Below are 56644 nucleotides of genomic sequence, written 5' to 3' on the forward strand. Positions count from 1 at the left end.
GGCTGCACCTCCCGACCCTGGGAACCCTGACGCTCCCGAGGGCCGGCCGGGTCGAGGTAACGGTCAACTCGGGCCGCCTGCACGTACGTACCGAGGACGGCACGGAGTACTCGCCCGAGGAGACCCCGGCCACCTGGCGCCCGCTGCGATCCGTGCACCTCGGCGCCGGCGCTCCCCTGCTCCTCGACGACGCCGACCCCCTCCGCGACTGCTACCCCGTGCCCGTCGCCGCTCCGCTGAGCCCCGGCGATCTCGCCCTGTTCGCCGAACGGCTGCGGACGGCACACGAGTTGATGGACGCGCGGGATCCCGCCTGGCGCGACGACGTCAACGCCCTCCTCACCACCACGGTCACCCCGCTCGTGGCAGGCTCGGGGGTGCGGCTCGGCGCCCATGGCCTGGGCGCGCTCGGGGTGGCCGTCGACTTCGAACCGGCGGAGTTCGTACGTGAACTGCCGCGCACCGGGCGCCTGGCCAGGCTCACCGCGCTGCGCGAGACGGCCGATCTGAACGTGCCGGGCAACCAGGCCGGACGGCTGCTCACCGAGGCGAGTGGCGGGCTCGGCGACGCCGCGTATCACCGGGGCGAGCCGGCGGCGCGGGCCGCCGCGCTGGCACGGGCGGACCACGCCCTGGACCGGCTGGCCGCCCTCCCCGAGCGTGAACTCACCGAAACCGGCGTGGTGTTGGCACAAGTGCTGCGGGCCGAGTGGGCCGGGCAGGCCGTGCCGCGAAGCTGATCGGGGCCCGGCTGCCGCGTGATCTCGCGACGGAACGGGAAATGGCGGGGAAAGCGGTGCTGCACTGCGGGACACGGGGATCCTGTCGACCGGGCGGTGGCCCAGATGTCTGGATATCGCCAGGGATTGACGTGAAAGAGGCGACCCGTACAGGCCGGCGGTCGGGAAGATTGTGGGCTCCGGTCGGCTGACGTCCCGTAGAGGCCGCCCGTCCACAGGCAGGGGGGCGCGTGGAGATACCTGATCGGGACCTGGAACGGGAACGGGTCTCGGACAACAGGCCTTATTTCTTTCTGAGTTACGCCCACACACCGCCCTGGGGGCCGGGCGGCGGCGACCCCGATCACTGGGTGCAGGTGCTCTTCACGGATCTCTGCGACCACATCATGGCGCTCACGGACCTGCCGGCCGGTGCGCCCGCCGGATTCATGGACCGGGAGATGCGCTCGGGGGACGGCTGGCCGGAAAAACTCAGTGAGAATCTCGCCAACTGCCGGGTGTTCGTACCGCTGTTCTCGCCGCGCTACTTCACGAGCGAGAGTTGCGGACGGGAATGGTTCGCGTTCAACGAGCGTATTCTGCGGGCGCGGGCCACCGGTTCCGGTGCCTCACCCACCATCGTGCCCGCGCTGTGGACGTATATCGATTACGCCCAACTCCCGGATTCCGTACGGCATATCCATGTGGACCACGCCCAGTTCGGTGACCGGTACGCGGCCAACGGGATCTACGGGCTCATCAAGCTCAACCGGCTGCGCGACGAGTACGAGGAGACCGTGCTGGGGCTGGCCCAGCGGATCGTGCGGGTCGCCCACGAGTCACCGCTGCCGTCCAGCAGGCCCCGCCCCTACGAGCGGACGCCGAGCGCGTTCAAACCGCGCGGCGAGGGGCCCCGGCACATCCATCTGACCGTGGCGGCGCCCACCCGGCACAGCATCCCCGAGCACCGTGACACCCGCCCGTACGGCGAGGACGCCCAGGACTGGAACCCGTACCACTCGGAGTCGACCCGGCCGCTGCCCGCGCTCGCCGAGGAGCTGATCCGCTCACTCGACTACCGGATCACGGTGTCGTCCTTCGACGACGAGGACCCCGGCGAGGACCTGGTGACGGACGACTCCGACAAGACGGCGCCGAGCCACCCCGGGATCCTGCTCATCGACCGCTGGGCGCTCAGCGACGAGGAACGGCGGCGCAGGCTCAAGGCGTTCGACGCGAACGCCCGCCCCTGGGTCAGCGCGATCGTGCCCTGGAACCGGGCCGACATCCAGTGCCACGGCGAGGAGGGCCGGCAGCTCGCGGAGGAGCTGGAGCGGACGCTGCCGGTGATCCTGGACCGGGGCCGGCGCACCGACTCCCGGGTCGCCGTCAACGGCGTACCGACACTCAAGTCCTTCACCGACGTGCTGCCGGCCGTCGTCGCGCACGCGACCCGGCAGTACCTCAAGCACGCCGAGGCCCATCCGCCCCCGGGCCCGCCGCTCCGCAGGCCCCGGCTGACGGGCCCCACCCACCCGCCGCAGTTCGACAGCGGATCCGATCACGGAGGAGAAGCATGACGGCCGTGCAGGACGGACGCATCATCACCTTCTACTCGTACAAGGGGGGCACGGGCCGCACGATGGCCCTGGCCAACACCGCCTGGATCCTGGCCGCCAACGGCAAGCGCGTCCTGACCGTCGACTGGGACCTGGAGGCTCCGGGGCTGCACCGCTTCTTCCACCCCTTCCTCCCCGACGCGCTCGCGGCGACCACCGGCGTCATCGACATCATCAGCGAGTACGCCTGGGCCGCGACCACCCGGACCCAGCGCACCGGCCCCTGGCACCTGGACTACGCGCACGTGGAACAGCACGCCGTCTCGCTGACCCCCGAGCGGCTCGGGCTGCGCTTCCCGGACGGCGGCTCGCTCGACTTCCTCTCCGCCGGACGCCAGGACCGCTCGTACTCCGCGACGGTGTCGTCCTTCGAGTGGGACAACTTCTACGAACGCCTGGGCGGCGGACTGTTCTTCGACGCCCTGCGCGACGACATGAAGGCGTCGTACGACTATGTCCTGATCGACTCGCGCACCGGCCTTTCCGACAGCGCCGACATCTGCACCATCCAGATGCCGGACGTGCTCGTGGACTGCTTCACGCTCAGCGACCAGTCGCTGGACGGCGCGGCGGCCGTGGCCCGCAGCGTCGAGGCCGGATACGGCAAGCGGAAGATCAGGGTGCTGCCCGTGCCGATGCGCATCGACGAGGGCGAGAAGGAGAAGGTCGACGCCGGACGGGCGCTCGCCCGGCTGAAGTTCGACGGGCTGCCCAAGGGACTCGGCGGCGAGGAGCTCGGCTCCGAGGACCTGACCGCGTACTGGGGGAACGTCGAGATCCCCTACCGCCCGTACTACGCGTACGAGGAGACGCTCGCCACCGTCGGCGACGAGAGCGGGCTCGCCAACTCGCTGCTGTCCGCCTTCGAACGGCTCACCGCCGTCATCTCGGACGGCGAGGTCACCTCGCTGCCGCCGGTACCGGAGCCGGTGCGGCTGCGCTGCCGTGACGCCTTCCTGCGGAGGCGGCCGCTGACGACCGCGACCGATGTCGTCATCGCGTACGCGGCGGAGAACCGCATGTGGGCCGACTGGGTCGAGTCGCTCCTCGTGCGCGCCGGCTGCCATGTCACCCCCCATGACATCGCCGCCGGGCCCGTCGAGCACCTGGACCCCGCCACGCGCACCCTCGTGCTGCTGTCGAACGCCTTCAGGAAGTCCCGGTACGCCGACACCGTCTGGCGGGCGCTCATAGAGTCCGGCACGGGCGCCCCCGGGGTCCCGGGAGCCCTGCTGGTCCCGCTGCGGGTCGACGAGATCCGGCTGCCCGAGAGCTACCTCGACCACAACCCGGTCGACCTGCACCGGCTCGACGAGACCCAGTGCGTCAGCGCGCTGCTGGGCGCCCTGGAACTGCCGGGCCTGCTCACCGACGACGGCGAGTCGGGACCCCGCTTCCCCGGCATCGCCCCGGCGATCTGGAACGCCCCTCAGCGCAACAACACCTTCACCGGCCGCAACGCCATCCTGGACCGGGTCCGCGACCAGATCGGCGGCGGCATGTCCATCGTGCTGCCGCAGCCGCAGGCGCTGTTCGGACTCGGCGGCGTCGGCAAGACGCAGGTGGCGCTGGAGTACGTGCACCGGTTCATGGCCGACTACGACCTGGTGTGGTGGATCTCCGCCGAGGACACCGGCAACGTCGTCGCCTCGCTCGCCGACCTCGGGGCCCGTATCGGCGCGCCGAGCCGCGACGACATCAACCTGGCCGGCCAGGAAGCCGTCCAGATGCTGGCGCGCGGGGCACCCACCAAGCGCTGGATCCTGGTCTTCGACAACGCCGACGACCCGTCCGAGCTCACCCGCTACTTCCCCAAGGGTGGCGGCGGCCACATCCTCGTCACCTCGCGCAACCAGGCCTGGGCGCAGCAGGGCGTGTCCCTGCCCATCGACGTGTTCCTGCGCGAGGAGAGCGTGGAGCACCTCACCGGGCGCGCCTCGGGGCTCAGTGCCGAGGAGGCCGACCAGGTGGCGAGCGCGGTCGGCGATCTGCCGCTCGCGGTGGAGCAGGCGGGGGCCTGGCTGGCCGAGACGGCGACGCCCATCAAGGACTATCTGCGGCAGCTCGCCGAGCAGACCACCGAGGTACTGGACCTCAACCAGCCCCCGGACTACCCCAAGACGGTGGCCGCGACCTGGAACATCTCCATAGCGCGCCTGAAGGAACGTTCCCCTGCCTCCGTACGACTGCTGCAGCTCTGCGCGTTCCTGGCCGCCGAGCCGATCTCCTCCGACCTGCTCTACAGCAAGGAGATGATCGACGCCCTCAGGCCGTACGACGCCGCCCTCCAGGAGAGTCTGCTGCTGGGCCGGGTGATCCGCGAGATCGGCCGGTTCGCGCTCGCCAAGGTCGACCAGGTCAGCAACAGCATCCAGGTCCACCGTCTGGTGCAGGCCGTGATCCGCTCACAGCTGACCGAGGAGGAACAGCGGGAGGCCCGGCACGTGGTGCACACGGTGCTCGCGGGCTGCCGGCCGGACGGCGACGAGCCCATCGACGACCCGGAGAACTGGCCGCGGTTCGGCGTCATCTGGCCGCACCTGACGGCCTCCGACGCCCGCAACTGCACGGATGCCGGCACCCGCCGTCTCCTCATCGACCGCGTCCGCTACTTCTGGAAGCGCGGCGACTTCCCCAACGCCCAGCAGCGCGCCGAGACCCTCCTCGCGGACTGGAAGCCGATCCTCGGCGAGGACGACGTGCAGTACCTGTACCTACGCTCCCAACTCGGCAACATCCTGCGCTCGCAGGGCCTTTACGTCGAGTCCCGCGAGATCAACACCGAACTGCTGGAGCGCCAGCAGCGGGTGCTCGGACGCTCGCACCCGCACACGTACGTCACCATGTCCAGTCTCGCCAGCGACCTGGCGGCACTCGGCGTGTACGGGTCGGCGGTGGAGTTCGCCCGCGAGGCGCACGAGGGTTTCCGCCAGATCTTCCACGAGTCGCATCGCAGGACGCTGAGCGCGGCCAACAACCTCGCCCTCGCGCTGCGCATGGTGGGCCGCTACGGCGAGGCACGGGTCCTCGACCAGGAGACCTTCGACCGGCGTACGGAGGTCCTGGGCAGCGACCATCCGTACACCCTGTCCTCGGCGGGGCACCTGGGCCGCGACCTGCGGGAGGTCGGCCGCTACACGGAGTCCGTGTCACTCCTGTCCCGCGCGTACGAGTCCCACAAGCGCATCCTCGGCAAGGAGTTCCCCGGCACGCTGAGCTGCGCCAAGTCCCTCGCGGTGTCGCTGCGCAGGGCGGGCCAGTTCGAGGACGCCCGCCGGCTCACGACGGCGACCCGCGCGCAGTACCGGGCGCAGTACGACGCGCACACGCCCGACTCCCTGGCCTGCGACCTGAACATGGCCGCCGACCTGTTCGCCGCCGATGAGCGGGAGGCCGCTCGCGAGGTGGCCAAGGAGGCGCTGGCCGAGTACATGAAGGTCCCAGGCGAGGCGCACCCGTACACCCAGGCCGCGCTCAACAATCTCGGGATCTTCCACTGGGGCTGCGGAGACGCGGAGGAGGCCGAGGCGGTCTTCCGTCAGGTGCTGCGCCGTATGGGCGAGGTACTCGGCGAGCAGCACCCGCACACGCTGTTCACGGGCATCAACTACGCCAACGTACTCGCCGACCAGGGGCGCTTCGAGGAGGCCCGGGAGCTGGAGAGGAAGGCGGTGGACACCCTCGGTACCGTGCTCGGGCAGCATCACCCCGAGACCCTGGCCATCGTCACCAACTCCGCCCTGACACTCTCCGCGCTGGGCCGCAAGGACGAGGCGCGCCGTCTGGGCGAGGAGGCCCTCGGTGAACTGCGCACGCTCCTGGGCGACGAGAACGGGATGACAAGGATCGCGACCGCCGGACGGCGCATCTACCGGGACCTGGAGCCGCTGGCGGTGTGACGACTGACCCTCGGCCCTGTGCCGGGCTTCCGGTGTGACGACTGACCCTCGGCCCCGTGCCGGGCTTCCGGTGTGACGACTGACCCTCGGCCCGGTCCCGGGCCTCCGGTGTGACGACTGACCCTCGGCCCCGTCCCGGGCCTCCGGTGTGACGACTGACCCTCGGCCCCGTCCCGGGCCTCCGGTGAGGGCCGCGCTCAGTCGGGTGTGTCCGCGAGCAGCCAGCGAAACACCTTCGGCAGGGCCCGCAGCGCGGCGAAGTGGGCGCCGGTCGGTTCGAAAACCGCCGTCGCCCGGGGAATCCGCGCGGCCAGCCAGGACCCGTGGGACGCCGGTGAGAAGACGTCCTTCGCCCCGTGCCACAGCATCACCGGCACCTGGATGTCCGCCGGATCGAACCCCCAGTCCCCGGTCAGCGCGAGCACGTCGTCGATCCACCCGTACGGCGACTGCCGCAACGCCTCGAGGTAGTTGCGCAACAGCATCGACCGGATGGTGTTGTCCGAGACGATCCGCCGGTCGTCGTCGGTGAGCTCCTGCCGCAGCTCCTCCAGCAGCCACGCGGGATCGCTCCGGATCGCGGCGGACCGCGGAATCAGCCGGGCCACAAAGCGCTCGGGGTCGGTGAACGCGGTCTTGAACTCGTTGACGTTCGACGGCGCCATCCCGGCGAACCAGTCGAGCCCCTCGGCGTCCCGCGGCGCGAGTCCGACCAGCGCGGCGGCCCGGGTCACCCGCTCCGGCATCAGAGCGGCGCAGGCCAACGCGTGCGGAGCGCCCCCGGAGCGGCCGGCCACCGCGAACCGGTCGAGGCCGAGCGCGTCGGCGACGGTGGCCACGTCCTGGGCGACATCGACGACGCGACGCCCCGGCTTGCGGTCGGAGCCGCCGTACCCCGGGCGGTCGTAGCTGATCAGTCGCGTACCGCACTGGTAGAGGAACATGGTCCGCGGCCGGGGCCCGACCCGGCTGCCGGGCATGCCGTGCAGCAGGAACACCGGGCGCCCGCGCGGGTCGCCCGAGATCTCGACCCGCAGAAGCCGGCCGTCCGGCGTCCGCACATGGTCATGCACCGCGCTCCCCCCTCCCTCGGTCCGGACGGACCGGGACAAACGCTGCCCGAACCCTGCCCACGCGCCTTCGCCACGAAACGATTCCGCAAGTCAACAGAGCCTCATATCAAGGCACTTGGGCCCCTCCGGCAACCACCGCACCGCCGAACCTCCCCAGACGGTCCCGCCCGCCGCACAGCCTGCACCCTTCGCCCGCGCGAAAGCCGGGCCCGGCGCTGTTCTACTCTGGCGCGCATGAACGCACCGGGGGACATCGTCGACGGACGGTTCGAGCTGATCGAGCGGCTCGGCAGCGGAGGAATGGGCACGGTGTGGCGCGCCCGCGACACCGTGCTGCACCGCGATGTCGCCCTCAAGGCCGTACGGCCGGACGCGGCGGCGTCCGAGGCGGTACGGGAGCGGGTGCTGCGCGAGGCCAGGGCACTGGCCCGGCTCAGCCACCCGCATGTGGTCACGGTTCACCACATAGTGGACGTGGCACCCCACCCGTGGATCGTGATGGAGCTGGTGCCCGGCGTCTCGCTCCAGGACAGACTCGACAAAGGCCCCCTGACGCCCGTGGAGGCGGCCCGCCTCGGCCGCCAGGTGCTCTCCGCCCTGCACGCCGCGCACACCGCCGGCATCCAGCACCGCGACGTCAAACCCCCCAACATCCTGCTGCGCCCCGACGGCACCGCGGTCCTCACCGACTTCGGCATCGCGGCCCTGCACGACGCGACCGCCCTGACGGTCACCGGCGAACTGATCGGCTCGCCCGAGTACATGGCCCCGGAGCGGATCCGCGGCCAGGACGACAATCCGGCCTCCGACCTCTGGTCCCTGGGACTCGTCCTGTACGTCTGCGCCGAGGGCGTCAGCCCGCTGCGCCGCGCGACCTCACTCGCCACCCTGGCCGCGGTCATCGACGACGCGGTGCCGCCCCCGCTCCGTTCCGGACCGCTCGCTCCCGTCCTGGAGGCGCTGCTCGTACGGGATCCGGCGGCCCGCCCCGACGCGGCCCGGCTGGACGCGATGCTCACCGAGGTCGAGTCGGGCACAGGCGCGCAGTGGGCGCACCGGACGCCGACGACCGTCCTCCCCAGGCCGCCCGTCGGCCGCACACCCACCCAGCTCGACAACCCGCGGCCGCCGGACACCTCGACCCCGGGCCGGGCCGACGGAGGTGTTCAGAACCCCCGACCGCGGAACCGTACGAGGATCGCCGTCGCCGTGACCGCCGTGCTGGCCGTCGCCGCGGCGGGCGCGCTGTTCGTGAGCCTGCGCGACGACGCGGGCGATACCAAGGACGTGAGCGAGGGCGGCAGTTCGGGCTCCCCGGCGGGCGGGACATCCGCGCCGCCCACCCCCACCCCGTCGGCCACGTCGGCCACGTCGGCCACGTCGAGCGAACCCGCATCGGGCCGCTGGATCGCCCAGCTCTTCTCCGAACCCGTCAGCTCCGGAACCGCCGCCCGGGACACACGCCTCGCCGAGGTCAGGAAGTCCGTACCCGAGGCGGTCTACCTGCGCAGCGACGACTACGCCTCGCTGGGCGCCGGCTACTGGGTGATCTACGCGCCGGGCCCCTTCACCGACGGCGGCGCCGCCCTGTCGTACTGCGGCGAGCACGGCCTGACCGCCGCGAACACCTGCATCGGCCGCTACCTGAGCACGAGTTCGGAGGACTACGACCTCCAGTGCCACCCACCGGCCGGCGCACCGACGGGCCGCTGCACCCGCTCCTAGAGCAGCGGGCAGACGGAGTGGAGGGTGGACCTGTCACCACCCGGAAGAGGGCGGCCGCCACCACTGACCGGACCGCGCCCGCCGCCTAATTTCAAGGCATGGACACCTCACGACGTCAGTTCCTCGCCCGTACGACCGTCGGCGCCGCGGTGATCGCCGGCGGCTCCTTCGCCGCCGGACCGGCCGCCGCGCTGATCAGCCGCCCCGCCGGGACCACCACCCGGACCACCGCCCTCACCAACGTCACCGTGATCGATGTCGCGACCGGCCGCCGGAACGGGCAGCAGACGGTGCTGATCGGCGACGACCGGATCGTCGCCGTCGGCCGGAACCTGCCGGTCCCCCGCGGCACGACCACGATCGACCTGACCGGCAGGTTCGTCATCCCGGGCCTGGCCGACATGCACGTGCACGCCCTCTCCACCGACGAGGTCGACCCGCCACTGCACCTGGCCAACGGCGTCACCACCGTCCGGATCATGTCCGGCGACCCGCAGACCTACGACTGGCGTGACCGGATCGACGCCGGGACCCTGCTCGGCCCGCGGATGGTGGTCGCCAGTCAGATCATCGACGGCGACCCGACCCTGTGGGACCCGGACCTGATGTCCGTCCTGGTGGTACGGGACGAGGCCACCGCGCGGGCCGCCGTACGGCAGGTCAAGGCCGAGGGCGCCGACTTCGTGAAGGTCTACTCACGCCTGAGCCCCACGGCGTACCGGGCGATCCTCGACGAGGCGCGGCGGCAGGGGGTGACCGTCGCCGGGCACGCGCCCGACCAGGTTTCGATCCCGGCCGTCGCCGACGCCGGGCAGCGCAGCATCGAGCACCTCCATGCCGTCGCGCTGTCGGTGTCCGGCCAGGAGGCGGAGGTACGCCGTCAGTTGCGGGCCATCAGCCTGCGGACGGGCGACTACAACGGCTGGTTCCGGCAGCTCCACCCGATCGAATGGCTCACGGCCAACACCTTCAGCAGCGAGCGCGCGGCCGATGTCCTGGGCCGGCTGCGGCACCGGAACACCCGGGTCACCCCCACCCTGGCGATGCACCGCGTGCTGGACATGCCCGATCACACCGCGCCGGATCCGGCGACGCTGAAGTACCTCAGTGAGGACACGCTCGGCGTCTTCGAGTACGTACTGGAGAACCTCTACAAGGCCAACCGCCCCGCCGAGGAGATCGCCCGCCAGCGGCAGATGTGGGACTACCGGCAGCGTTTCGTCCGCGAACTGCTCGCCCATGACGTGCCGATCCTGGCCGGAACCGACACCGGTACGCCGTACTCGGTGCCGGGGTTCGCGCTGCACGACGAGCTGGAACTGCTCGTCGGAGCCGGCGCGACGCCCCAGCAGGCCCTGCGGGCGGCGACCGTGGAACCCGCCCGCTTCTTCGGCCTCGGCGAGGTCCTTGGCTCGGTCGAACCGGGCAGGATCGCCGATCTGGTGGTCCTGGACGCCGACCCGCTGGACGACATCCGCAACACCCGCCGGATCCATTCGGTCGTCACCCGCGGCCGGCTGATCTCCCCGCAGGCGCGGCGGCGGATGCTGGCCGATGTCGAGGCAGCCGTCAAGAAGCCTGCCTCGGGGGCGGCGATCACTTCCGGCGGATGCTGCGGAATGGGAGTTTGAGGAGCGTCCACGATGGCGATCACCTGCCGGTGACCGTCTATCTCTCCGACCTGTGCGTCCTTTCCGCTTTCTCCGCCCTCTCCGCCCTCTCCCTCCCCTTCAGAAAGCCGGTGCCATGGCCGTCGAAGTCACCGCTCTACGAGACCACTTCCCGTCCCTCACCCACGGTCTGGCCCACTTCGACGGCCCGGGCGGAACGCAGACGCCCCGCCCCGTCGCCGATGCCATCGTCGCTACGCTGACCGGCCCGCTGTCCAACCGGGGAAGCAGCACACTGTCCGAACTCAACGCGGAGAAGGCGGTCACGGACTTCCGCGCCGCCTACGCCGACCTGCTCAACGTGTCCGCGAGCGGCATCGTCCACGGCCGCAGCGCCACCCAGCTCACCTACGACTTCTCCCGCCACCTCGCCAAGAGCTGGCAGCCGGGCGACGAGATCGTCCTCAGCCGCCTCGATCACGACTCCAACGTCCGTCCCTGGATCCAGGCGGCCCGGCGCGCCGGGGTGACGGTCCGCTGGATCGAGATCGACAGCGAGACATCGGAGCTGGACCTCCGTTCGTTCGAGCGGGCACTCTCCTCGCGGACGCGGCTGGTCGCGGTCACGGCCGCGTCGAACGTGCTCGGCACCAGGCCGCCCGTCCGTCACCTCGCGGACCAGGCGCACAGCGTCGGCGCCCTGGTGTACGTGGACGGAGTGCACTACGCCGCGCACTCCCTGGTCGACGTGCCCGCGCTGGGGGCGGACCTGTTCGTCTGCTCGCCGTACAAGTTCCTCGGACCGCACTGCGGTGTCCTCGCCGGAGCACCCGAGCTGCTCGAGTCCCTCGATCCGGACAAGCTGCTGCCGTCTCCCGACACCGTTCCGGAGCGCTTCGAACTCGGAACGCTGCCCTACGAGATGCTGGCCGGCGCCACCGCCGCGGTGGACTTCCTCGCCGGGATCGACCCCGGGGAAGCCTCCTCACGGAGGGAGCGGCTCACACACTCCCTGCACTCCGTTCATGACCACGAGAGCGCGTTGCGCGGCAGGCTGGAGGAGGGGCTGCGCGCGCTGGGCGACACCGTCACCGTCCACTCGAAGGCGAACGACCGTACCCCGACCCTGCTGTTGACCTTCGACGGCCGTGACGCGCGCGAGGCGCAGGCGCATCTGGCCGCCCAGAAGGTCGTCGCCCCCGCCGGGTCGTTCTACGCCCACGAGGCCTTCGCCGCACTGAAGTTGGACGACCCCGCCCTTCGGGTCGGACTGGCGCCCTACAACAACACCGACGACGTGGACAGGCTCCTCGAAGGCCTGGCCACGTTCCTCTGACGGCCGACGCGCCGCTCGTGTACGTCCTGCCGGGACCGATCGCCCGCTCAGTGGAGCGGTTTGAAGTAGTGGGCCAGGGTCCAGGCTCCGACGCGCGTGCCGGCTTTGCTGCCGGCCACGTCGGCGGTGCGGAAGTGGATGCCCTCCCAGACCCGTGCGTCGACGACGTCGCGGTTGTACTGGTCGGCGGACGCGTACTGCCTGGTGGTGCCGGTGACGGCGGAACTCATCCGCAGATCGATCCGGCCGCCGGTCAGACCGCTGAGGACCTTCATGACAGCGCCGTCAATGGTGGTGTGGCCGCTGATGTGGTCGGGGTAGGGAGGGGTGTCGGTCAGCGGCAGCCAGGACGGATCGGCCGTGGTCGCGGGGTTGCCGTCGGTGTCCGCGAGCTGGATCGCGGTGATCGGCCGCCAGAAGGCGTACTCCAGCTTGGAGTCCCATGCGGTGACGGCCGCGTCCGCTGCCGCTGTGTTCCCCGCGGCGAACAGCCGGGCCGAGTCGGCGATGTCCAGCTGATGCCGGGTGGCGAAGTCACGGAAGGCGCCCTGGAACTGCACCGTCAGGTTGTCGGAGAAGAACAGGGCGGTCTCCGTCTGCTCTGCGGTGCGGGACGAGCCGGCCTTCGCCCCGAGCAGCTTCACCTCCGCGAAGTCCGCCGCGTACCGCCGCGAGGTCAGCGCGGGCGGCGGACCGGGGCGGAACTGGTCCGGCGCGTCGAGTACCAACGGCCGCAGCCTGGCCAGCCAGGTGCCGAAGAAGGGGGCGTTCGCCGGCGCGGTGGGCCGCCAGACACCGGGTGCGGGCTCCCTGCCGTACGGCACAGCGGCGCCCCGGCCGTCGTTCTCACGCAGCTTGATGATGTGGTCGGCGGCGCGCTTCCCGAAGACCACGCCCTGCTCCTCGGACCTGCCGTCGGGGATCGTCGCCAGCGAGGCGGTGAGGGCGGCGTCGAGCCGGGCCTGCGAGGCAGGGAAGTACGTCGACAGGACGCGGTGGGCAGCGGCCGCGGCGGCTGCCTCGGACGAGGCGGTACGCGGGCCGCGCGCGTGCCACTTGTACGGGGTGTAGCGGCCCTCGATGCCGACCACCGCGTTGTACATGGCGGCCGAGGCGAAGCCCTGCCAGATGAACGGTTCCACCGACGGGCGTTTGGCGTCGCCGTTGATCGTGGCCACCGCCGTGGCGTTCCAGTCGGTGATGACCTGGGGGTTCGCGGTGCGTACAGCGTTGCTTGCGGCGGAGGTGGTCGCGGTCGCGGCCAATGGTGTGGTGCCGAGCGCGAGGACGGTCAGGCCGGTGAGGACGGTCCGTCGGACGGTCCGGGGTGAGCGCGCTAAGGCCGGCTGATCTTTTGTCATGGAGTGCCCCCTTAAGCGGTGGAGTTGAGGGCCAGCATGGCCCGCGCCCTCAACTCCCGCGAGCCTTCCGCCGGTTGTTCCGCCCGCTGAACGCGGGGGCCAACACGCTCGCAACTCCGGCCGGTTGCCGCCGGCTGCGAGCTCGACGGGGTCGCGGGTGGCCACATGGCAGGTTGGCGGCACGGCCGGATACGGACATCACTGAGTCCGGTGGCACCCAGCGGTCCACGAGCTCCGCCGACACCGGCCGACTCGTGCACGACGGCCCGCCGGACGCTCCCGTCCGACGGCCGTCGTGCATGAGTACGCGTACGTCCGGACACATCACGCCTTCGCGCCACGCGCCTTGAGCATGTCGGCCATGAGCTGGATCTCGGCCTCCTGACCCGCCACCATGCTCCGGGCCAGCCGCCGCACCTCCTCGGTCTTCGCCATCTCGACCGCTGCCTCGGACATCGCGATGCCGCCCTTGTGGTGCGCGGTGAGCAGCTGAAGGTAAAGGATCTCCGCGGCCTTGCCCTTGGCCCCGCGCAGTTGGTCCAGCTGCCGGTTGGTGGCCATGCCGGGCATCAGGGAGCCGTCGTGCGCCTCGTAGTCCATGCCCTTCATTCCGTCCATGCCCTCCATGCCGCTCATGTCCTGGTCCATCCAGGCCATGTACGGCTGCTGCGACGACTTCGGCAGTCCCCACACGTCCAGCCAGCCGAGCAGCATCCCGCGCTGGTTGGCCTGGGTGTTGATGACGTCGTACGCGAGCCGTCGCACCTCCTCGTCATCGGTGCGGTCGCGCACGATGAACGACAGCTCCACCGCCTGCTGGTGATGCACCGCCATGTCCCGTGCGAAGCCCGCGTCCACCGAGTCCTTGCGTGGTACGGCCGCGGCGCTGCTCGACGGCCACATGAGCGCCGCGAACACCGTGACGGCCGCGAGCACCGCGGCGAGCGACCCGCCGATCAGCAGCCTCGACAGCCTCCTGACGCGCCGGGCACCCGTGTCCTCCGCCGGCTCCCGCGTCTCCTCGTCACTCACGAGGACTTACCCCCCGTGCAGGCGGCACCCGGCTCCGGGCTCTGCGGGCCCTGTACGTACTTCTCGAGGAACTCGGCGACCCGCGCGTCGGACTCCTTCGTCACGTTCAGCTGGTGGCCCCAGGCCGTCAGCGAGATCGGCGAGGACTGCGTCTTGTACGGGCTCATCAGGGTGTACGGCGTCTTGGCCACGGTGGCGGCGAGCGCCTCGACGTCGGCGTCGGCGGCCTTGTCGTTGTAGGTGACCCAGACCGCGCCGTGCTCCAGGGAGTGCACGGCGTTCTCGTCGCGCAGTTCGCCGGTGTAGACGTCGCCGTTGCAGTTCTGCCAGACGGGGTCGTGGTCGCCGCCGGCGGGCGGTGTCATGGGGTAGGTCACGTCCTTGTCGACGTGGTTCTGGGTCAGTTTCGACCAGGTCTTCTCGCCGGATACGGGCGCGGCCTGCGCCTGCTCTTTCTCGTTGGCGGTATCGACCAGGTACCAGCCACCGCCCACCACGCCGACGAGGATGGCGGTGGACACGGCGATGGTGATGATCCGGCTGCGGCGCTCGCGGGCCTTTTCGGCGCGGCGCTGCTCTTCTATTCGGGCGCGGCGGACCGCGGCCTTGTTCTTGGTCTTGGAGTTGGCGGAGCCCATGGTGAAGTCCTTTTCGTGCAGCGGAAATTGACGGATGCCGGTGAATCGGGTGGGACGGGCATCCGGTCTAGGTCCGCAGGACTTGAAGGACGTGCAGGTTCGGCGGGCGCGGGGCGACCCCGTACGCCGTGGTCCGTGCCGGGACACGGGCGGGCCGGGCGTCCACCTGGACGGGCAGGCTCTGAGGCTGCGGGTGCGGTCCGGGGCCGGTCGTGGGGGTCTCCAGCACCCACTGGGCGCCGCACTGGTCCTGGGCCGGGTCCGCGCAGACGTGCTCGCGGTCGTCGTCGTCCGGCCCTTGGTACGCGGACGACATGGCGGCGACCGGCTGTACGGCAGGCCCGTGCGTACACAGGCACGCCACACCCAGCACCGTGGCCAGGGCCACCAACAGGCCCAGCACCACGGAGCCGGCACGGCGCCGCACAGTCATCGTCAGTCGCCTGCTTCTTCCGCTGGTCGAAGGAACCGTCCGGGGTCACCCTGCCGCCCTGCACGTACGGCTCGGAGTCTACGAAGTGGTCGCCGGACGAACGGAGGCGGCTCCGCCTCTCAGCGAACCAGCCCCGTGCGGCACTAGAAGGGGCGATCGTACGGGCGGTCGTGCACCCGGTCATAGATTCTGCGCAACCACGGCTGCCGGACGGCCGGAAGCCTCGCAAGACTGTCGAGGAAGACCTCCCAATCCGGCCGGAACAGCCTCCCCGGACGCATCGGCAACGGGTCGTCGCGCAGTACGTCGTCAGGCAGTACGCCTGTCGCGGGGATCGGCATCCGTTCGCCGGGGAAGGCCAGGTACGTCCACACATCGGCGGGCAGGGGTACGACCTGCGCGGTGCCGGAGGGCTGCCACGGGTTCCCCGTCCGCGGGTGCCGTGGCACCAGCAAGATGTGACCGTCCGGGACGGCGACGGGCATCCCCGACGAGGTGGCCAGCAGGTGAGCCCTGTCCTTGTGGCCCCTCAATGGCCCCTGGGGGTCAATGAGTTGGACGCCTACCACAGCGGCAGCCGCGTCCGTCCAGTTCAGCCAAGGCGATGGAACCCTCACACAGCGGAGTCCCTTGCAGAAGTCAGCAGGGCATGGCACATCCGGGCGGATCCGGACGGCAACAAGTTCTGCGTAATGGCCACGCCCGGCGCCTACCGGACGGGGCCATGACACGGTGGGGCTGGCTGTACCGCAGTCCACGCCAACTTGCGGCTACCGCATTGCGGTGACAATTGCCGCGCGGATGGCGTCCTCGCCGACCGGTTGACCCCTCTCGTCCGAGTACGGCCCATATGGGGTCCCCCACACCCGCGTGCCCGTCGCCTGCCGCCAGCTTTCGGCCAGCGGTCCCGCATCCACGACGCTGTACCCGATGGATTCGATGAATTCGGTCACCGCCACCTTCGCCGGCGCGGAGTCCCCGGCGATCGGCAGGTAGGAGCGGTCGGCCGCCCCCGCCGGGCGGACGAGGGACAGCAGGTGCTTGAAGAAGATGTTGTTGAACGCTTTCACGACCACGGCGTCCGGGATGTGCCGCAGCAGCAGTTCGCTCGAGGTGAGCGACTCGCTGTCGAGCTCGGGGATGTGCCCGTCACGCTCGGGGGCGTAGTTGCACGTGTCGATGACCGTCTTCCCGGCCAGTGGCGCGGCGGGCAAGTCGGGGAACGCCTTGACCGGCACCGTGACCACGACGATGTCACCGGCCGCCGCGGCCTCCCCGCTCGTCGCCGCGGACGCCCGCGGCCCCAGTTCCGCGACCGTGTCCGTGAGCGTTTCGGAACCGCGCGAGTTGCTGAGCACGACCTGGTGCCCGGCCTCGATGGCGAGCCGCGAGAGGGTACGGCCGATGTATCCGCTTCCGATGAATCCGACAGTCGTCATATTCTCGGCGTCCCTTCAGAAGAGCCGAACCCTTGCCGTTTGTTCGGACTCGTTGCGATTCGGGTTCCTGCCGTCAGCTGGCGGAGAAGTAATGGCCGTTGTCCAAATCGGCGAGCAGGCCGGGCTGAGCGGGTTCCCAGCCGAGGATCCGGCGGGTGATGAGGTTGGACGCCGGGTAGCTCTGCGTGACTATGTTCGCGAGGAACCCGAAGTATCCCGGCACCATCAGTACATCCGCGGGAACGCTCACGACGGGGAGGCCCAGACGGCTGCCAATGGCCTCGGCGATCTCGCGGAGCGGGATGGCCCCGTCCCCGACCGCGTGCCAGTATTTGCCGGCCGGCCCCTTCTCCAGCGCCAAGCGGAACAAGGGGGCGACATCGCGGACGTGCACGGCATTCCACAGGTTCGCGCCGTCTCCGGGGTAGCCGACGAAACCCTTCTCCTTCGCGAGCGCGATCAGCTGCACGAGGAAGCCGGCACGATCGGTCGTGCTGTGCGCGATGTTGGCAATCCGCACGACCGAAGACCGCACTCCCTGCTCAGCTAGGCCGATCACGGCGGTTTCCACGACGTTGCGAACCCGCAGCGTGCCCTTGTACTCATCGCCGCCCGGAAGGGCCGGGTCCTCCTCGGTGGCCGGCCGGCCCAGGTTCCCTGGCGAGCCTATGCTCCCCGCCGCGACCAGCGGCTTTCCGGTTCCCGCCAGTGCCTCGCCGTACGCGAGCATGATCGGGAGTTCCGCGGCGGCCACGGCGTCGATCCCGCCAGAGGGAAGCAGGTCCTGCCTGTGCGCGACGTGAATGACGCCGTCGGAGTCCGTGGCCGCCTCCTTGAGCCCGTCGAGATCCTCAAGGTCGCCACGACGGACCTTCGCGCCGAGCGCGGACAGCGCCGCCGCGGCCGTGTCCGACCGGGCCAGGCCGGTGACCTCATGTCCGGCGGTGATGAGCTCGGGGATGATGTACGAACCGGAATGGCCGGTCCCGCCAGTGACGAAAACGCGCATGCGACTGTCCTTGTGAGATGAAGTGGAGGGGCTGGTCTTCTCGTGCCGTAGATCGACTGACGTGATGTAACGCGAGAAGTGGTGGTGCGGGTGCGCTCAGCCGAGGATGCTGACGCCGAGGAAGAAGTCGGTGTGCTTGACGGACTGGGCAACGAGGCCCAGCTCCAACAGGGCGACGTTCTCCAGCGTTCGCGCCATTGCCAGCTCCCCGATGTCCATCGGGCGTAGTCCCAGGCTCTCTATGAACGCCGACACGCGTGTCTTTGCCTGCGCGTCGTCGCCGGCGACGAACGCCGGCTGCTCGGCCCCGAGGGCTCAGCCCGTGAATTCGTTGACGCCGAGGGCGAAGTCCCAGTGGCCAACCCCGTTGCCGGCGAGGCCCATAGTGACCAGGCCCATTCCTTCCAGCCAGTGCGCCATTTTCAGGCCGCCGACGTCCAGCGGGCGCAGCCCGAGGCTCTCGATGAATGCCGCCACGCCCGCCTTGGCCTGCGTATTGTCGCCAGCGATGAAGACGTCGGGCCGGCCCTTCTCCAGGACATTACGGAAGATGGTGTTGAACGCCTTCACCACGCTGGCGCCGGCCGGGGCCACCTTGGCGACTTCCTGCGCGATCGAGGTCTCCTCGCTGTGGGCCAGTCCGTCGAATGTGGCGTTGAACGGGTTGCTGATGTCGACGACGACCTTGCCCGCGAGGGCGTCTCCGTACTCGGCGACGACCGGAAGGACACCGTCGTACAACAGGGCCGTAATGACGATGTCTCCGGCCGGGACGGCGCCCCACCTGCCCGTCGTCGCGCCGCCGCCCAGAGCCTTGGCCAGGTCATCGGCCTTGGACTGATCGCGTCCCATGACCTCGACGGTGTTGCCGCCCGCCACCGCGAGCGTGCCGATGGTACGGGCCATGTTCCCCGTACCGATGAGAGTGATGCTGCTCATGAGGTGCGCTCTCTTCCTGTTCTGGAGGTGTCGCTCTGTCTCGTTCGTGCCGGGTCAGGCGCAGGGCGTCGGCCGCGACGTTGCCGGGCCAACTGCCGCGCCTTTCCCGGCACCTCCGGCTCGTCAGCACGCGAAGGCGGCGCCCGCCCAACACCGGCGTGTTGCGGATGGCCGCATTCGAGATCAGTTCGTTGTGGCGACTGGGTTGGTGTGGGGTGTGCCCACGGCATTCCTGGTGTGCGGTTCAGATGGCGGTGGTGCCGCCGTCGGTGACCAGTTCCAGCCCGTTGACGTAGCTGGAGTCGTCGGAGGCGAGGAACAGGGCGACGGTGGCGATTTCTTCGGGGCGGCCCATCTTTCCGCGGGGGATGAGCGACTCGAATGCGGCCATGGTTGCCTCGTCGAACAGTTCTTCCTGCTTGGCGGTGGCGACCTGGCCGGGGGTCAGGACGTTGACCCGGATCCTGCGGTCGCGCAGTTCGTTGAGCCAGACGCGGGCCCAAGCCTGCTGGACGGCTTTGCTTCCCGCGTAGAGGCTCCAGCCGGGGAAGGCGCCGAGGGAGGCGTTGGATCCGGTCATGAAGATCGAGCCGTTGTCGTTGATCAGCGGCAGTGCCTTCTGCACGGTGAAAAGGGTGCCGCGCGCATTGAGCCAGAAGGCGCGGTGGAACTGTTCCTCGGTGATCTCACCGAGGACGGCGGGTTCGCCCATCCCGGCGCTGGCCCACAGCACGTCGATCGAGCCCTTTTCCCGCTTGACGGTGTCGTACAAGCGGTCCAGGTCGTCCAGTTCGGCCGCGTCACCCTGGACGGCGGTGACGTTGCGGCCGATCAGCTTGACGGCGTCGTCCAGTGCTTCCTGCCGCCGGGCCTGGATGAAGACGTGCGCTCCTTCCTCGACGAACAGTTTGGCGCCGGCCAGTGCCATGCCGGTGGATCCGCCGGTGATCACCACTACCTTGCCATCGAGCTTTCCCACGATCACTCCGTTGAATTGATAGGTATCCGAAACAGTGCTCATTCTGGGCCTGGGCCCTGCTATCAAGTTCCGATGTCGAATCCTTGTTCCGAATTCTCTTCGGCCCCAATAGGTACCTATTCAGGCTGCCATTGGCCTGAGCGGGTGTCCAAGACCTCTTTTAGTCGCGGTGATACCCTGAAGGCATCACCGGACTGGGAGACGCCATGGATCTGGACCTGCGTAAATTGCGTTACTTCGCCGCCGTGGCCGACCGGTTGCACTTCGGCCGCGCCGCCGAAGAGCTGCATATCGCGCAGCCGGTGCTCAGCCGGCAGATCCGCGCGCTCGAGCAGGATCTCGGCGCCTTGTTGTTCACCAGGGATCGCCACGGCGTAGCGCTGACCGACGCGGGCCGACAGTTGCTGGCCGACGCCGGTCCGCTGCTCGCCTCCGCGCACGCGGTCCGCGGCCGGGTGTCCGTGGCCGCCCGCGGAAGCCAGCGGCTGATGGTCGGTTTCCGGGCCGGCATCCCGGTCATCCCGGCGGCGCGGGCGTTCGAGGCCCGGCACCCGGACGTGGTCGTGGACGTGCAGCGGATCGAAGGGGACGACCAGGCCCCGATGCTGCTCGACGGCCGCATCGACGTCGGCTATGTGCGGCTGCCCATCGACGAGGCCGGCTTGCGCGTCACCCCGCTGTACACCGAGCCGCGGGTGGCGGTGCTGCCCACCGGCCACCGGTTGGCCGGCAAGGAGGAGCTCACCGAGGCCGACCTGGCCGGCGAGCCGCTGGTCTGGCATGCCGACCCGAGCACGCAGCCCACCAGGCGCCCGCACCCTAACGCCGGGTACCTGGTGCGCGGGGTGGACGAGACGCTCGAGCATGTCGCGGCCGGCCGGGGCATCTCGTTCCTGGCCCGTTCGGCGGCCGTGTTCTACACACATCCCGATGTCGTCTATGTACCCATCCCGGATCTGGCTCCCGACCAGGTGTGCCTCGCGGTGGCGGCATCACGCGCCTCGGCAGTGGTCGATGACTTCATCACCGCGGCTCAGGCGACGGCCGAGATCACGGCAGAATGCGGGAACTATGAAATGTGGCAGCTTGGAAATGATGCCGTTCCAAAGCACGGTTGAGGAGTCCGCCTGACAGCGATAGCGCCGACAGGGGGCACACGCCCGCAGAAATTGCGAAGGCATTGGGCTCGGGGGACGGAGGCGAGGTTGGCGCACCGTGGGAATCGATATCGTCGCGCGACCGCTTCGGGAATGATGAAAATCATGATCTCGTCGAATTCGTCAAAGGCATTGCCGATCAATTCGGACGAGACACTTCCACTCCCGGCGGTGACCGTCGCCAGTCCAGGGGGCGGGCGGGACTGGCTCGCGATCGGGGGCGATCAGAGGGACGCGGTAGCCCTCGCGCGGAAGGTCCTGGCGGAGGTGGGCCCGGCCTATCGGCCCCTCGCGGAGGCCCCGGTCAACCGACGGCCTCGCCGCGCAACTGCCGAACCGGGAGGCCGACCACCACTACCTCTGGATGGAGACCGACTCCCGGCCCGGGACGGTGTCCGGGGAGACCGAGTGGCTGAACGCCGACCCGGCGCTGCGGGTGGGCCCGCTGTTCGACCGCTTCGGTTGGAGCCGTACGTGGTCCGGGTGGCGATCCGCAATCCGGGCAAGACCCGGGCAATCGCCGAGGCGAAGGTCAAGACCGATAAGGTCGACGCCCGTACCCAGGCCAGGCCCCAATGGGCGCTGCCCATCCAGGCCCGCGACCTCGGCGGGCCCATCACGCCGTCCATCGTCGTCACCGCCTTCCGTGACCTGGGCATCTCCCCCCTCCGCAAGGCAATCGAAGCCATGGGCGACGTCGAGGCCGCCATGCTCTCCCCCATCAAGATCGCGGGCTGCGGCGTAGCGCTCGACGTCCACCTGCCCTCCGGCGTCTCCACCGAAGAGATCCAGAACCGTCGCCGCAAGCTCGCCGAAAACCTCAACCGGCACGAACACGAAGTGTTCATCACCATCCCGCCGCAGCCCCGCACCGTCCGCCTGTGGATCGCCGACAGCGGCGCCCTCGACGAGCCCATCGGTGCCTCCCCGCTCGTCCTCGACGAAGAGCCCACCGCGGACTACTACACCGGCCGTGCCCCCTGGGGGCAGAACCTGCGAGGCGACGCCGCCGGACTCGCCGTCAAACAGCGGCACATCCTGCTCACCGGCCTCTCCAACCAGGGCAAACCCGCAGCCCTGCGGGCCATCGCCCTCTGGCTGGCCTTCGACGTGACCGTCGACTTCTACATCGCCGACCTCAAGGGTGTCGGCGACTGGCGATGCTTCGACGGTCTCGCCCAGGTCCTCATCCAAGGACCACCGACGAGCACGTCATGGCCGCAACACACATGGTCGAGTACGGGGTCGAGGAGATGCAGAAGCGCATCGCCCTCGTCGAACAGTCCGGCTCCACCGAGGGCATCACCCGCGACATGGCCCGTACCGACGAGCGGTTCAAGCCCATCGTGTTCATCGTCGACGAGGCCCAGGTCGCCTACGGCTCCGGCGCCAAGGGCGACGACAAGCGGCCCTACGGCGGGTCCAAGGCCACATCCCGCTACTTCCGGGCCGTCAAGGCGATCCACGACCAGGGCCGCGCCGTGAACGTCACCATCTGGGAGGGCACCCAGGACCCCACCGACGAGAACCTTCCCGAGCGGTCCCGCGAGGGCAACCACGTCCGCGGCTCCCTCGTCCTCGGCACCGAGTCCCAGGCGAAGATGGCGCTCGGCGAGGCGCCCGTCGACGCAGGCGCCGCACCGCACAAGCTCCGCCAGGGCCTCGACAAGGGCACGCTCGTCGTCGCCGGAGACGGCCTTGAGCTGGAAGCCGGACAGTCGGCCGTCACCGTCCGCACGCACTACATCGACGGCGACGAGGCGGCCGAGCTCACCCAGCGCGCCAAGGCCCGCCGAGAAGGCGTCGCCACCGTCCACAAACTCGAAGTCGTCCAGACAGCCGACCACCTCGCCGACCTCGCGGCCGTCGTCGGCAACGAGAAGCGCGTGCGCACCACCGAAGTCATCCACCGCCTTAAAGCCCGCAACCACGCCGTGTACGAGCACTGGACCGGCGGACGGCTGAAGGCGCTGCTCGCCGAGTACGACGAAGAGCCGGGCACCTACGACGGCTACCCCGTCGTGCGTCTGGAGAGCGTCGAGCGGGCCCTGGAGCGGCGCGCGGAGGAACTCACCGAGGCTCAGTGACCCGACAGTGGGCAGTGATTTTCCACTAACGGGGTCACTGGATCACCCCACTGGCGTTGATCAGCGCAAACATCGATCTAGTGAGGCAGTGAGGCCGCTTCCAGGGACCCCCAAGTGCCCCCGGAAACGGCCTCGCTGACGCCCACCGCAGCCTCACTCACTCCCGCATCATGGAGCCATGACCCAGCCGCTCCTCGTCGACGCCTACGCCGCCCACGCAGCCACCGGCATACCGCCCGGCACCATCCGCGTCTGGCTCCACCGCGGCAAGCTCACCCACCACGGCCACGACAAGGCAGGCCGAGCCCTCATCGACCTGCACGAACTCCAAGACCAGCCCGGCAAACGGGCTGCTTGACCCGTTAGGCGAACGGGTATAACACTCGACCCATGTTCAGCGTGCCCACATACCGCTGACCAGGAAGCTTGACGAAGCCCCAGCCAACGTCTCGGCTGGGGCATCGTCATGTCACAGCACCGTCACCGCACCCTCACAGGTCCCGCCCGCGGCCCATGATGGCTCCTCAGCGACATCAGTCCAGGGGGGACCATGCGCATCCGCACGACCATCGCCGTAGCCACGGCCGCGCTCGCCATCACCCTCGTCGGCTGCAGCAGCGACGACAGCAGCGACACCGCCAAGACCACACCGACTGTCACGGCGACCGCGGACAACAGCGACGCGGAGGAGGCCGCCGGCATCCCGCCCGAGCCTGACTCCGCAGCACGCACCGCGCTCATCGAGGTCCTCAAGGCCATCAACCCCGTCCTCGTCGCCGATGAGGACAAGGCAATCGACAACGTCCGGAACCAGTGCTCCACCATCATGGGCGGCGGCAACGCCGACCAGACCGCCAAAGCCCGGTTCTCCACCGCCGAGCACGAGGTGACAGAAGCCGAGGCCCTGGCCATCAACGCCGCGCTCATGGCGAGCCTCTGCGTCTGAGCCAAGGGAGGTCCCGCACGGGGCTGCCACTCACGTGCAATGTGGTGCACCCGGCAGCAATCGAGGGATGCGGTATCCGCAAGGACCGTGACGGCGCCCTGTCCTAGGCAACAGGGCGCCGATCAGCTTCCGCAGGGAGGCGAGCATGCCCCGCAAGGCCGTGCAGGTCTGCCCCACACCCGGATGCCCGGCCCTCACCCCGAGTGGACGGTGCGCCGACTGCCAGGCCCAGGCCACAGCCGACAGGCCACGGCACAAGGACGCAGGCCGCGGCCGCCGATGGCGAGACGCCAGCACCATGTACCTGCGCGACCACCCGTACTGCGAGTGCCCCGAGTGCTCGGCCCTGCCACCCCTACAGCGCGACCTGGCGACCGAGGTCGACCACATCGACGGACTCGGACCGCTCGGCCCCCGCGGCTACGACCCGGATAACTGGCAGGCCATGAGCAAGCCGCACCACTCCCGCAAAACCGCGGCGGAAACCTGGGGAATCTGAGTCACCGAACGTGACCGGACCCAGGGGGTACCCCCAGCCGACCCGGGGGTGGACGACGCGGGGGAGGGCGCGAAGGGGTGCGCCGGGTTCAGAGGGTCCCAGATGTCACGCAAGGTGATGTCTCTCTGTGCTGCGCAACGCAGCGATGAGGAGTGATCGACTATGCCCCGTGGAGGAGCGCGCGCGGTCTCTGGGCCGCCGCCGGACCCGAGATCGCTGCGCAGTACGAAGGCCATCGACAAGGGTGGTTGGCGGACGCTGCCGGCGGAAGGGCGCGAGGGCGAGCCGCCTGAGTGGCCGCTCACCGAGGCCGCTGACCGTGAGCTGGATCTGTGGGATGACCTGTGGGTCAAGCCGCAGGCTGTGGCGTGGGAGGACATGGGGCGGGAGCTGGAGGCCGCCTTGTTCGTGCGGACGCTGGCGGAGGCCGAGCGATCGCCATCGGTTACCCGGGCGCGGGTTACCTGGAGGTGATGACCACAGCCCAGTACCAGGAGCGGTACTACGAACTGCCCGGATAGGGCGCCCACAGAGGGAAGCCCTCCCATTTGGGCCCAGATCACCCCTGCCCTCCCCATCGCCTCGCGCCGTTGCCCGTGGCATCTCAATATCCCGCGTCAAGCTCTAGTAACGCCGTCACGTGATCTTCGTTGACAGCCCATGAAGAAGATCACCGCAGTTGCCGGGCTCGTCCTCGGCAGCATCGCCCTGGCGGCTCCCGCCCACGCCGACAACGACAGCAACTTTGGGCAGGGCGTGAACGCAGCGAACAACTGGAACTTCACCGCGGCGGCCGTGTGCCTGCAAGAGGTCGCCGTCGTGCCAGTCCTCGGCGACTGGGTGGGCGACCACAAGAACAACTGCTCCAACGGCAACGTCATCGATCACGCAGCGAAGGCCCTGCCGCCGCTGCACTGAGCACCCGCCCACCCGTCAGCCCCGCACTCGATCAGGTGCGGGGCTTTCTGCATGTCTGGAGACCTCATGGCCTGGTATCCCGGCGCGGTCAAGATGGAGCTGCAGCCGGAGTCGGACGCGCAGTCTGCGATCAAGCCGACGCAGTTCATCGTCCACTCGCTGGCCGCCCCGTGGACGGCCCGCCGTACCTACGAGTACTGGCGCGACAGCACGAACCTGGAGTCCCACTTCGGGCTCGGCTATGAGGGCGACCTCGGCCAGTACATCGGCACCCAGACGAAGGCCGACGCCAACGCCGCCGCGAACCTGCGGGCCGACGGCACCGGCGCCGTGTCGGTCGAGACCGCATCCAACCTCGCGGCCACCGACGTGTGGACGGCCGCACAGGTCGAGGAGCTCATCAAGCTCGGCGTGTGGATGCACAAGACCCACGGCATCCCGCTCCGCCTGTGCCGCTCCGCAACCGACCCGGGCTTCGGCTGGCACAAGCAGTACACCGCGTGGAACCCCAACGCGCACGCCTGCCCGGGGCCGGCCCGCATCACCCAGTTCAAGACCGTTGTGTTCCCGGGCATCGTCGCCCGCGCGACCGGCACCCCGAACGAGGAGGACGACGTGGCCCTGACAACCGACGACATCAACAAGATCGCGACCGCGGTCGCGGTCAAGCTCATCGCCGGTGGCGGCGTGCTGGAGGCCTCCGACGTGACCCGGGTGGCGGCTGCCGTCGCGGCCAAGCCCGTCGCGCTGACCGACGCACAGATCCAGGCCATCGCCGCAAGCCCGGCACTCGCCGAGAACATCGCCGAACGCGTCGCCGCCAAGCTCGCCACCCGCCTCGCCAACTAAGGAGAACCGATCATGTCGAACATCAGCCTTCCCGACGCCGAGACCGTCGTGAAGACCGCGGCCACCTACGGCCGCGACCTCCTGGAGCGCGTCCTCACGACGTTCCTCCAGGCCGGCATCGCGGGCATCGTCGTCACCCAGCCCCTCGACGGCTCCATGTGGTACGCCGCAGGGGCCGGAGGGGTCGGCGCGGCCCTGTCGCTACTGAAGGGCCTCGTCGCCCGCTGGAAGGACGTCACCAACTCGGCGTCCCTCGCCCGAGGGGTGTAGGTGGCGACGCCACAAGACCCCGGGGTGTACATCAGCTCGGGCCAGATGTACCAGGAGTTGAGATCCCTGAGCGATGGCGTGACCCGGGTAGAAACCAAGCTCGACACCATCGGCCAGGGCCTCACCGAGGTCGGCAAGGACGTCGCCGACCACGAGTCCCGCATCCGCACCCTGGAACACACCATGTGGCGTGCCGCCGGCGGCGCTGCCGTCCTGGGTGCGGGTGCCGGGATCGTCGCCCAGTTCCTCATGCGCTGAACTACACGCCCCCTGCACGGTCATGACGGCCGTGTAGGGGGCGCTTCGTCATGCCCGGGTTGAGCTTCGCTGCGCGCGCACGGCGTCGGTGTACAGCTCGCGCGTCAGGTCCTCAGGCTCGATGCCGAGTTCGGCGAGCACAGAGCGGATGTCGTCCAGTGCGGCCGTTACGTCGTCCTCGTCAACGATCGTCTCGACCTCAAGGAACGTGCCGTCGATCTCGGGGACGCGCACGAGGGTGGCGAGCATCTGCCGGCCGCGGGCCTCGAAGTCGTAGTTGCGACACCGCTTGTTGAACACGATGAACGGCGCGTAGCCCAGGCCCTGCAGAATCGCGTGCGCTGCCTCGGAGTCTTCAACTCGGGTCTCGTGCTCGGGCTTCGACCCGGACGCCTCGTCGACCACAGCGCCCTTGAACGTCATCACGGTCCGGGTTCCATCCGAGCCGTGGACGGTACGCACCCGCAGTTCCTCATCCGACTTGTCCAGCGAGCCGTCCGGCCGGTCGTAGTACGAGTCCTGGTAGATCTCGACGCGGGCCTCGGCCAGCTGGTCGAGTCGCCGCATAACCGCCTCAGGGGCGTGTACCCGCGCCTTCAGTTCCGCCTCGATCACCTGTGGTTCCCTTCTCCGTTTCAGATCGTTCGCTGCGCGCCGTCGACGAGCGCATCGAACATTCGCCGGAACCCCCGGAAGAGGGGCCCGTGCGGCGTCTCCATCACCTTGTACAGCGCCGACTCGTGCCCTTCCCACCCCGAGTCGAAGGCGCTGACGAACATGGTGGAGTCCGTGCGGATGAGACGCCAAGTGGGCAACATCCCATACCGGTACACCTGGACGTCACACGAGTCGGCGAGCAGCTCCCGTAGCCGTGCCTCTGCAAGACGCACCCCGCTGGCCAGGGACTCGGCGGACTCCCCGATCTCGGCGGCCCGTTGAGCGAGGGCGTCGCTGTCCGGGTCGAGGAGCAGCACCCGCACCCTGAGCCCTTTGCCGCCCTGGTCGCGCGGCAGGCAGGCGCGCAGGAGCGAGTCGTTCAGTCCGATGAGGCCGAGGCCGCGCACCGCGAGGACGTCCAGCTCCTGTGCTTCGCGGGCCTGCTGCTGGATCTCTTCTGCTGCGGAGTTCTGTGCGGCGTACACGCGGACGACTTCGGGGAACGCGGCCAGGTCGAATGCGGCGCCACCCGTGCGCTTCTCACGGCTCGAGGCGAGGCCGAGTAGGTGCCGGGCGTCGTCGGGCATGCGCAGGCCGTCGGCGATCCGCTCGTACACATCGAGGCGGGACACCTCCCGGCGCCCGTTGATGATCTCGTCGACGCGGGCCTGCGTCATCCCGGCCGCGCCCGCGATGCGGGCCTGGCTGGCACCCGCGTACTGCTGCACGTGACGGAACACCGCGCCCATGTCCCGCGCACGCAGGGCCTGGCGCACCTCGGCGCGCTCCCATGCCCAGTCGGGAAGTTCGATCGGCCCTAGCGTCATCGTCATGGCGCAGCCCCCGGTATCGCGAACGGGATAGGAAAACATCCCACGGTGAGATTACCGGTGGGGGATCGCCCCGGCACCAAGCGTCACAACATGCTGGCCAGATCATGAGTGCCCCGGCAACCGCGTGAACGGTCCCGGGGCTGGCCGACTGACTGGAGTCGACATGGCCGAGCCTACGCAAACCGCGAGCACCACAACCACCCCCACCTCCTACGGCTTTTGCTCGTGGCACGAAGCAACCGCCTCAGGAGTCCGGCTGATCCGGGTGCACGAGCAGGGCTCCGGCCCGGGCGGCGGCGTGTTCGCCTGCCGCCCCTGCCGTCAGGCCTACGACCTGGTCCCCCTCGCCGACCAGCCGATGATGCCCGAGGCGGGGGTCGACGCGACATGATCCGGCCTATTGCGCCCGCCGAGTACAGCGAACTCCTGCGCCACTGCACCGGATGCACGTCGTGCCGTGAGGTCCCGGAGCGCGAGTGCCCGCGTGCCGGGGTCCTGCGCCGCCAGTGGTCCGCGGCCGGGCGTGCAGCCCGCTCCCGGAAGGGGGTCCGCCGATGATTTGCGCACGCTGCGACGAGCCGATCCATCCCGGCCAGCCTTACGAGTCGTTCGATCACGTGTCCGCTTCGGCGGGCGGCGTGACGATCCATGTCCACAAGGAGCTGTGCAAGAGCGCGCAGCTTCAGACGGCGCCTGTGATCCCGCGCCACTGAGACTCCCGCCCGTCCCGTACCCCGCGCCCAGGGGGCGGGCGGGACCAGGCCGCGGCCGGACGCCGATCCAGCCGGGGCCGACCCATGTCGTGATCGTCTGCCTCTCGGGCCAGCAGCGGGCCAGCTAGCGATCACCGGAGACGAAAGAAGCCCCTCGGCTTCCGAGAGGCTGACCAGCTATCAGCAGGTGAAAACGTTCCTGCATCGAAGGGGCGAGAGTGGGGCGGGTGGGACTCGAACCCACGGCCGACGGATTATGAGTCCGCTGCTCTAACCGGCTGAGCTACCGCCCCATCTACGGCGCGTCGCGCACATTTGTGCGCGCCGTCTGCCGCAGCATAGCCGCTCATACGATCTCCTGCTTCGGATGGTCGGCAACGCATGACCATGAGGACTTCGGCGCGGCTCGCGCGGTTCCGGCGGACATGAAAAAGGACCCCTGAGGGGTCCTCTTCCGCTGCTCTCCCGACTGGACTCGAACCAGTAACCTGCCGGTTAACAGCCGGCTGCTCTGCCAATTGAGCTACAGGAGATCGAGCTCCCCCGACTGGACTCGAACCAGTAACCTGCCGGTTAACAGCCGGCTGCTCTGCCAATTGAGCTACAGGGGATCGCTTCGTTGCATCGAACGCACCTACCTGGGTATTCGCCAGGCAGCGTGCGCTCGCTGCGACACATACATTAGCGCAAGCAGGGGGGTGCTCCGCCAATCGGTTCCGCCCCCACACCGATGCCGACGCAAGGGAAGGGTGGCCGTCATGCGCTACCGGCTCACATTCGTCGCCGGACTGGCTCTGGGTTACGTGCTGGGCACACGCGCCGGGCGCGAACGCTACGAGCAGTTGAAGAAGTCCGCCCGCCAGATCTCGCAGAACCCGGCGGTGCGCAACACCGCCGAGAGCGCCGCCCAGCAGGGCCGCGTGTTCGCGGGCAAGGCGTACCACACGGTGAGCGAGAAGGTGGGCGACCACGTCCCCAGCTCGGTGACCGACCGGGTGCGCTCTCTGCGCGAGCGCAACACGAACGGCCGCGGCGAGGACGACTGGGGAACCTCCAACACCTAGTGGGGCACCCCCCAACACCTAGTGATCGGGCATGGACGTAGCCCGTCCGGCGCGCTCTCCTCTCGCAGTACGGCAGAATTTGCGCCATGGGGATAGTCGCCGGGTTGGACAGTTCGCCCGATTTCACTCGTATCGTCGTCTGCGATGCAGACACGGGCACCGTGCTCAAGCAGGGCTATGCGCCACATCCGGTCGAGCCCGCGGAGGGCGGCGGACGTCCTTCCGATGTCGATCCGCAGGCCTGGCTGCTGTCCCTGGGAGAGGCGGCCGGCGGCGGGCTGCTCGAAGGTGTGCAGGCCATCGGCGTGTCCGCGCAGCAGAACGGGCTCGTTCCCCTGGACGCGCAGGGGAACACGGTGCGGCCCGCGCTCATCGGCAGTGACAAGCGGGCGCAGGTCGCGGCCGCCGACATCGTCGACGCGCTCGGCGGGCGCGAGGCCTGGGCCCAGGCCGTGGGCTGTGTCCCACAGGCCGGCCAGCCGGTGACCAAACTCCGCTGGCTGAACAGGACCGAACCCGACGCCGCGCGGCGCACCGCGTTCCTGATGCAGGCGCACGACTGGCTGGTGTGGCAGCTGCTCGGGCGGCCGGCGCGCAGGACCACCGACCGGGGCGGGGCCTCCGGGACCGGGTACTGGTCGGCGGCGACCGGCGGCTATCGGCCGGATCTTGTCGAACTGGCGCTCGGGCACCAGGTCGGGCTGCCCGAGGTGCTCGGCCCGTCCGACGCGGCGGGTACCACCCCGGAGGGGCTCCTCATCTCGTCCGGGACCGGCGAGACCATGGCGGCGGCGTTCGGTCTCGGCGTCGGGCTCGGCGACGCGGTCGTGTCACTGGGAGCCTCCGGGTCCGTGATGGCCGTACACCGCGAGCCGCTCATCGACTCCTCCGGCATGATCACCTCGCTGGCCGACGCGACCGGGATGCATCTGCCGGTCGTCAGCACGCTCAATGCCGTACGGGTCCTGCGCGGCGCGGCCGAACTCCTCGGGCTGCCCGACCTGGAGAGCCTGTCCGACCTGGCGATGAAGTCGACGCCCGGTTCCCACGGGCTCGTGATGCTGCCCTATCTGGAGGGCGAGCGGACGCCGAACCTGCCGCACACGGCGGGCATGCTGGCCGGGCTGCGGCGGGAGTCGATGCGGCCCGAGCATCTGGCGCGGGCCGCTTTCGAAGGCATGCTGTGCGGGCTCGCGGACGCGCTCGACGTGCTGCGCGGCCGGGGTGTCGACGTACGCCGGATCTTCCTGCTGGGACAGGCCGCCGAGCTGACCGCCGTACAGGCCGTGGCGCCCGCGCTGTTCGGCGTGCAGGTCGTGGTGCCGCAGCCCGCGGACTACGCGGCCTTCGGCGCGGCACGGCAGGCGGCCTGGGCACTCGGCGTCTCGCAGGGCACGCTCGACCCCCGCACACCACCCGCCTGGCAGGGTCCGGTCGCGCAGGTCCTGGAGCCCGGTGAGGAACTGGCCATGGGGCAGGCCGTACGACAGCAGTACGTGGCCGTACGGGAGCAGGCGCATCCGGGGGCGTTCCGGGGCTAGGGCCGGCCAGGCCCTGTCCTGTGCGGCACGGAAGTAGGTCCGAAGTCTGAGGCCGGGTCGGTTTTTGGCCTGCACTTGGGTTAATCGGTTGAGGTAACACGGGTGGAGTGTTCGACGATAGGGGGTGAGGCACCACCGCCCGCCCATTGGTCAGCCACCGACCGACCGCCGATCCTCTTGCCGACCGACCGCCGATCCTCCTGCCGCCGACGACCCGAGAGACCCGCGTGCTCATACGACTTCTTCGGACGTACCTCCGTCCGTACAAGAAACCCATCGCCCTGCTGGTGCTGCTGCAGTTCCTGCAGACCTGCGCCACGCTCTACCTGCCCACACTGAACGCGCACATCATTGACAACGGTGTCGTGAAGGGCGACACGGGCTACATCCTGTCCTTCGGCGGCGTGATGATCGCGATCTCGCTGGCGCAGGTCGTCTGCAACATCGGGGCCGTCTACTACGGAGCCCGCACGGCGTCTGCCGTCGGCCGGGACATCCGGGGCGCCGTCTTCGACCGCGTCCAGTCCTTCTCCGCGCGTGAGGTCGGCCAGTTCGGGGCGCCCTCGCTGATCACCCGCACCACCAATGACGTCCAGCAGGTGCAGATGCTGGCCCTGATGACGTTCACCCTGCTGGTGTCGGCGCCGATCATGTGTGTGGGCGGCATCATCCTGGCCCTCGGCCTGGACGTGCCGCTGTCCGGCGTGCTGGTCGCCGTGGTGCCGGTCCTCGGCATCTCCGTGACGCTGATCATCCGGCGGCTGCGGCCGCTGTTCCGCACCATGCAGGTCCGCCTGGACACCGTGAACCGGGTGCTGCGCGAACAGATCACCGGCAACCGCGTGATCCGCGCCTTCGTACGGGACGAATACGAGAAGGAGCGCTTCCGGAAGGCGAACACCGATCTGACCGAGGTGTCGCTGGGCACCGGACGGCTGCTGGCACTGATGTTCCCGATCGTCATGACCGTCGTGAACCTGTCGTCGATCGCCGTGGTGTGGTTCGGCGCGCACCGGATCGACAGCGGGGGCATGCAGATCGGTGATCTGACCGCGTTCCTCGCCTACCTCATGCAGATCGTGATGTCCGTGATGATGGCCACCTTCATGTTCATGATGGTGCCGCGCGCGGAGGTCTGCGCCGAGCGCATCGAAGAGGTACTGGACACCGCGAGCAGCGTGGTGCCGCCGACCGCGCCCGTCGTGGAGCTGCGGCGCCACGGCCATCTGGAGATCCGCGGCGGCGGGTTCCACTACCCGGGTGCCGAGGAGCCGGTGCTGCGGGCCGTCGACCTGGTGGCGCGCCCCGGCGAGACGACCGCCGTGATCGGGTCGACGGGCAGTGGCAAGTCGACGCTTCTCGGGCTCGTCCCCCGGCTGTTCGACGCCACCGCCGGCGAGGTTCTCGTCGACGGCGTGGACGTCTCGACCATCGAGCCGAGGCTGCTGGCCAAGACGGTCGGCCTGGTGCCGCAGAAGCCGTACCTCTTCGCGGGCACGGTGGCGACGAACCTGCGGTACGGCAATCCGGACGCGACCGACGAGGAGCTGTGGCACGCGCTGGAGGTGGCGCAGGCCAAGGGCTTCGTGGAGGGGCTGGAGAACGGGCTCGACTCCCCCATCGCCCAGGGCGGCACCAATGTGTCGGGGGGTCAGCGCCAGCGCCTGGCGATCGCCCGCACCCTCGTACAACGGCCGGAGATCTACCTCTTCGACGACTCGTTCTCGGCGCTCGACTACAAGACCGACGCCATGCTGCGCGCGGCGCTCGCCGCGGAGACCGCCGAGGCCACCGTGGTGATCGTCGCCCAGCGGGTGTCGACCATCCGGGACGCCGACCGGATCGTGGTCCTCGACGAGGGCCGGGTCGTCGGCACCGGACGCCATCACGAACTGATGGCGGGCAACGAGACCTACCGGGAGATCGTGCTCTCCCAGCTCACGGAAGCGGAGGCTGCCTGATGGCCGGGCCTATGGGGCGGATGATGGCCGGGGGCGGCCCCGATCAGCGCTCGATGGATTTCAAGGGGTCGGGCAAACGGCTCCTTGCACAGTTCAAGCCCGAGCGCGCCACCATCTACGGGATGCTCGTCGCCGTGGTGCTGAGCGTGGGCTTCTCGGTGGTGGGTCCGAAGATCCTGGGCCGGGCCACCGACCTGGTCTTCTCCGGCATCATCGGGCGGGAGATGCCGGCCGGCCAGACGAAGGCCGAGGTCCTCGCGGCCATGCGGGCGCGCGGCGACGGCGGCACGGCCGACATGCTCTCCGGGACCGACTTCACCCCCGGCCAGGGCATCGACTTCAACGCGGTCGGCGAGGTGCTGGGGCTCGCACTCGTGGTGTTCCTGCTGGCGGGCCTGCTGATGGCGGTGGCGACGCGGCTGGTCAACCGGTCGGTCAACAGGACCGTGTACCGGATGCGCGAGGACCTTCAGGCGAAACTGTCGCGGCTTCCGCTGTCGTACTTCGACAAGCGGCAGCGCGGTGAGGTGCTCAGCCGGGCGACCAACGACCTCGACAACCTCGGGCAGACGCTCCAGCAGTCGATGGGGCAGCTCATCAACTCGCTGCTGACCATCATCGGTGTGCTGGCGATGATGTTCTGGGTCTCGCCGCTCCTTGCCCTGGTGGCGCTGGTCACCGTGCCGCTGTCCTTCTTCATCGCCACCCGGGTCGGCAAGCGCTCGCAGCCGCACTTCGTCCAGCAGTGGCGGACCACCGGCAAGCTCAACGCGCACGTCGAGGAGATGTACACCGGGCACAACCTGGTGAAGGTGTTCGGGCGCCAGGAGGAGTCGGCGGCGCAGTTCGCCGAGCAGAACGAGAAGCTGTACGAGGCCGGTTTCAAGGCGCAGTTCAACAGCGGGATCATGCAGCCGCTGATGATGTTCGTGTCGAACCTGAACTATGTGCTGGTCGCCGTGGTCGGCGGTCTGCGGGTCGCTTCCGGCTCGCTGTCCATCGGTGACGTGCAGGCCTTCATCCAGTACTCGCGGCAGTTCTCGATGCCGCTGACGCAGGTCGCCTCGATGGCCAACCTGGTGCAGTCCGGCGTCGCCTCCGCCGAGCGGATCTTCGAACTCCTCGACGCGGAGGAACAGGAGGCCGATCCGGTACCCGCGATCCGTCCCGACGAGCTGCGGGGCCGGGTGGCGCTGGAGAACGTGTCCTTCCGGTACGACCCGGAGAAGCCGCTCATCGAGGATCTCTCGCTGAAGGTGGAACCCGGTCACACGGTCGCGATCGTGGGACCGACAGGGGCGGGCAAGACCACTCTGGTCAACCTGCTCATGCGGTTCTACGAGGTCACCGGGGGCCGGATCACCCTCGACGGGGTCGACATCGCCGCCATGTCCCGGGACGAACTCCGGGACGGGATCGGGATGGTGCTCCAGGACACCTGGCTGTTCGGGGGGTCGATCGCGGAGAACATCGCGTACGGGGCTTCGCGGGAGGTCACACGCGGGGAGATCGAGGAGGCCGCGCGGGCCGCGCACGCCGACCGGTTCATTCGTACGCTGCCTGACGGGTACGACACCGTCATCGACGACGAGGGAACGGGGGTGAGCGCGGGTGAGAAGCAGCTCATCACCATCGCGCGAGCCTTCCTGTCCGACCCGGTGATCCTCGTGCTCGACGAGGCGACGTCGTCGGTGGACACCCGGACCGAGGTCCTGATCCAGAAGGCGATGGCGAAGCTCGCGCACGGGCGTACGTCGTTCGTGATCGCGCACCGGCTGTCGACGATCCGGGATGCCGACACCATTCTGGTGATGGAGAACGGGGCGATCGTCGAGCAGGGCGCGCATGCGGAGCTGCTCGCCGCCGACGGCGCGTACGCACGCCTCTACAAGGCGCAGTTCGCGCAGGCGGTGGCCGAGGTGGACTGACGGGTGGCGGGGGTGGGGGTGGGGGTGGCCCGTGGCGGAGCCGCTGATGGATGTAGTCGCCCCCTCCGCCCCTGCCCGTCCCTTGCTCCGGGGGGCTGCCGCCCCCAGACCCCCGCTGTCGGCCTCAACGGCCTCGTCCTCAAACGCCGGACGGGCTGAGAATCCCGGTGCGGAGGACGCCGAGGTCCGCCTCAGTCCAAGTAGCCCCGCAGCTGGTCCGCGAACGCATGGTCCCGCAGCTTGTTCAGCGTCTTGGACTCGATCTGGCGGATGCGCTCGCGGGTGACGCCGAAGATGCGGCCGATCTCCTCCAGGGTGCGGGGACGGCCATCGGCCAGCCCGTACCGGAGCTGGACGACCTTCCGCTCCCGCTCGCCGAGCGTGGACAGGACCGCCTCCAGATGCTCCCGGAGCAGCAGGAACGCGGCGGACTCCACGGGAGACGTAGCGTCGCCGTCCTCGATGAGGTCGCCGAGCGCGACATCGTCCTCCTCGCCGACGGGCGCGTGCAGGGACACCGGTTCCTGCGCCAGCCGCAGGACTTCGCTGACCCGCTCGCTCGGCAGGTCGAGGTGCGCTGCGACCTCCTCGGGAGTCGGCTCGTAGCCGCGCTCCTGGAGCATGCGCCGCTGCACCCGCACCACCCGGTTGATCAACTCGACGACATGGACCGGGACTCGGATGGTCCGGGCCTGGTCGGCGAGGGCCCGGGACATGGCCTGACGGATCCACCAGGTCGCGTACGTCGAGAACTTGTACCCGCGGGCGTAGTCGAACTTCTCAACGGCCCTGATCAGGCCGAGGTTTCCCTCCTGGACCAGGTCGAGCATGGTCAGGCCGCGGCCCACGTACCGCTTGGCGACGGAGACGACGAGCCGCAGGTTCGCCTCGATGAGGCGGCGCTTGGCCATGCGGCCCATGACGACCAGCTTGTCCAGGTCGAGGGCGAGCTGGCTGTCCAGGTCGGACGCGAGCCGGAGCTTCTCCTCGGCGAAGAGGCCGGCCTCGACACGGCGGGCGAGTTCGACCTCCTCGGCCGCGGTGAGCAGGGGGATCCGGCCGATCTCGCGCAGGTACTGGCGGAACAGGTCGGAGGAGGGTCCACCGGTGTCGGCGGCGCGGCCCCGGGGCAGTTCGACGGGCTCGGGAACCTCGGACTCGGCTTCCACCTCGACGCTCTCGGCGGCGCCCGCGGGCGGCTCGTCCAGCTCGGGCGGGCTCTCCGGCTCCGATTCGGGGTGGTGCGCGGCACGGCTCTGCGGGGGTACCGCCCCGGCGACGTCGGTCTCGGCGTCCGCGTCCGTATCCGTGGTGTTCTCGGTCTGTGCGAGGGTCTGGGTCTGCACGGGGGCGACCTCCAGGAATGTCGCTGCGTGGGCATGCGGCAGCGTTACGTCGGGGATGGGGTCGACGGCCTCGCCGCTGTCCATCCCGTAGTCGTTTGGCGGAACTGCGGGGATCGGGGACCCGTCGCGTTCGGGTCGGCCGCGCTCCGAGGACTCAGGCACCGCAACCCAGTGTGGAGTACGACACATCGCCGCCACGAGGGGCGTGCGGTGACTTTTTGCGTCCGGTCCGTGACCGCACGGTTACTTTCATGCACGAGTGCGCTTTTTAGGGGGCTCCAAACCGGATGAGAACCCGGCGCGGGGCAGTAGGCGGGGGGCGCGAGACGTCAGAGCGCCTCCGCGCCCCGCTCCCGCAGCGCCTGCTCGTACTGCTGGAGGACCCACAACTCGTTCTGTACGGCGGCCAGCTGGGCCGGATCACCGTTGGCGCTCTGCCGGGCCAGGCTGCCCTGGACGTCCCGGATGCGGCGGTCCACGGCGCGGCGGCGGACCATGACGAGCTGGTCGCCCGCGTAGGTCTCGTCGACCGTCTTGCGCATGATCGCCTCGACGGCCAGCTCGGTGACCATGGCGCGGGCCGCGTCGTCCGGGGCGGCTTCACGGACCCTCACCAGATACTCCTGGGGGTCCTGGACGCCGTACTCCGCGCCGCCCGCTTCCATGATCACCTGGCGTACGGCGGCGTACGGCGGGGCGGTGAACTCGTCGATCCCGTACGCGTCGAAGGCCGGGGAGACCAGCTCCGGGCGCTGGAGAGCGAGTTTGAGGAGTTCGCGCTCGGTGGCGAAGACCGGGTTGCGCAGGGTCAGGGCGGGGCCGCCGGTGGGTGCCTGGGCGGCCCCGGCGGCGTACGTCTGCTGGGGGCGCTGCCGGTCCGGCGCGGGGCCCTTGCCGCCGCGGTCGCGGGACCAACGGGCCAGCTGGGCCACCCGCTTGACGACGAACTGGGTGTCGAGGATGCCGAGCATGCCCGCGAGCTGCACGGCGACCTCGTGCTGTGCGCCGCTGTTCTTGATGCGGGCGACGATGGGCGCCGCCTCGTCGAGGGCGCCGGCGCGGCCCGCGGGCGTTTCGAGGTCGTACCGCAGGACGATCTGGCGCAGCGCGAACTCGAAGAGCGGCGTGCGGGGTTCGGCGAGGTCGGCGACCGCCGCGTCGCCCTTGGCGAGGCGCAGCTCGCAGGGGTCCATGCCGTCCGGGGCGATCGCGATGTACGTCTCGGCCGCGAACTTCTGGTCGTCCTCGAAGGCGCGCAGGGCGGCCTTCTGGCCTGCCGCGTCGCCGTCGAAGGTGAAGATCACGCGGGCCGAGCCGTTGTCCATGAGCAACCGGCGGAGGATCTTGATGTGGTCGGTGCCGAAGGCCGTGCCGCAGGTCGCGATCGCCGTCGTCACACCGGCCAGGTGGCAGGCCATGACGTCGGTGTACCCCTCGACGACGACCGCGCGGCTGGCCTTGGCGATGTCCTTCTTGGCGAGGTCGATGCCGTACAGGACCTGCGATTTGCGGTAGATCGCCGTGTCGGGCGTGTTCAGGTACTTCGGGCCGTTGTCCGACTCGTACAGCTTCCTCGCTCCGAAGCCGACGACCTCGCCGCCGATGTCGCGGATCGGCCACATCAGGCGGCCGCGGAAGCGGTCGATGGGGCCGCGGCGGCCTTCCTGGGAGAGGCCGGAGAGGAGCAGTTCCTTGTCGGTGAAGCCCTTGCCGCGGAGGTAGCGGGTGAGGTGGTCCCAGCCCTGGGGGCTGTAGCCGACGCCGAAGTGGGCGGCGGCCGACTGGTCGAAGCCGCGCTCGGCGAGGAACTTGCGGCCCGTGTCGGCCTCGGAGCTGGTGTCGAGCTGCTCGACGTAGAACTGGGCGGCGGCCTTGTGGGCCTCGACCAGGCGGATGCGCTCGCCGCGCTGGTGGGCGGGGTTGTACCCACCCTCCTCGTACCGCAGCGTGATGCCCGCCTGGGCGGCGAGGCGCTCGACCACCTCGGAGAAGGTGAGGTGGTCGACCTTCATCACGAACGCGATGGTGTCGCCGCCCTCCTGGCAGCCGAAGCAGTGGAAGAGCCCCTTGCTCGGGCTGACCTGGAAGGACGGTGACTTCTCGTCGTGGAAGGGGCAGAGACCTTTCAGGTTTCCGCCGCCCGCGTTGCGCAGCTGGAGGTACTCGGACACCACGGCGTCGATCGGGACCGCGTCCCGAACCGCCTTCACGTCCTCGTCGTTGATCCTTCCGGCCACGCATGGATTCTACGGTGAGGGTGTGACAGTCGAGCGCCGTCGTCGGTCACGGGACCAGACTGTCCAGCGGAACGTGCGGGTCGGCGAGCGCCTCGGTGTCCACCCGGGCCCGGGATCGGATCAGCTGCTGGATGGGCTCCGTGACGTCCCACACATTCACGTTCATCCCGGCCAGCACCCGTCCCTCCTTCAGCCAGAAGGCGATGAACTCCCGCTTGCCCGCGTCGCCACGGATCACCACTTGGTCGTACGTCCCCGGGGGCGCCCAGCCCGAGTACTCGAGCCCGATGTCGTACTGGTCGGAGAAGAAATAGGGCACGCGGTCGTACGTCAGCTCGCGGCCCAGCATCGCGCGGGCTGCCGCCGGGCCGCCGTTGAGGGCATTGGCCCAGTGCTCGACGCGCAGCCGGGTGTCGAAGAGCGTGTGGTGGAAGGAGGCGACGTCGCCGGCCGCGTGGATGTCGGGGTCGGAGGTGCGCAGCCGCTCGTCGACCGCGATGCCCCCGCCGTGCGCGCGGTCGGCCATCTCCAGGCCCGCGGCCTCGGCGAGGGCGGTGCGCGGGGCGGCGCCGATCGCGGCGAGCACGTCGTGCGCGGGGTGTTCCTCGCCGTCGTCGGTGCGGGCGGCGAGCACCATGCCGTCCTGGCCGACGATCTCGGTGAGGCGGGCGCCGAAGTGGAAGCGGACGCCGTGCTCGCGGTGCAGTTCGGCGAAGATCTGGCCGAGCTCGGGGCCGAGGACCGCGTGCAGCGGGGTCGCCTCAGGTTCGACGACGGTGACCTCGGCGCCGTACTCCCGGGCCGCCGCGGCGACCTCCAGGCCGATCCAGCCGGCGCCCGCGATCACGATGTGGCCGTTGTCCCGGCCCAGCGCGGTGAGGACGCCCTTGAGGCGTTCGGCGTGGGCGAGGCGGCGCAGGTGGTGGACGCCGGCGAGGTCCGTGCCCGGGACGTCCAGGCGGCGGGGCTCGGCGCCGGTCGCGATGAGGAGCTTGTCGTAGTGCACGAGGGTGCCGTCGTCGCCGAAGCGGACCGTCTTCGCGCTCCGGTCGATCGCGTCGACGGTCTGGCCGAGGTGCAGCTCGATGTCGTTGCGCGCGTACCAGGCGGGTTCGTGGACGAAGACGCTGTCGCGTTCCTCCTTGCCGAGGAGGTAGCCCTTGGAGAGCGGCGGGCGTTCGTAGGGGTGGTCGCGCTCGTCACAGATCAGTATCACCCGCCCGGTGAACCCCTCCGCTCGGAGCGTCTCGGCCGCTTTCGCTCCGGCCAGTCCGCCTCCGACGATGACGAATGTCTGATCCGCGTCGACCACTTGATGCCTCCTCGTAAGGATGTCGCCATATGCGAGCGTCCCGCACGCAGCGTGATGCGGGAAGAGGGAGAGGCCCGATCAGGCCACGCAGGGTCACCCTTCGCGGGCCCCATGGGACCTTCTGGTGAGCCTGAGGTGCAGGGAACGCGCCGAGGCGTCGGTGAGTGAGGAGATGTGGTCGACGATCACGCGCTTGCGTGCTCTGTCGTCCGGGGCCTCGTCGAACAGGGCGCGGAACTGCGGGTCCAGGCCGTCCGGGGCGCGGTCGGTGAGCGCCTGGGCCAGCTCGGCGACGACGATCCGCTGGTCGGCGCGGAGCCGCTCCTGTTCGGCGCGCTGCATGACGTACCGGTCGGCGACCGCCTTGAGGACGGCGCACTCCAGGCGTGCGGCGCGCGGGACGACCAGTTCCGCCGCGTACCGCGTGAGCCGTCCGGTGCCGTACCTCGCGCGCGTGGCGCCCTCCGCGGCCAGGCAGAACCGCCCGATGAGCTGACTGGTCGCGTCCTTCAGCCGGGCCTGTGCGACGGCCGAACCGTCGTACCCGTGCGGCCACCACTCCTGTTCGAGGAGCCGGTCGAGGGCCTCGGCGAGTTCTTCGGGGTCGGTGTCGGCGGGCACGTACCGCCCGATGGCCACCGCGAAGACCGCCTGCCGTTCCGGCTCGGCGTGCAGGCAGTTGGGGTCGATGTGGCCCGCGTGCAGTCCGTCCTCGACGTCGTGCACCGAGTACGCCACGTCGTCCGACCAGTCCATGACCTGGGCCTCGAAGCATGTACGGGTGCCGGGGGCGCCCTTGCGGATCCAGTCGAAGACGGGCCGGTCGTCCTCGTAGACCCCGAATTTTCGTGAGGCGGGGTCGGTGGGGTGATCGCCGCGCGGCCAGGGGTACTTGGTGGCGGCGTCGAGGGCGGCGCGGGTGAGGTTGAGGCCGACGCTGACGAGTTCGCCGGTCGTCCTGGAGCGTACGAAGTGCTTCGGCTCGATGCGGGTGAGCAGGCGAAGCGACTGGGCGTTGCCCTCGAAGCCGCCGCAGTCCGCGGCGAATTCATTGAGCGCCTGCTCGCCGTTGTGCCCGAAGGGCGGGTGTCCCAGGTCGTGCGAGAGGCAGCACGCCTCGACGAGGTCGGGGTCGCAGCCGAGGGCCGCGCCCAGTTCGCGGCCGACCTGGGCGCACTCCAGGGAGTGGGTCAGGCGGGTGCGGGGGCTGGCGTCCCAGATCTGGCTGCTGGTGCCGGGGGTGACGACCTGGGTCTTGCCCGCGAGGCGGCGCAGGGAGGCCGAGTGCAGTACGCGTGCGCGGTCGCGCTGGAAGGCGGTGCGGCCGGGACGTTTGTCGGGCTCGACGGCCCAGCGCTCGGTGGAGGTGTCGTCGTATCCACTCCACGTCGCGCTGTCTTCGTATGCCTCGTGCGTCTCGTGCCCGGTCTGCTCGGTTGCCTCGTGCTTGGTCTGGTCGGTTGCCCCGTGCTCGGTGCTTTCGGACTTCGGTGCGGTGCCTTCCATGCCCCGACAGTAAACGCAGCCAGTGACAAACGGGGCATGCCCGTCCGCTCGGGACGGCGCTTCAGGCCGTGGCCAGGGCGCGTTCCGGGGCGGGCTCGGGGGTCGCGAGGGCCTGGTCGTAGCGGTGCAGGACCAGGCGGGCCATCGCCGGGTGGTCGCCCAGGGGCTCGGCGGCGATCCAGGGGGCGGCCGCGGCGCACTCGGTGGCGAAGCGGCCCGGTGCGGTGAAGTACGAGGCGACGGCGATGCGGTGACGGCCGCGGGCGGCCATGGCGCGTACGGCGGCGGCGACGGTGGGCGCGGCGGCGGACGCGTACGCCGGGACGACGGGAACGCCCAGGCGCTCGGCGAGCAGCTGGGCGGTGCGGCGGGTGTCGACGGCCGCGTCGGGATCGCGGGACCCGGCGGCGGCCAGGACGATGGCGCTCGACCGGCGCGCCGAGTCGCTCATGCCCGTCCGCCAGCCGGCCTCGACGAGCCGCGCGTACAGCGTCTCCACGAGCAGGGGGTGCGGGCCGAGCGGCGCGGCGACGCGAGTGCGGAGCGGCGCGGGGGCGGTGGCCGCGGCTTCGGGGATGTCCCGCTTGACGTGGTAGCCGCGGCTGAGCAGCAGAGGGACGAGGACGGCCTCGTCGGTACCGTCGCCGTGCAGCGCGGCGAGCGTGTCGGGCAGCAGGGGCTCGTTCAGTTCGATGTGTCCGAGGTGGACGGGCAGGTGCGGGCGGAGCTCTCGGACCCGCTCGATCAGGATGCGTACGGTGTGCAGCGCGCGCGGGTCGCGGCTGCCGTGCGCGGCGAGGACGAGCGCCGGAGGTACGGGGCGGCGTGCGCCGTTGAGCGAGACAAGACTGAGCTGACTGCCGAGCCTGCTGGTGATCGCGTTCATGAGTTGCGCCGTACTGTCGAGGTGGGCGCCGACGAGCGGCCTGGGGCCACCGGGGCTGGGCGAGGACTCGTCGTGTGCGGGGTTCGACGCCGTCATGGCGCCGATCCTGACGGTACGAGGTTGCCGCGCCGTTGCGCGGGTATGACGGGTGTTTTCCGGGGGTTCACCGTGCGGTGCGGCGGTGTGTGAGCGGCCGTGACCTGCACCTGCGACGCACCGAGTGAAGCTGGTCACGCCACGGAACGCCAAGAAAGCGAACCGGATCACTGTTCGACGCGTCCTCCATGGTCGAGGCCACCTGGGGAGGGGACCGCCCGATGCGCCATCTGAAGCTGCCGAAGCCACGCAGACTGCGCCTGCCGCGCCTGCCGCGTTTGCCACGTCTGCCGCGCACTCGTGCCGGGCAACGGCGGGCCGTACAGGGGTTCGTACTGCTCTGCGTGCTGGCGCTGCTTCCGTCGACATGGATGTACGTCGTGACGGGCGACCGGCTGCGTACGACGGCGGACGCCCCGCGCACAGAGGTGGCCGTGGTCTTCGGCGCCGGGCTGTGGAACGGCGAGCCGTCCCCGTACCTCGCCAACCGCCTCGACGCGGCGGCCGAGCTGTACCGCGCGGGCCGTGTCGAGGTCGTCCTCGTCACCGGCGACAACAGCCGCGAGGACTACGACGAACCGGACGCGATGCGCACGTATCTGAGCGAGCACGGCGTCCCCGACGGACACATCGTCAGCGACTACGCCGGCTTCGACACCTGGGACTCGTGCGTACGGGCCAAGAAGATCTTCGGCGTCGACCGTGCCGTCCTGATCAGCCAGAGCTTCCACATCCGCCGCGCCGTCGCGCTGTGCCAGGAGGCAGGCGTCGATTCGTACGGCGTCGGGGTCGACGCCAGGCATGACGCGACCTGGTACTACGGGGGCGCCCGGGAGATCCTGGCAGCGGGGAAGGCCGCACTGGACGCGGTGTTCCAGCCGGATCCGCGGTTCCTGGGGCCCAAGGAGTCGGGGATCGGGCAGGCATTGGCGGCGGCGGGAGAATGATGGCGGTCACCGACCTCACTCCCGCGGAAAGCCGCGTCTGGGAAGCCTTTCCGCTCGGCGAGGGGATCGACTTCCGTGAGAGCGCGGACGAGGACTCCTCGGCCGGCTCCTCATGGGGCCCCGAGCGGACCGTACGCGCCGAGGTGCTGCGGGCGCTGCTGATCGACGGACCGGCCCACGACGGTGAGATCGCCGGCCTGAACCTGACGGGCGCGCGCATCACCGGGCAGCTGGATCTCACGTACGGGACGGTCCAGCACGCCGTGCGGCTGCGGTCCTGTCACTTCGAGCAGACCCCCACGCTCTACGGGGCGGAGATCCGGGCCCTGGTGCTGAGCGACTCGGTGCTGCCCGGGCTCACCGCGGGAAACCTGCGCGTCGACGGGGCGCTGCGGATCAGCTGCTGCCGTATCACCGGCCCGGTGCGGCTCAAGGGGGCGAAAATCTCCGGCGCCGTGTTCGCGAACGGGGCCCGCCTGGGCCTCCCGACGACACCGGACACCCCCGACTCCGACGCCCCCGAAGAAGCGGCCCTCCAGCTCAACCACGCGGACATCGGCACCGACCTGTGGGCCGTCGGCCTCGTCGCCCACGGCCAGGTCCGGCTGAACGGGGCCACGGTCGGCGGCCAGGTGAACCTCGACAACGCCGAACTGCACGCCCCCGGCGGCACCGCCCTTCACGCCGAGGCCCTCTCCGTCGGCACCGACCTGCGGGCCATGCGGCTGCGCGCCCACGGCCGGGTCAACCTGAGCGGCGCCCGGATTCCGCACCAGCTCAACCTCACCCACGCCCGGCTGTCCCACCCCGAGGGGCAGGCCCTGCGCGCCAGCAGCTGCGTCATCGGTGAGCTGTGGCTGCGCGAGGCCGCCCCGATCGAGGGCGCCGTGAACCTGCGCCGTTCCCAGCTGGACCTTCTGCACGTCCCTCCGGAGGTGTGGCCCGCTCGCGTCAGGATCGACGGCCTCAACTACCGCAGCCTCGCCCCTCATCTCCCCGCCAGGGAGCGACTGCCGCTGCTTGAAAGGGAGGAGGGCGGCTATCTCCCGTACGGCTACGAGCAGTTGGCCACCGCGTACCGCACCGCGGGTGACGACGCCGCGGCACGCACCGTCCAGCTGGCCAAACTCCGTCGGCATCGCAGCACCCTGCCCCGCTACGCCCGGTTCTGGGGCCATCTGCAGGACGCGACCGTCGGCTACGGCTTCCGCCCGATGCGCGCGGCCGGCTGGCTGCTGATCCTGCTGCTCGCCGGAGCTCTCGCCTTCACACTGAACCATCCGCAGGCGCTGAAGCCCGACGAGGCCCCGGACTTCATTCCCGTCTTCTACACCCTCGATCTGCTGCTGCCCATCATCAGCTTCGGGCAGGAAGAGGCCTTCTCGCCGCACGGCTGGTACCAGTGGCTGGCCTATCTGCTGATCGCCATGGGTTGGATCCTGGCGACGACGATCGCGGCGGGCGTCACGCGCTCACTGAACCGTCAGTAGCGCACGGCCGGCCCGCCCTGCACAAGCCCCCGCCGGTCAGTGCCAGTTCCCGTCCTCGATGAGCTTGCCGTCCGTTCGTAGTCGGCCGGCTACGGCGGGGGCGGCCACGTAGACCCAGGCGGGCACTTCGGTTCCGTCCCCGCGTGTCGCGTTCCGCAGGACGCGTTCGTACAGGTTGTGGGGGTCGCCCGGTGTGTACTCCTCCAACTGGTCGAGGGCGGCGAGCAGTTCGTCGTAGGCCTCGGGAAGCGCGGCCACGACTTCCCCGCTCACCGCTCCGCCGGGTTCTTCGACGGCGTACGGGTAGCCGGGGCCCTCGTACAGCACGATCCCCCGCATCCTTCCCGGCTCCTCGGACGCCGTACGGCCCCGGAGGAAGAGGTCGTGATTGTGCTCGCCGGGGCGCAGGGTGCCGTAGACGAAGAAGGGGTGCCTCACGCGTCGGTCTCCTTCTGCCGAGTGCTTCTTGTTCTTGCGAGTAATATGCAACAAGCTTAGTGGTCCTTACCGTCTGTGTTGGACGCGGAGCCACTTCATGCCCGAATTGCTGCCGGATGCGGGACCTCAGCGTGTTCTCGCCGCCTCGAACTTCGTCTACACCATCGGAAGCGGTCTCTACCTGACCGCGGGGGTCCTGTACTTCACCCAGGCGGTGCACCTCCCGGCGGCCCAGGTGGGACTGGGACTCGGCATCGCCGGATTCGTCTCGCTCGCGCTGGGCATCGGCGCGGGGCACCTCGCGGACAGATACGGAGCGCGTGGCGTGTACGCGGTCACGCTCGTCGTCCGGGCGGTGGCGACGGCCTGCTTCGTACTGGCTCATCTCGGGCACCATGCTCGTCAACACCGTGATCGTCATCGCGTTCCAGGTACGGGCCAGCCGCGGCATCGACTCCCCCACGGCCGGCGGAGACGCCTACCGCCGGTCGGGCGTGGCCTTCCTCGCCTCCTGCTCACTGATCTCCCTGTCCGCGGGAATCCCGGCGTGGGCCGCCGCCGCGCTGCTCATGTCCGCGGTGGTGATCCACGCGATCGGCGAACTGTGGCACTCCGCCGCCGGTTTCGAGGTCTCCTTCGCCCTCGCCCCGGAGCGCGCCACCGGCCAGTACCTCGGCGTGTTCGGCCTGGGCGCGGGCCTGGCCGAAGCCCTCGGACCAGTCCTGCTCATCTCGCTCTGCATCACCTGGGGCCGCCCCGGCTGGTACGTCGTCGGAGCGCTGTTCGCCCTCACCGGCCTGGCGGCACCACTCGCCGTCCGGTGGGCAGAGCGCCAACAGCACGCCGAGCGGGCCCAGTTCGAGGCACCGACAAAGGTGGTGACCGCGGATCGCCCGAGCGGCAGACTGACCGCATGATCGGATCAGACCCCAAGGACGACCTCCGTGTCCATCTTCAGGACGCTCGCGACACTCTGCTCTGGAAGCTCGAAGGGCTGTCGGAGTACGACATCCGCCGTCCGATGACTCCGACCGGCACCAACCTGCTGGGGCTGGTCAAGCACATGACCGGTGCCGAGGCCGTGTACCTCGGGGACACGTACGACAGGCCGTTCGGCGGGCCGCCCCCGCCCTGGGTCCCCGGCAGCGACGCCGAGCCGGACTCGGACCTCTGGGCGACCGCCGAGGAGACCCGTGAGGAGATCGTCGGGCGGTACCGCCGGGCTTGCGCACACTCGGACGCGACGATCGAGGCGCTGGACCTCGACGCGATCGGCCACCTGCCCGGGGAGATGCGGAAGGAGATGCGGATGACGATCACGCTCCACCGATCGCTCGTCCACATGATCGCCGAGACCGACCGGCACGCCGGGCACGCCGACATCATCCGGGAACTCATCGACGGGGCTGTGGGGCTGCGGACCGGGGACGACTACATGGGGCCCCGCGACGCGGCGTTGTGGGAGGAGCGTCGACTTCGGCTCGAGCGTGCGGCTCGGGAAGCGGCAACTCGCCAGGCCCGAACGGAGACGCCCGGGTGAGGCCTGTTCACGACCGGGCCCGCAGCCGGGGCGCCTTCCCGCTCCGTGCGGCGGGCTGTGGGTGACGACGAACCCCGCGAGTCAGCGCGTGCCGGAGCGCGCCACGCGGAAACCCACGTCGTCGACCTGGAAGGTCGGGTGGCTGCGGCGCCGTACGGAGGAGCGGCAGCTCCAGTGTTCGTCGAACCAGCCGCCGCCGCGGAGCACGCGGTAGGTGCCGTAGACCTCTGGATCGTAGGTGTCCCAGCACCATTCCCAGACGTTGCCGAGCATGTCGTGAAGGCCCCACGGGTTGGGGCGTTTGCCGCCCACGTGGTGGATTCGGTCGTGGGAGTTGGCGCGGTACCAGGCGATCTCGTCCAGCGGGCCGTAGTGCGGTCCGGTCGTACCGGCGCGGCAGGCGTGTTCCCACTCGGCCTCGGTGGGCAGTCGGTAGCCGTCTGCGGAGGTGTCCCATTCCATGTCCTCGGTGTCCTCCCCTCGGTACGCAGGCATCAGGCCCTCGCTTCGGGACAGGGCGTTGCAGAACCGGACGGCGTCCCACCAGGAGACGCCCTCGACGGGGAGGCGGTCCTCATCGGCGGCGCTCGGCGGCCGGCCGGTGATCTGCTCGTACAGCATCCGCGTCACCGGGAACGCCCCGAGCCGGTAGGGCGCGAGCTCGACCGACCAGGCGCGCCGCGTGCGCCGGTCAGACAGCCTGACCTCGCCCGGCGGGATGGCGATCATCTCGTGCCCTGCGCTCGCTTCCATGGGGAGGTGATCCTAGCTATCCGCCTGTGCGCGGGTGCAGCCAGATCCGCAGCGGGCCGACCGGTTCGAAGCCCTGGCGGAGGGCTGCCGCCAGGTCGGCCCCGTGCTCGTAGCCGACCACCGGCAGGGTGGGGAGCAGCCGGTGCACGGCGTCCAGTACGACCGGCCAGGCCGCGTCGGGGCCACCGTCCAGGGCGAAGACATTGGAGATTCCGACCACTTGGGCACTCCGGCTCGCCACCGCTCCGGCAGTCACGCCACCTCCGGGGGACCGCGCGGCGATGAAAAAGGTGTCCTGGTCGTCGAGCAGTTCGGGCCGGAAGAGGTCCGCGCTGCCGCCCCCGTCGTCCCAGGCGAGCGCCCAGGCGCGCAGGGTGTCCGGGTCGCCCACCACGTCCCAGGCGAGGTACGAGGCGGTGGCGGGCGGACGCGCCGGGCGGTGGATCCACTCCGCCTCGAACAGCACCTGGAAGCCCGCCCCCGTCAGGTCGAGGTCGGCGAAACTGTCCTTCACGGAGGCGCCCGGCTCGGCGGTGTCGATCCGGGCTGTCAGCGCGGCCGGGTCGGCGCCGCGGGCCAGCGTCACCGCGTCGGGGTAGTACAGCGGCGTACGGACGGGCGCGGCCCAGGCCTGCGCCCCGAACTCGCCCACCACGCGGTGCGATCGGCTCATCACCGCGCACCACTCGGCGTTGTTGCGGGCGGCGGTCTCGGCAAGGAGCTGCTTCGGTGGTGTCACAAGGGCGGATCATGGCCCGTGCCTGCCGGCCAGGTCGAACGGTTTCCCACCGCCCGCGCCGACGCGACGCGACGCCGGATGATGCGCGGATTCCCAGCCGCAGTCGACGTACCGAAAAAAGTCGCTGCCGAGGACATAGATCCTGCGGCACCACACGTCAAAGGAACGGCACCTGTATCGGATGGCTGCCTGCTTTGAGGGGGTTGGACGGGGGACGTGGAAGACGACTTTCAGGCGTTCATGGTGTCGCGGTGGCCTGCGCTGCTGCGTACTGCGTATCTCCTCACCGGCAATCGGCACGACGCGGAGGACCTGGTGCAGACCGCGCTGGCACGCGCGTACAGCCGGTGGTCGCGGGTGAGGCGGGCGGACAGCCCGGACGCGTACGTCTGGCGCATCATGATCAACATCAATGTGGACCGGTTACGCAGGCTGAAGATCCGTGAGTGGCTCACCCACCGCATGCCCGAGCGCCCGGCGGAGGACCGCACCGAGGAACTCGTGGCACGTGGCCCGCTCCTTGACGCACTGGGCCGGCTGCCGGCGCAGCAGCGGGCCGTGGTGGTTCTGCGCTACGCGGAGGACCGCACCGAGACGGAGGTGGCGGAACTGCTCGGCGTAGGGGTCGGGACGGTGCGCAGCCACGCCGCCCGCGCGCGGGCGAAGCTACGCGCAGACGGTGCCTTGCAGGATTTCATTCCCGAGGTTCTTGGACGAGGTGGAAGTACATGAACGACCAGCATGACGCGGAGGCCGCAGAACTCGGCGACCGGCTGCGGGAAGCGACCGATGTCCTGGGTCCGGGTCGGCCACCGGTCCTCGCGGTGATGCGCCAGGGGAGCCGGATCCGGCGGCGCCGTCGGCTCATGGTGACTACGGTGTTCGCCGCCACCCTGCTCGTGCCGTGGGCCGCGACCTCTTTCCCCGGCCTGGCCCGGGGCCCGGTCGCCGCACAGGACGGAGAGGCGGTCAACGGCCCAGCCGCGGTGCGGGTGGTGCAACCGTACGAAGGGGTCGAGGTGGGGTCTCACCCGGAATTCTCGATCAGGTTGTGGGGGCCGGACCAACAGCGATCCGAGGACAGGGGCTATACCATCAACTACACGGGTGTATTCGACCCAGACATCACGAAATCTCCCGTATACCCCCTGGTCAGGTCGGACGGTTCCGTCAACCGGCTCAACGCGTCCCGCACCGTCATCGGGGACGAGATAATTGTCAGCGGGACTTGGCGGACCGCGACCGGGAAGCCTCCCTCCTCGATCTCGGTCACCCAGAGCGGCCGGACCTACGACGCGCGGCTGCTGAGGCTGCCGGAAACGCCGGACTGGGGCGTGTACTACGCGGTCGTCAACCGCTACCCCCCTTCGGCGTCGGCCGCGTCCCGCAAGCCGGTCCCGATACCAGAGGATCTGCTGGTCCAGATGCTCGATGGCAACGGACACGTCATGAAGCGGATCCAAGACGCCGAGTCACCCCGGATGCCTGTGGTGGACCGCAGCCCATGACCAAGAGTGAGCTGCGCCATACCCGGGACTGACATAGCCCAGTGATGCCCCTCCCGTCCCAGTCGTGAACCGGTACCACCGGCGAAGGGCTGAAGGACAGGAGGGTGCGGCGATGATTGTCAGCGATTCTTGGGGGCGACCGTGGTGACCTCGGCACCCGGCGGTGTCGGGCTCGTGACTGCGGCGCCGCGCCGACGGAGTGCGGCGGAGGGACATGACTGGTGGCCCGGTATCCAGGGGCTGCGCGGTGTCGCGGTGTTGATGGTCGTGCTCTCCCACGCGGGGGTGGGCCAACTGCAGGGCGGGTACGTCGGCGTCGACGTCTTCTTCGTGATCTCCGGCTTCCTGATCACCTCGCTCCTGGCGCGCGAACTCGCCGCCACGGGCCGGATATCCCTCCGGAGGTTCTACGCCCGCCGCGCACTGCGCCTGCTGCCCGCCGCCACGCTCGTCACCGTCACCACGCTGGGCGGTGCCTGGCTGTTCCTGTCCCCGATCCGCTTCCAGGAGTACGCGGACGACGCACTCGCCGGTCTGCTCTATGTGCTCAACCTCCAGTTGGCGAGCGCCGACACGGACTACCTCTCCGAAGGAACCACGCCGTCGCCGTTCCAGCACCTCTGGTCGCTGGCCGTCGAGGAGCAGTTCTATCTGCTGTGGCCGCTGCTGTTGCTGCTCAGCTGGCAGCTGGTGCGACGCGGACGCGGGGTGCCGACAGGCGGGCCGGAAAGAGAGGGCCTGGCCGGACGCGGCGTACCGGTGGTGCCGCTCGCCCTGGTGTGCCTGGTGTCGTTCGCACTCAGCGTCGCCACGACCGCGCACTCGCCCTCCTGGGCCTACTTCGGCCTCCACACCCGTGCGTGGGAGCTCGGCGCCGGCTCGCTTCTCGCGCTGAACACCGGCCGCTTGGCACGTCTGCCGGCAGGGGCCGCTGCGCCAATGACGTGGATCGGCCTCGCCGCGCTCGTATTTGCCGCGGTCCGCTACGACCAGGACACCCCGTTCCCCGGATATCACGCACTGCTGCCGGTGCTGGGCACCGCGCTCGTGCTGGCCGGCAGCTGCGCGCCCGCTCCCCGCGGCGCCCAATGGCCGCTGGCCTCCGGCCCGTTCGCACGGCTGGGCGGGCTGTCGTACGGCTGGTACCTCTGGCACTGGCCCATCCTGTTGACAGCCCCGAGCGCCCTCGACCGGCCGGTCACGGTGCCGCTCGCGCTGGCACTCAGCGCGTTCGCACTGCTGTTGGCCTGGCTGACGTATCACCTGGTCGAGAATCCCGTGCGGTTCCACGCGGCGCTCCGCGAACGGCCGGCCCGCGCTCTTGGCCTGGGAGCCGGCCTGTCGGCGACCGCCTTGTCGCTGGTGCTGACCGCGGCGGCCTGCGCGCCGCCGATCGCGTCGAGCGGGGCCGCCCCCGAGCTGAGCGCGGCGGAGGCTGCCGCGCCCGATCAGGCGCAGCTCGAAGAGCTCTTGTCCGAGGCCGGGTCGCAGTTGCCCGGCAATCTCACGCCGTCCCTGGCAGACGTCAAGAAGGAGCGGTCGGCGGTCTATCGCGACGGCTGCCACGTGGGCTACGAGGAGACGCGGATACCGGGGGACTGCGTGTACGGCGATCCGTCCTCGGACACGGTCGTGGTGCTCTTCGGCGACTCCCACGCGGCCCAGTGGTTTCCGGCGCTGGACCTCCTCGCGCGGAAAAGCCACTGGAAGCTGGTGTCCCTGACCAAGGCGTCCTGCAAGATCCCCTCCCCGACCACCCTCCTCGACGGTGAGCCGTACACGGCCTGTGACACCTGGCGGGACAACGTGATCGACGTCATCGACGCACTCCACCCCACGCTGATCATCGTCTCGAATTCGGACTCGGGCCCCCTGGCACACCCGGCGGCCGACTCGGTACAGCAGTGGACGGCCGGATACCGGGACACCTTCCAGAGGCTTCGCGCCACCGGTGCCGAGGTGGCCGTCACGCTCGACACCCCCTGGCCGAAGGGGGACGCCGTCGAGTGCGCCGCGTCCCACCCGCTGGAGCTGGACCGCTGTGCGAGGCGGCTGTCCGAGGCGGTCGACGAGAACCGTCGGGACCTGACCCGGGACGCGGCCGGGCAGGAGGGCGTCACGGTGATCGATCCGGCGCCCTGGCTGTGCGCACCGACGGGCACCTGCCCCGTACTCGTCGGCAACACCCTCGTCTACCGCGACAAGAGCCATATGAGCGAGACGTACGCCGCGTCCCTCGCCCCCGTCCTGGGCGAGACCCTCGCCCCCCTCATCACGACGGGTGCCCGTTGACGCCCACCCGCGACCGCGGGGAACTCACCCGCCGTGCGGGACGACTTCTGGGATGTACCGGTTCCGACAACAGGCCTGAGAAGAAGGAGTGTTGAGGAGAAATGGAAGCTGAGCAGGGGAGTAGCCGGCGCGGGGTGCTGCGAACCGCGGTGGCGGGCGCCTTGGGTGCAGGCCTGACAGCCACGGCCGGCGCGGGCGGCTGGGCCCCGGCCGTGGCCGCCGAGGCGAAGGCGGCCGGCACCGGAGGGGTCCAGGTGGCAGTGCTGCTGTACGACGGGTTCACGGCACTGGACGCGGTGGGGCCGTACGAGGTGCTGTGCCGGGTGCCGGAGGTACGGGTGACGATGGTCGCCCAGGAGGCGGGGCCGGTACGCACGGACACGGGCGAGCTGCAGTTGGTGGCGGAGAGCGCGATGCGCGACGTCCGCACTGCCGACGTGTTGCTGGTGCCCGGCGGCGGTCAGCGCGGGACCGTGGCAATGATGGAGGACGTCGGCGTTCAGGACTGGATCCGCCGGATCCATCGCCACACCACCTGGACGACCTCGGTGTGCACGGGGTCCCTGATCCTGGGGTCGGCCGGGCTGTTGCGGGGGCTGCCGGCCACGACGTACTGGGCCTCGCGCCCGTACCTGGAGCAACTCGGCGCGACGTACACCCTCGGCCGCTTCGTCGAGACCGGGAAGATCATCACGGCCGCCGGGGTCTCCGCCGGCATCGACATGGGACTCCATCTCGCTGCCCGCCTGTCCACCGAGAAGGTGGCGCAGGCGATGCAGCTCGCGGTCGAGTACGACCCGGACCCGCCGTACGACACCGGCAGCCCGGAGAAGGCCGGCGCCGAGACCGAGGCGCTGGCCCTGAAACTGCTCGCCGACGCGGCCCGTTAGCCTCCGGCGCAGGGGCGCCACTTCCGGTGTAGGGGCGCTAGCTTCCGGAGTAAGGGCGCTTCTCCTTCGCCTCCCTCAACGCCCTTGCCCACCAAGCCAACTGATCCAGCATCACATCGGCTGCGGCCGCCGGTCCCGCCGTGTCCCGAGGCTGCCCCTCCGCGTCGAACACGGCACCCGCGCCGTGGAACGACACCGTGTCCCGCACTGTCACGGCGTGCAGTTCGGCGAACACCTGGCGGAGATGTTCGGCGGCGCGCAGGCCTCCGGCGAGGCCGCCGTAGGAGACGAGGGCTACAGGCTTGGCGCGCCACTCGGTGTAGTGCCAGTCGATCAGGTTCTTCAGACCTGCGGGGAAGGAGTGGTTGTACTCGGGTGTGAGGACGACGAACGCGTCGGCTGCGACGAGGGCGGGGCTGACCCTGGCCAGTTCGGCGGCCGTCTCGGGGGTCGGGGAAAGCGTCGTGGGGAGGTGGACGGAGGCGACGTCGACGACCTCGGGAACGAAGTCCTCGCGTTCGCCGATCCGGCCGAGCAGCCAGTCGGCCACGACGGGACCGAAGCGGCCCTCGCGGTTGCTGGCCACGACAACCGTGACCCGTACCGGGGGCTCGGGGTCCGGGAGGGGGACCGGTACGGGGGCAGGGGTGGCGGCGGGGGCGGTGAGGGTGGCTGGGGCGGTGAGGGTGGCGGGGGCGGTGGAATCAGCTGTGGGTGTCGTCTTCATGCGCCACAGCCTCATACCTCAACCTTTGTCGAGGTCAAGGCGACACCGGGGTCGCGAAGGCGACAGCAGCGACGCGGGGGGCGCGACGCGGGCGGCCTGAGCAGCGCGGGCGACACGGCAGCGCAGGCAGCACGGGCGACGTGAGCGACGCAGGCAGCACCGGCGACGCGGGCAGTACCGGCGACGCGGGCAGTACCCGCCGCACGACAGTCCGGCACCCGGCACCCGGCACCTGGCGCCCGCCCCCGACAGCCGCCTCCCCCAGTCACCCGTTCACACCCCCGCCCCACCCCCATCCGGTTCTTTTCCGTGAGGTCTCGCCCGCACCCCGGTGACCTGCCGGAATGCCGGCGATCCAACCCTTCCGGGCCACTCTTCTGACACCCGTTCACATCATTTCTGACGCTTCATCAGGAAGCGCGTCCGGTCATGTGCCACTTACCTCGGAAGGGCAGGGGTACGACCGACGCAGCGGCACTTGGGGGTGTCGCCGGCCGCGCCCCCTCGGAGGAGCAAGCAACGATGGGACGCACTGTCCGTCTGGTGACCGGTACCGCACTCGCCGTCGCCGCCGCGGGCCTCGCCGCCGCGCCCGCCTACGCCGGGGACTCGGGCGGCCTGGAGATCTATCCGTCCACCGTCGTCCCCGGCGGTGACGTCACGGTGAACACGGCGGCGTGCGGCGAGGAGGGCACCGCGACGGGTGACGCCAGCGCGGTGGGCGCGGGCTCGTTCACGCTGGCGCCCAGCGCGCACGAGCAGGACGCGATCGGGCAGTTCCGGGTGCCGCCGGGCGCGCAGCCGGGGACGTACGAGATCGTCGCGCAGTGCCCCGGCGGCCGGCAGGTCACCGGCGACCTGATGGTGACCCTGACGTCCACGCGCCAGCAGATTCATCCGCGCGGACATGTGAAGACGGGGGTCGGCGGCGCACTCGGCCCCGACCCCGTACAGACCACGGCGGGAGTGGCGGCTCTGGCCGTCGCCGCCGCGGGCGGTACCTGGCTCCTGCATCGCCGGGCGAGAGGCGACGGGATCTGACGGACACCCTCCGCTGTCCGTCCACCGGTACCGCAGTCCCCTCCCCCTCCGTGGCCCGACGCCCCTCGCGGCCCGGAGGGGAAGGGGACCAACACCAACCCCGGACCCCGGCCCCTGGAGAGGCCGGGCCCCGAGAGAGGAGCTCACGTGCGCCGCCGGGTCAGCAACCTCGCGATAGCTTCCGTCACCGCGGTCGCCCTCTGCTCCGGCGCCTGGCTGCTGCGCAGCGGCGCCGAGACGCACGCGCCGCCCCAGCCGTCGGCCGCGCAGGCGGGCGCCAAGGAGCCGGCCGGGACGTCGGCGGCGGCGCGGGCGCTGCCCCACTCCCCGCCCGACCGCATCCGCATCCCCTCGATCCACGTGAACGCCCCCCTCATGGGCCTCGGCCTCACCCCGCAGGGCAGCCTGAACGTCCCGCCCGCCGCGAAGAAGAACCTCGCCGGCTGGTACGAGGCGGGCACCACCCCCGGCGAGACGGGCACCGCCATCGTCGCCGGGCATGTCGACAACGCCGACGGCCCCGCCGTCTTCTACGACCTCGGCGCCCTCAAGAAGGGCAGCCGTATCGAAGTGGAGCGCCGCGACAGCAGTACGGCCGTCTTCACCGTCGACGCCATCGAGGTGTACGACGCCGACGACTTCCCCGACGAGAAGGTCTACGGCGCCGCCCACCGCCCCGAACTGCGCGTCATCACCTGCGGCGGCGGGTATTCGAAGTCGACGGGATACCAGGGGAACGTGGTCGTCTTCGCCCATCTGACCGGCAGCCGCGCCCGCTGACCGGCGCTGGTCACTCGCCGCGACAGAAAACGGCCGCGGGATTACGCTGAAAGCGGCGGGATTACCTTGATAAAGGGGCAGATTCTTTTCCCTGGCTTGAGTGTTGACGCCTCGGCCGGGAGCTAGGAGGCCCGTATGTGGCCGATAGCCAGAATGGTCGTCACTGCCGCGTCAGCCATTGCTCTGAGCGGTGGCATCACGGCGACGACGGCGACCGAGGCGAGAGCGGACGATCTGTCGCCGAACGAGATCTTCGAGCGGGTGGCGCCCGCGACCGTGCAGGTGCTGGTCGCCAATGAGGGCAACGGTACGGGGATCATCTACGACGCCGAGCAAGGCCTGATCCTCACCAACGCCCATGTGGTTGCCGGTCATGCATCCCTCCAGGTCCGCATCGCGGACGGCGATCCCGTGCCCGTCCGGCTGATGGCCAGCGACCCGTGCGAGGACCTCGCCGTCGTGAAGCTCGCGACGCCGCAGAAGGACCTGAATCAGGTCGAGTTCGGAAACAGCGGCGACCTGAAACAGGGAGATGAGGTGACGGCGATCGGTTATCCGGTGGGAGCGGGCGACATCAGCAAGGAGAAGGCCGTACTCACCAGCGGTGTGGTCCAGTCGCCCGAT

52 protein-coding genes, 3 tRNA genes and 1 pseudogene (2 of these 56 only partly in view) are annotated in these 56644 nt (G+C 70.0%); 32 read left to right on the top strand and 24 right to left on the bottom strand.

The genetic code is table 11. The features are described from left to right. From fxsBH to fxsT, 3 genes are all read left to right on the top strand, one after another. On the top strand, positions 1-740 hold the end of the coding sequence (gene fxsBH, locus ACFVKT_RS24440) for a radical SAM/SPASM protein FxsBH, inactivated beta-hydroxylase extension form (protein ID WP_385734838.1). The gene continues 1429 nt to the left of window position 1, outside the view; the window shows 740 of its 2169 coding nt (coding positions 1430-2169); the start codon falls outside the window, past its left edge; its stop codon occupies positions 738-740. 230 nt (positions 741-970) lie between these two features. Next, positions 971-2299, top strand: a complete 1329-nt coding sequence (locus tag ACFVKT_RS24445; protein ID WP_385734840.1) for a TIR-like protein FxsC — start codon at positions 971-973, stop codon at positions 2297-2299. Beyond that, a complete protein-coding gene (gene fxsT, locus ACFVKT_RS24450; RefSeq protein ID WP_385734842.1) occupies positions 2296-6237 on the top strand; it encodes an FxSxx-COOH system tetratricopeptide repeat protein in 3942 nt (1313 codons plus the stop codon). Before ACFVKT_RS24445 ends, fxsT begins: the two co-directional genes overlap by 4 nt. 197 nt (positions 6238-6434) lie before the next feature. Here the strand turns inward: fxsT and ACFVKT_RS24455 are convergent, their stop codons facing one another. Then, positions 6435-7310, bottom strand: a complete 876-nt coding sequence (locus ACFVKT_RS24455; RefSeq protein ID WP_385734844.1) for an alpha/beta fold hydrolase — start codon at positions 7308-7310, stop codon at positions 6435-6437. A gap of 234 nt (positions 7311-7544) precedes the next feature. Between ACFVKT_RS24455 and ACFVKT_RS24460 the strand changes: the two genes are divergently transcribed. The 3 genes from ACFVKT_RS24460 (at position 7545) to ACFVKT_RS24470 (ending at position 11981) form a co-directional block, all read left to right on the top strand. Further along, positions 7545-9035: a serine/threonine-protein kinase gene (locus ACFVKT_RS24460; RefSeq protein ID WP_385734846.1), complete on the top strand. Its 1491-nt coding sequence runs from the start codon at positions 7545-7547 to the stop codon at positions 9033-9035. 98 nt (positions 9036-9133) lie between these two features. After that, positions 9134-10666, top strand: a complete 1533-nt coding sequence (locus ACFVKT_RS24465; RefSeq protein WP_385734848.1) for an amidohydrolase family protein — start codon at positions 9134-9136, stop codon at positions 10664-10666. 115 nt (positions 10667-10781) lie between these two features. Continuing rightward, positions 10782-11981 (top strand): cysteine desulfurase-like protein, encoded by a 1200-nt coding sequence (locus ACFVKT_RS24470; RefSeq protein ID WP_385734850.1) that lies wholly within the window; start codon positions 10782-10784, stop codon positions 11979-11981. A 47-nt stretch (positions 11982-12028) separates the two neighbouring features. Here ACFVKT_RS24470 and ACFVKT_RS24475 read toward each other — a convergent pair whose 3' ends face one another. From ACFVKT_RS24475 to ACFVKT_RS24515, 9 genes are all read right to left on the bottom strand, one after another. After that, positions 12029-13342, bottom strand: a complete 1314-nt coding sequence (locus ACFVKT_RS24475) for a vanadium-dependent haloperoxidase (protein WP_385734852.1) — start codon at positions 13340-13342, stop codon at positions 12029-12031. A gap of 324 nt (positions 13343-13666) precedes the next feature. Next, positions 13667-14374, bottom strand: coding sequence for a DUF305 domain-containing protein (locus ACFVKT_RS24480; protein ID WP_385734854.1), 708 nt, complete (start codon positions 14372-14374; stop codon positions 13667-13669). After that, complete coding sequence (locus ACFVKT_RS24485) at positions 14371-15012, bottom strand: DUF3105 domain-containing protein (RefSeq protein WP_385734856.1); 642 nt, start codon at positions 15010-15012, stop codon at positions 14371-14373. The genes ACFVKT_RS24480 and ACFVKT_RS24485 overlap by 4 nt, the downstream gene beginning before the upstream one ends. Positions 15013-15079: 67 nt before the next feature. After that, a complete protein-coding gene (locus tag ACFVKT_RS24490) occupies positions 15080-15445 on the bottom strand; it encodes a hypothetical protein (protein WP_385734858.1) in 366 nt (121 codons plus the stop codon). A gap of 143 nt (positions 15446-15588) precedes the next feature. Further along, a complete protein-coding gene (locus ACFVKT_RS24495; protein WP_385734860.1) occupies positions 15589-15894 on the bottom strand; it encodes a hypothetical protein in 306 nt (101 codons plus the stop codon). 321 nt (positions 15895-16215) lie between these two features. Then, positions 16216-16884, bottom strand: coding sequence for an NADPH-dependent F420 reductase (locus ACFVKT_RS24500; RefSeq protein ID WP_385734862.1), 669 nt, complete (start codon positions 16882-16884; stop codon positions 16216-16218). Positions 16885-16957: 73 nt separating this feature from the next. Beyond that, positions 16958-17893, bottom strand: coding sequence for an SDR family oxidoreductase (locus ACFVKT_RS24505; RefSeq protein WP_385734864.1), 936 nt, complete (start codon positions 17891-17893; stop codon positions 16958-16960). 315 nt (positions 17894-18208) lie between these two features. Continuing rightward, a complete protein-coding gene (locus ACFVKT_RS24510; protein ID WP_385734865.1) occupies positions 18209-18832 on the bottom strand; it encodes an NADPH-dependent F420 reductase in 624 nt (207 codons plus the stop codon). Positions 18833-19076: 244 nt separating this feature from the next. Further along, complete coding sequence (locus ACFVKT_RS24515; protein ID WP_385734867.1) at positions 19077-19811, bottom strand: SDR family NAD(P)-dependent oxidoreductase; 735 nt, start codon at positions 19809-19811, stop codon at positions 19077-19079. A 206-nt stretch (positions 19812-20017) separates the two neighbouring features. Here ACFVKT_RS24515 and ACFVKT_RS24520 point away from each other — a divergent pair, with 206 nt between their 5' ends. The 10 genes and pseudogenes from ACFVKT_RS24520 to ACFVKT_RS24565 all read left to right on the top strand — a co-directional run bounded on the left by ACFVKT_RS24520 (position 20018) and on the right by ACFVKT_RS24565 (position 26795). Continuing rightward, a complete protein-coding gene (locus ACFVKT_RS24520) occupies positions 20018-20929 on the top strand; it encodes a LysR family transcriptional regulator (protein WP_385734869.1) in 912 nt (303 codons plus the stop codon). A 585-nt stretch (positions 20930-21514) separates the two neighbouring features. Beyond that, positions 21515-23055, top strand: a pseudogene (locus ACFVKT_RS24525) (FtsK/SpoIIIE domain-containing protein); the annotation flags it as partial. Between the two features lie 178 nt (positions 23056-23233). Next, positions 23234-23413: a hypothetical protein gene (locus tag ACFVKT_RS24530; RefSeq protein ID WP_385734871.1), complete on the top strand. Its 180-nt coding sequence runs from the start codon at positions 23234-23236 to the stop codon at positions 23411-23413. Positions 23414-23605: 192 nt separating this feature from the next. Further along, on the top strand, positions 23606-24001 hold the full coding sequence (locus ACFVKT_RS24535; RefSeq protein WP_385734873.1) for a hypothetical protein: 396 nt from the start codon (positions 23606-23608) through the stop codon (positions 23999-24001). A 145-nt stretch (positions 24002-24146) separates the two neighbouring features. Continuing rightward, positions 24147-24500, top strand: a complete 354-nt coding sequence (locus ACFVKT_RS24540) for an HNH endonuclease signature motif containing protein (protein ID WP_385734875.1) — start codon at positions 24147-24149, stop codon at positions 24498-24500. Positions 24501-24662: 162 nt separating this feature from the next. After that, entirely contained in the window at positions 24663-24974 is a 312-nt protein-coding gene (locus ACFVKT_RS24545; protein WP_385734877.1) for a hypothetical protein, read from the top strand. Positions 24975-25160: 186 nt separating this feature from the next. Next, positions 25161-25418 carry a hypothetical protein gene (locus tag ACFVKT_RS24550; protein ID WP_385734878.1) on the top strand — a complete coding sequence of 86 codons (258 nt, stop codon included), beginning with the start codon at positions 25161-25163 and terminating at the stop codon, positions 25416-25418. A gap of 66 nt (positions 25419-25484) precedes the next feature. Continuing rightward, a complete protein-coding gene (locus ACFVKT_RS24555; protein ID WP_385734880.1) occupies positions 25485-26267 on the top strand; it encodes a hypothetical protein in 783 nt (260 codons plus the stop codon). A gap of 12 nt (positions 26268-26279) precedes the next feature. Beyond that, positions 26280-26537 (top strand): hypothetical protein, encoded by a 258-nt coding sequence (locus ACFVKT_RS24560; protein WP_385734882.1) that lies wholly within the window; start codon positions 26280-26282, stop codon positions 26535-26537. Continuing rightward, a complete protein-coding gene (locus ACFVKT_RS24565; protein WP_385734884.1) occupies positions 26538-26795 on the top strand; it encodes a hypothetical protein in 258 nt (85 codons plus the stop codon). A 48-nt stretch (positions 26796-26843) separates the two neighbouring features. On the opposite strand, the gene cyaB is transcribed toward ACFVKT_RS24565, so the two are convergent. Both cyaB and ACFVKT_RS24575 read right to left on the bottom strand, forming a co-directional pair. Continuing rightward, positions 26844-27410: a class IV adenylate cyclase gene (gene cyaB, locus ACFVKT_RS24570; protein WP_385734886.1), complete on the bottom strand. Its 567-nt coding sequence runs from the start codon at positions 27408-27410 to the stop codon at positions 26844-26846. A 20-nt stretch (positions 27411-27430) separates the two neighbouring features. Further along, complete coding sequence (locus tag ACFVKT_RS24575; RefSeq protein WP_385734888.1) at positions 27431-28285, bottom strand: helix-turn-helix domain-containing protein; 855 nt, start codon at positions 28283-28285, stop codon at positions 27431-27433. A 163-nt stretch (positions 28286-28448) separates the two neighbouring features. Between ACFVKT_RS24575 and ACFVKT_RS24580 the strand changes: the two genes are divergently transcribed. Then, positions 28449-28676, top strand: coding sequence for a hypothetical protein (locus tag ACFVKT_RS24580; protein WP_385734890.1), 228 nt, complete (start codon positions 28449-28451; stop codon positions 28674-28676). Between the two features lie 541 nt (positions 28677-29217). Here ACFVKT_RS24580 and ACFVKT_RS24585 read toward each other — a convergent pair. The 3 genes from ACFVKT_RS24585 to ACFVKT_RS24595 form a co-directional block, all read right to left on the bottom strand. Beyond that, positions 29218-29291: transfer RNA gene (locus ACFVKT_RS24585), tRNA-Ile, on the bottom strand. A 167-nt stretch (positions 29292-29458) separates the two neighbouring features. Continuing rightward, positions 29459-29531: transfer RNA gene (locus tag ACFVKT_RS24590), tRNA-Asn, on the bottom strand. Between the two features lie 5 nt (positions 29532-29536). After that, positions 29537-29609, bottom strand: a tRNA-Asn gene (locus ACFVKT_RS24595). A gap of 147 nt (positions 29610-29756) precedes the next feature. On the opposite strand from ACFVKT_RS24595, the gene ACFVKT_RS24600 reads away from it, so the two are divergent. From ACFVKT_RS24600 to ACFVKT_RS24615, 4 genes are all read left to right on the top strand, one after another. Continuing rightward, positions 29757-30062: a YtxH domain-containing protein gene (locus tag ACFVKT_RS24600; RefSeq protein WP_385734892.1), complete on the top strand. Its 306-nt coding sequence runs from the start codon at positions 29757-29759 to the stop codon at positions 30060-30062. An 86-nt stretch (positions 30063-30148) separates the two neighbouring features. Beyond that, positions 30149-31603, top strand: coding sequence for an FGGY family carbohydrate kinase (locus ACFVKT_RS24605; RefSeq protein WP_385734894.1), 1455 nt, complete (start codon positions 30149-30151; stop codon positions 31601-31603). Between the two features lie 227 nt (positions 31604-31830). Continuing rightward, positions 31831-33564, top strand: a complete 1734-nt coding sequence (locus ACFVKT_RS24610; RefSeq protein WP_385734896.1) for an ABC transporter ATP-binding protein — start codon at positions 31831-31833, stop codon at positions 33562-33564. After that, on the top strand, positions 33564-35492 hold the full coding sequence (locus ACFVKT_RS24615) for an ABC transporter ATP-binding protein (RefSeq protein ID WP_385734897.1): 1929 nt from the start codon (positions 33564-33566) through the stop codon (positions 35490-35492). The genes ACFVKT_RS24610 and ACFVKT_RS24615 overlap by 1 nt, the downstream gene beginning before the upstream one ends. A gap of 191 nt (positions 35493-35683) precedes the next feature. On the opposite strand, the gene ACFVKT_RS24620 is transcribed toward ACFVKT_RS24615, so the two are convergent. The 5 genes from ACFVKT_RS24620 to ACFVKT_RS24640 form a co-directional block, all read right to left on the bottom strand. Then, positions 35684-37000, bottom strand: a complete 1317-nt coding sequence (locus ACFVKT_RS24620; RefSeq protein ID WP_385734899.1) for an RNA polymerase sigma factor — start codon at positions 36998-37000, stop codon at positions 35684-35686. A 167-nt stretch (positions 37001-37167) separates the two neighbouring features. Then, entirely contained in the window at positions 37168-39075 is a 1908-nt protein-coding gene (gene dnaG, locus ACFVKT_RS24625) for a DNA primase (RefSeq protein WP_385734901.1), read from the bottom strand. A 46-nt stretch (positions 39076-39121) separates the two neighbouring features. Continuing rightward, positions 39122-40387 (bottom strand): NAD(P)/FAD-dependent oxidoreductase, encoded by a 1266-nt coding sequence (locus ACFVKT_RS24630; RefSeq protein WP_385734903.1) that lies wholly within the window; start codon positions 40385-40387, stop codon positions 39122-39124. Positions 40388-40480: 93 nt separating this feature from the next. Then, entirely contained in the window at positions 40481-41893 is a 1413-nt protein-coding gene (locus ACFVKT_RS24635; protein ID WP_385734904.1) for a deoxyguanosinetriphosphate triphosphohydrolase, read from the bottom strand. A gap of 61 nt (positions 41894-41954) precedes the next feature. Continuing rightward, a complete protein-coding gene (locus ACFVKT_RS24640) occupies positions 41955-42875 on the bottom strand; it encodes a sirohydrochlorin chelatase (RefSeq protein WP_385734906.1) in 921 nt (306 codons plus the stop codon). A 221-nt stretch (positions 42876-43096) separates the two neighbouring features. Here ACFVKT_RS24640 and ACFVKT_RS24645 point away from each other — a divergent pair, with 221 nt between their 5' ends. Both ACFVKT_RS24645 and ACFVKT_RS24650 read left to right on the top strand, forming a co-directional pair. After that, positions 43097-43822, top strand: coding sequence for a vancomycin high temperature exclusion protein (locus tag ACFVKT_RS24645; protein WP_385734908.1), 726 nt, complete (start codon positions 43097-43099; stop codon positions 43820-43822). Further along, a complete protein-coding gene (locus ACFVKT_RS24650; RefSeq protein ID WP_385734910.1) occupies positions 43822-45312 on the top strand; it encodes a membrane-associated oxidoreductase in 1491 nt (496 codons plus the stop codon). The genes ACFVKT_RS24645 and ACFVKT_RS24650 overlap by 1 nt, the downstream gene beginning before the upstream one ends. Positions 45313-45348: 36 nt before the next feature. On the opposite strand, the gene ACFVKT_RS24655 is transcribed toward ACFVKT_RS24650, so the two are convergent. Further along, positions 45349-45750: a gamma-glutamylcyclotransferase family protein gene (locus tag ACFVKT_RS24655; RefSeq protein WP_385734912.1), complete on the bottom strand. Its 402-nt coding sequence runs from the start codon at positions 45748-45750 to the stop codon at positions 45349-45351. Between the two features lie 395 nt (positions 45751-46145). On the opposite strand from ACFVKT_RS24655, the gene ACFVKT_RS24660 reads away from it, so the two are divergent. Together ACFVKT_RS24660 and ACFVKT_RS24665 are read left to right on the top strand one after the other, a co-directional pair. Further along, the gene (locus ACFVKT_RS24660; protein ID WP_385734914.1) at positions 46146-46667 is read left to right on the top strand and encodes a hypothetical protein; all 522 of its coding nucleotides are present in this window, start codon (positions 46146-46148) and stop codon (positions 46665-46667) included. Further along, positions 46664-47290, top strand: a complete 627-nt coding sequence (locus ACFVKT_RS24665) for a DinB family protein (protein WP_385734916.1) — start codon at positions 46664-46666, stop codon at positions 47288-47290. The genes ACFVKT_RS24660 and ACFVKT_RS24665 overlap by 4 nt, the downstream gene beginning before the upstream one ends. Positions 47291-47371: 81 nt before the next feature. On the opposite strand, the gene ACFVKT_RS24670 is transcribed toward ACFVKT_RS24665, so the two are convergent. After that, the gene (locus ACFVKT_RS24670; protein ID WP_385734918.1) at positions 47372-48043 is read right to left on the bottom strand and encodes a formylglycine-generating enzyme family protein; all 672 of its coding nucleotides are present in this window, start codon (positions 48041-48043) and stop codon (positions 47372-47374) included. A 16-nt stretch (positions 48044-48059) separates the two neighbouring features. After that, the gene (locus tag ACFVKT_RS24675) at positions 48060-48716 is read right to left on the bottom strand and encodes a hypothetical protein (RefSeq protein ID WP_385735043.1); all 657 of its coding nucleotides are present in this window, start codon (positions 48714-48716) and stop codon (positions 48060-48062) included. A gap of 282 nt (positions 48717-48998) precedes the next feature. Here ACFVKT_RS24675 and ACFVKT_RS24680 point away from each other — a divergent pair, with 282 nt between their 5' ends. The 4 genes from ACFVKT_RS24680 (at position 48999) to ACFVKT_RS24695 (ending at position 53472) form a co-directional block, all read left to right on the top strand. Further along, entirely contained in the window at positions 48999-49514 is a 516-nt protein-coding gene (locus ACFVKT_RS24680; protein ID WP_385734920.1) for a SigE family RNA polymerase sigma factor, read from the top strand. Then, complete coding sequence (locus ACFVKT_RS24685; protein ID WP_385734922.1) at positions 49511-50290, top strand: hypothetical protein; 780 nt, start codon at positions 49511-49513, stop codon at positions 50288-50290. The genes ACFVKT_RS24680 and ACFVKT_RS24685 overlap by 4 nt, the downstream gene beginning before the upstream one ends. Before the next feature lie 174 nt (positions 50291-50464). Then, positions 50465-52582 (top strand): acyltransferase family protein, encoded by a 2118-nt coding sequence (locus ACFVKT_RS24690; protein ID WP_385734924.1) that lies wholly within the window; start codon positions 50465-50467, stop codon positions 52580-52582. 101 nt (positions 52583-52683) lie between these two features. Beyond that, on the top strand, positions 52684-53472 hold the full coding sequence (locus tag ACFVKT_RS24695) for a DJ-1/PfpI family protein (RefSeq protein WP_385734926.1): 789 nt from the start codon (positions 52684-52686) through the stop codon (positions 53470-53472). 37 nt (positions 53473-53509) lie between these two features. On the opposite strand, the gene ACFVKT_RS24700 is transcribed toward ACFVKT_RS24695, so the two are convergent. Continuing rightward, on the bottom strand, positions 53510-54199 hold the full coding sequence (locus ACFVKT_RS24700) for an NADPH-dependent FMN reductase (protein WP_385734928.1): 690 nt from the start codon (positions 54197-54199) through the stop codon (positions 53510-53512). Positions 54200-54721: 522 nt separating this feature from the next. Here ACFVKT_RS24700 and ACFVKT_RS24705 point away from each other — a divergent pair. From ACFVKT_RS24705 to ACFVKT_RS24715, 3 genes are all read left to right on the top strand, one after another. Further along, positions 54722-55240 carry a hypothetical protein gene (locus ACFVKT_RS24705; RefSeq protein ID WP_385734930.1) on the top strand — a complete coding sequence of 173 codons (519 nt, stop codon included), beginning with the start codon at positions 54722-54724 and terminating at the stop codon, positions 55238-55240. Positions 55241-55387: 147 nt separating this feature from the next. Beyond that, complete coding sequence (locus tag ACFVKT_RS24710) at positions 55388-56020, top strand: class F sortase (protein ID WP_385734931.1); 633 nt, start codon at positions 55388-55390, stop codon at positions 56018-56020. A 135-nt stretch (positions 56021-56155) separates the two neighbouring features. Next, a protein-coding gene (locus ACFVKT_RS24715) for a S1C family serine protease (RefSeq protein ID WP_385734933.1) crosses the window boundary here: on the top strand, positions 56156-56644 show its beginning. The gene runs 600 nt beyond the window's last position; the window shows 489 of its 1089 coding nt (coding positions 1-489); its start codon is at positions 56156-56158; the stop codon falls past the right edge of the window.

The organism is Streptomyces sp. NPDC127595, assembly GCF_042671685.1.
Classification (GTDB): domain Bacteria; phylum Actinomycetota; class Actinomycetes; order Streptomycetales; family Streptomycetaceae; genus Streptomyces.

Coding starts and splice junctions, on each gene's coding strand:
- fxsT (WP_385734842.1), top strand. CDS start 2,296: ATGACGGCCGTGCAGGACGGACGCATCATCACCTTCTACTCGTACAAG.
- ACFVKT_RS24460 (WP_385734846.1), top strand. CDS start 7,545: ATGAACGCACCGGGGGACATCGTCGACGGACGGTTCGAGCTGATCGAG.
- ACFVKT_RS24465 (WP_385734848.1), top strand. CDS start 9,134: ATGGACACCTCACGACGTCAGTTCCTCGCCCGTACGACCGTCGGCGCC.
- ACFVKT_RS24470 (WP_385734850.1), top strand. CDS start 10,782: ATGGCCGTCGAAGTCACCGCTCTACGAGACCACTTCCCGTCCCTCACC.
- ACFVKT_RS24475 (WP_385734852.1), bottom strand. CDS start 13,342: ATGACAAAAGATCAGCCGGCCTTAGCGCGCTCACCCCGGACCGTCCGA.
- ACFVKT_RS24485 (WP_385734856.1), bottom strand. CDS start 15,012: ATGGGCTCCGCCAACTCCAAGACCAAGAACAAGGCCGCGGTCCGCCGC.
- ACFVKT_RS24490 (WP_385734858.1), bottom strand. CDS start 15,445: ATGACTGTGCGGCGCCGTGCCGGCTCCGTGGTGCTGGGCCTGTTGGTG.
- ACFVKT_RS24500 (WP_385734862.1), bottom strand. CDS start 16,884: ATGACGACTGTCGGATTCATCGGAAGCGGATACATCGGCCGTACCCTC.
- ACFVKT_RS24505 (WP_385734864.1), bottom strand. CDS start 17,893: ATGCGCGTTTTCGTCACTGGCGGGACCGGCCATTCCGGTTCGTACATC.
- ACFVKT_RS24510 (WP_385734865.1), bottom strand. CDS start 18,832: ATGAGCAGCATCACTCTCATCGGTACGGGGAACATGGCCCGTACCATC.
- ACFVKT_RS24520 (WP_385734869.1), top strand. CDS start 20,018: ATGGATCTGGACCTGCGTAAATTGCGTTACTTCGCCGCCGTGGCCGAC.
- ACFVKT_RS24530 (WP_385734871.1), top strand. CDS start 23,234: ATGACCCAGCCGCTCCTCGTCGACGCCTACGCCGCCCACGCAGCCACC.
- ACFVKT_RS24535 (WP_385734873.1), top strand. CDS start 23,606: ATGCGCATCCGCACGACCATCGCCGTAGCCACGGCCGCGCTCGCCATC.
- ACFVKT_RS24540 (WP_385734875.1), top strand. CDS start 24,147: ATGCCCCGCAAGGCCGTGCAGGTCTGCCCCACACCCGGATGCCCGGCC.
- ACFVKT_RS24545 (WP_385734877.1), top strand. CDS start 24,663: ATGCCCCGTGGAGGAGCGCGCGCGGTCTCTGGGCCGCCGCCGGACCCG.
- ACFVKT_RS24550 (WP_385734878.1), top strand. CDS start 25,161: ATGAAGAAGATCACCGCAGTTGCCGGGCTCGTCCTCGGCAGCATCGCC.
- ACFVKT_RS24555 (WP_385734880.1), top strand. CDS start 25,485: ATGGCCTGGTATCCCGGCGCGGTCAAGATGGAGCTGCAGCCGGAGTCG.
- ACFVKT_RS24560 (WP_385734882.1), top strand. CDS start 26,280: ATGTCGAACATCAGCCTTCCCGACGCCGAGACCGTCGTGAAGACCGCG.
- ACFVKT_RS24575 (WP_385734888.1), bottom strand. CDS start 28,285: ATGACGATGACGCTAGGGCCGATCGAACTTCCCGACTGGGCATGGGAG.
- ACFVKT_RS24580 (WP_385734890.1), top strand. CDS start 28,449: ATGGCCGAGCCTACGCAAACCGCGAGCACCACAACCACCCCCACCTCC.
- ACFVKT_RS24600 (WP_385734892.1), top strand. CDS start 29,757: ATGCGCTACCGGCTCACATTCGTCGCCGGACTGGCTCTGGGTTACGTG.
- ACFVKT_RS24605 (WP_385734894.1), top strand. CDS start 30,149: ATGGGGATAGTCGCCGGGTTGGACAGTTCGCCCGATTTCACTCGTATC.
- ACFVKT_RS24615 (WP_385734897.1), top strand. CDS start 33,564: ATGGCCGGGCCTATGGGGCGGATGATGGCCGGGGGCGGCCCCGATCAG.
- ACFVKT_RS24635 (WP_385734904.1), bottom strand. CDS start 41,893: ATGGAAGGCACCGCACCGAAGTCCGAAAGCACCGAGCACGGGGCAACC.
- ACFVKT_RS24640 (WP_385734906.1), bottom strand. CDS start 42,875: ATGACGGCGTCGAACCCCGCACACGACGAGTCCTCGCCCAGCCCCGGT.
- ACFVKT_RS24645 (WP_385734908.1), top strand. CDS start 43,097: ATGCGCCATCTGAAGCTGCCGAAGCCACGCAGACTGCGCCTGCCGCGC.
- ACFVKT_RS24650 (WP_385734910.1), top strand. CDS start 43,822: ATGGCGGTCACCGACCTCACTCCCGCGGAAAGCCGCGTCTGGGAAGCC.
- ACFVKT_RS24660 (WP_385734914.1), top strand. CDS start 46,146: ATGCTCGTCAACACCGTGATCGTCATCGCGTTCCAGGTACGGGCCAGC.
- ACFVKT_RS24665 (WP_385734916.1), top strand. CDS start 46,664: ATGATCGGATCAGACCCCAAGGACGACCTCCGTGTCCATCTTCAGGAC.
- ACFVKT_RS24670 (WP_385734918.1), bottom strand. CDS start 48,043: ATGGAAGCGAGCGCAGGGCACGAGATGATCGCCATCCCGCCGGGCGAG.
- ACFVKT_RS24675 (WP_385735043.1), bottom strand. CDS start 48,716: ATGAGCCGATCGCACCGCGTGGTGGGCGAGTTCGGGGCGCAGGCCTGG.
- ACFVKT_RS24685 (WP_385734922.1), top strand. CDS start 49,511: ATGAACGACCAGCATGACGCGGAGGCCGCAGAACTCGGCGACCGGCTG.
- ACFVKT_RS24695 (WP_385734926.1), top strand. CDS start 52,684: ATGGAAGCTGAGCAGGGGAGTAGCCGGCGCGGGGTGCTGCGAACCGCG.
- ACFVKT_RS24700 (WP_385734928.1), bottom strand. CDS start 54,199: ATGAAGACGACACCCACAGCTGATTCCACCGCCCCCGCCACCCTCACC.
- ACFVKT_RS24705 (WP_385734930.1), top strand. CDS start 54,722: ATGGGACGCACTGTCCGTCTGGTGACCGGTACCGCACTCGCCGTCGCC.